Genomic DNA, 56246 nt, shown 5'->3' with positions numbered 1-56246 from the left:
CGGCCTCAAGCGCATTGTCGTCGCCAGAGTCGGTGTCCGCGGACCAGCCGCAGGCTGCAGCTGCGATCGGATCCAGCCCCAGCCACGACCGATTGTGCCCGGGTTCGCAGCGCTGACGGCGCAAGACCTCCAGCAACGCCCCGGCGTGCGCGGGCGAGGCGCCGGCCTGCAGGTGGATCGTGACACCCGCAGCGGCGGCATCGCCGATGCAAGACGCCAGCGCATCCGCGTCGTCTTCGGCGCTCCAGCCGCGGGCCACCGTGACGGCGTCCACTCCCGACGTTGTGTCGACGGCGACTGCGTCGGGCGTGCCAGGCCGACGAACGTCGTGGATCTGGCGAACTTCCCAGCCCTGTCCACCGCTCGCTGCGGTAGCGCCCCGAACGTACGGCGTGTCGCCTGGAATTCCGGCGAGGGTCCCTTCGGTGCCATGTCGTTGAGGCGAATACAGCGGCGCAGTCTCGATGCCGTCGATCAGCATTGTCTGCAGCGATGACAGTGGCTGACCGCGCAGTGCCCCTTGCGCCGCGGCTTCCCAGTCGACTTCGGTGACGTCAGCGAAACCTGGATCTGCAAACAGCGAGCCGGGCTGGGAAGGCACAGTCTCAGGAGCGGGCACGGTCCGCAGGGTAGCCGTCGCTCCTTGAGCAGGAATGTGCTGGTAGCCGAAGGGATTTGCGGGCAACCGTGGCATCCTTGCCCGCATGAATGCCCCCGCATCGGCCGCAAGCTCAGGCGCGGGAACAGCCGCCGAAACTGAGTTCTCGCCCTCCGGTGCGGACGAGTTGCCGCCCTATCGCTACAACGCCCAAATGGCGAACGAGATCGAGCTGCGCTGGCAGGCGCGGTGGCGCGCGGACGGCACCTACCACACGCCGAACCCCAGCGGCCCGCTCGCAGGCCCCCAGAACCCGGATGCCCTCAAGCTCTTCATTATGGACATGTTTCCGTACCCGTCGGGTTCGGGACTGCACGTCGGGCACCCGCTGGGCTACATCGGCACCGACGTGTATGCGCGCTTCAAGCGCATGAGCGGATACGTGGTGCTGCACCCGATGGGCTATGACGCGTTCGGCCTGCCCGCCGAGGAGCACGCCCGCCAGACCGGTGAGCATCCCCGCATCAACACTGAGCAGAACATCGCCACGATGTCGCGCCAGCTCTCCCGGCTGGGCCTCGGTCACGACGACCGGCGATCATTGGCCACAACCGACGTCGAGTACTACCGCTGGACGCAGTGGATCTTCCTGCAGATCTTCAATTCTTGGTACGACACCGAGACGGACTGTGCCCGCCCGATCGCCGAGCTGATCGAGCTGTTCGAAGCCGGTCAGCGGGCCACCGCCGACGGCACTGCGTGGGCACTCATGAGCGAGACCGAGCGACGGCTCGAGTTGGACCGCTACCGCTTGGCATACCTGGGAGAAGCACCCGTCAATTGGTGCCCAGCCCTGGGCACGGTGCTGGCGAACGAAGAGGTCACCGCCGAGGGTCGGTCCGAGCGGGGCAATCACCCTGTGTTCCGACGGCCGTTGAAGCAGTGGATGATGCGCATCACGGCCTACGCCGACCGCCTGCTGGCTGACCTGGACCGGCTGGACTGGCCCGAGAGCGTCAAGATCATGCAGCGCAACTGGATCGGGCGCAGCGAGGGAGCGCTGATCAGCTTCGCCACCGACGCGGGCCCAGACGTTGAGGTGTTCACCACACGCCCCGACACGATCTATGGCACCACGGCCATGCTGGTGGCGCCTGAGCACCCATTGGCCGACAAGCTCGTCGCCGACCGGTGGCCGTCGGGCACCGATCCGCGCCGGACCGGCGGCGCAGCGACGCCTCGTGAGGCGCTGGAGGCCTACCGGGTCCACGCCGCGGCGATGAGCGATCTGCAGCGGCAAGAACACCGCGACAAGACAGGCGTCTGGCTGGGCGTCAACTGCATCGTGCCCACCACCGGTGAGCCCGTTCCGGTCTTCGTGGCCGACTACGTGCTCATCGACTACGGCACAGGAGCGGTGATGTCGGTTCCCGGTGAGGACCAGCGCGACTGGGACTTCTCCGAGCAGTTCGGGCTGGCGATTGTTCGCACGGTGCAGCCGCCACCCGACTACGAACCGAAGGCCTACGTCGGCGAGGGCCCGGCCATCAACAGCAGTTTCCTGAACGGGATGGGCTCAGCCGAGGCGAAGGCCGCCATCTGCGACTGGCTGGAGGCCAACGGCCACGGAAGCCGCACGGTCACCTACAAGCTGCGGGACTGGCTCTTCAGCCGGCAGCGCTACTGGGGCGAGCCCTTCCCGATCGTGTTCGACGAGACGGGCTTGCCACTGGCCGTGCCCGAGAGCGAACTTCCGGTGGTGTTGCCAGAGCTCATCGACTGGGCGCCGAGATCCCTTGACGAGTCCTCGGATCCCGAGCCGCCGCTCGGCCGGGCCACTGAGTGGGTGACCGCCACCTACGACCTCGGCGACGGCGAGCGCACCTACCGTCGCGAACTCAGCACGATGCCCCAGTGGGCTGGGTCGTGCTGGTACTACCTGCGCTACCTCGACCCGACCAATGACGAGGTCCTTGTGGATCCCGACGTGGAGCGGTACTGGATGACCGACGCTGCAGGCGGAGTCGGTGGCGTCGACCTGTATGTCGGTGGCGTGGAGCACGCCGTGTTGCACCTGCTCTATGCCCGCTTCTGGCACAAGGTGCTGTACGACCTGGGGCACGTCGGCGGGCCGGAGCCGTTCGGTCGGCTCTACAACCAGGGCTACATCCAGGCCGCCGCGTACCAGGACCAGCGTGGCGTGTACGTCGAAGCGTCCGAAGTGGACGAGCGCGACGGGAAATTCTTTCACGGTGATGTCGAGGTGAGACGCCACTTCGGAAAGATGGGCAAATCGCTGCGCAACGCTGTGACGCCGGACGACATCTACGGCGCGTACGGCGCAGACACGCTGCGGACCTATGAGATGTTCATGGGGCCGCTGGATCAAGGTCGGCCCTGGGAGACCCATTCGGTGATCGGCTCGCACCGATTGCTGCAGCGTGTGTGGCGGAACCTGGTCGACGAAGAGACCGGCGCGCTGACAGTGTCAGATGTCGAGCCTGATGCGGATCTGGAGCGCTGGGTGCACCGCACCATCGCTGCGGTCACCGATGCCATGTCGGATCTGCGCTTCAACTCGGCCATCGCACGCATTACCGAGCTGAACAACGGGTTGACCCGCCGTGGCGGCCCGACTCCCCGGCCGGTCGCCGACGTGCTGGTGCGGCTGCTGGCGCCGCTGGTGCCGCACCTCGCAGAAGAACTGTGGTCAAAGCTTGGCAATACGACCACGGTCGTCTATGCCCCGTTCCCGGTGGCCGATCCGGCATTGCTGGCCGCCGAAGTCATCGAGGTGCCGGTCCAGGTAAATGGCAAGCTGCGCAGCCGCATCACGGTCGACGCCGCCATCTCGACCGCCGATCTGGAGGCCGCTGCGCTGGCCGACGAACGCATCTTCCAGCTCACCGCCGGCACCGACATCCGGCGAGTCGTGACCGTACCGGGCAAGCTGGTGAACATCGTGTTGGCGTAAGCCAGCAGCAATAGGCACGTCTGGCGTGAGCCAGCAGCATCGAACACCCGCTGGGGGATCAACATGAGCGGCAAGGAAAAGCGCGCGCTGGCCGTCACGGCTGCCGAGACTCACGGCGGCAAGCTCGCAGCGCGGGCGCTGAAGGCAGCCGGCACCGAATGCGTCTTCACTCTGTCCGGCGGTCACGTCATGGGGATCTACGACGGCTGCCTCGACGAGGGAATCGACATCGTGGACGTACGCCACGAACAAGCGGCCGTGCACGCTGCCGATGCGTGGGCGCGCCTGCACCCGGGCAAGGTTGGCGTGGCAATTCTCACCGCAGGCCCGGGCGTGACCGACGGCGTGACCGGTGTTGCGAACGCTTGGCGGGCCAACTCGCCGATCCTGGTCTTCGGAGGTCAGGGGCCGTTTCGTCACGCCGGACGGGGCTCGCTGCAGGAAATGGACCATGTGTCGCTCATGCGGCCCGTGTCGAAGTGGTCGGGCGCGTGCCTCGAAACCCGCCGAATCGCCGAATACATCGAGCTGGCGGTACGCACAGCGCTGAGCGGTGTGCCCGGGCCTTCGTTCTTGGAAATCCCCATGGATGTGCTGCACGGAAAGGTGGATCTCGACGCGGTGGCCATACCGCCGTTTCGCGACTACCGAGTCGCGTCGGCGGCACCCGCCGATGTGCTTGCTCAGGCCGCCGAGATCATCGCCGGGGCCCGAACGCCCGTCGTGATGGCGGGCACGTCGCTGAAGTGGAGCGAGGGCGGTGCCGCGCTGGCTGCGTTCCTGGATGCCACGGCCATCCCGTGCTACGTGAACGGCATGGCCCGCGGCGAGGTCAATTGGGACCATCCGTCGTTCCTGTCGCTGACGCGGGCCCAGGCGCTTGCGGGGGCTGACGTGGTGATCCTTGCCGGAACGCCGCTCGACTTCCGGATGAAGTTCGGCCGCGCCATCCCTGCCGACGCCCGCATTGTGCAGCTCGACTTGGACGAGACGCTCATCGGGCAGAACCGTGCCGCCGAAGTCGGGCTGGTCGGCAACCTGGGTGCCAACTTCGAGGCGCTCATGGAATTGTTCAAGTCGACCGGCGTCTCGGTGGACGCCTCGGCGCACCTGGCTGCACTCGCTGCACGCGAGTCCGAGCTCGACGAGGCTCGCAATGCCGAGCTGAACAGCGACGAAGTGCCGATCGACCCGCTGCGGCTGTGCCGCGAGATTGCCGATGCCGTCACCGATGACATGATCGTGATCGGCGACGGGGGCGACATCGTGGCCCAGGCATCCAAGGTCATCCGCGTGCCGCGCCGCGGCACCTGGATGGACCCCGGCCCGCTCGGGACCTTGGGCGTGGGAATGCCGTTCGCGCTCGCTGCGCAGAAGGCTCACCCTGACAAACGGGTGCTGATCGTGTACGGCGACGGTTCGTTCGGCCTGAACGGCTTCGAGTACGACACGGCAGTGCGCTTCGGCCTGCCCATTGTGGGCGTCGTCGGCAACGACGCGGCGTGGGGCCAGATGCTGCGCCCGCAGGCCAGCTTGTACGGCCAGGATCGGGTCGTCGCCACCGAGCTGAACTACACCCGCTACGACAAGGTGGTCGAGGCCATGGGCGGCCACGGCTCCCATGTCACCGAACCCGCCGAGATCGCACCGGCACTGGCGCGCGCGTTCGACTCGGGTCTCCCGGCGCTGGTGAACGTCGAGATCCGCCAGGATCGAGGAGCCATGAAGGGCTCCACTTACGTGTAACGACGCACAAGGTCGGGACTGATTGCGCGCATTCGAAGTAATGCACATCGTCTGATGTCAGCGGGCGCATTCGATACGCTGCATTCCGCACAACGCGGTCCTATGCATCTAAAAGGCTGCATCGAAGCATTCGCAGTATAATGAATCGGATACAATGCAAGCACTCATCCAGGACGGCCCGCAGCGATGACCGATGACGCAAACACACGTCCGACGAGCACAGGCCCGCCGCAGGTCCGGCCTGCCGGTGCCAAGCATCGACGCTCTATTGACGTCTACACGGTGGAAGGCATGGGTGCCGCGCTTGCCCGGCTGCGTCGTGAGACCGGGCTCACGCAGACCCAGTTCGGTGAGATGGTCGGCGCATCGCGCCCGTGGGTGTCCGATCTGGAGCGTGGCAACCTGCGCGGCGGACAGCTCGATACGGCACTGGCGTGCATCCATGCGTTGGGCTACCGCATCGTGCTGGCAGACATCGATACCAAGCCCTCGGTGCTCGACGATCTGAAGAACAGCATGCGCCGCGGCCCCCTCGCCCGCCCCCCCGCCGGCTGCGTGGCCCCGATCGGGAGCGCCGACGAGGACTCACCTTCGCCCGCCGTCGCCACCCGCAGTGGGCAGCACCAACCGGAGTCCTGCCGAGTCGCTGCAGGCAACGAGTACGACTCGTGACGATGACGAGGCAGCTCGCAATCCTGCTGAACGGCAGGATGGCCGGCATGGTCCACGACGATGCCGATGGCACCTCATTCGTCTACGACGACGATTACCTCGACGGCGGCCCCGATTCTGTCCCCCTGTCGCTCAGCATGCCGCTGACGCGACGGCGGCACCCCGGGGGTGCGATCAAGACATGGCTGCAGGGCCTGCTCCCCGACAACGCCGAACTGCTCCGGTACTGGCAGCAGGGAACCGGTACAGCCTCGGTGGATCCATTCGATCTGCTCGCCACCGCGATGGGCCTCGACTGCGCCGGCGCGGTGCAGGTTTGTCCCGCCGCGGAAGCCGACACTGCACTGTCCCGCGGCGGGAGCTATGAACCGCTGAGCGAGGCGGAGGTGGCGCGGCGCCTCACGTCCATCCGGCACCGAACGCACCTCGCGAGAGATGTCTCTGTGCCCGGCTACTTCAGCCTCGCGGGAGCGCAGGCCAAGATCGCGCTCCATCGTCACCAGGGCGCGTGGCATCAGCCGCACGGCACTGCCGCCACCACGCACATTCTCAAGCCTGCTGTTTTCCTGACACAGCACCAAGCCGTCATCGAGCACCTGAGCATGGCCGCGGCGAGACGCTTGGGGCTGCCCGCAGCGGGCACGGAGGTGGCCGTCTACGACGGCTGCGACACGGTCATCGTGGAGCGCTATGACCGTCGGCACGTCGGCGGCCGCGTGCTGCGGCTGCACCAAGAGGACATGTGCCAGGTCTTGGGCCTGGCCTCGACGCTGCGCTATGAGCAGCAGGGCGGGCCGTCGCAGGCCCGGATCGTGCGACTGCTGCGTAGGCACTCCACATTGCCTGCCGACGACATCGCCGACCTGATTGATGCGTTGGTCTACAACTGGGTCATCGGTGCCCCCGACGGCCATGCCAAGAACTTCAGTCTTCTGCTGGACGGCGCTGAGGTGCGCTTGGCGCCGATGTACGACGTGTGCACTGTGCTGCCCTACCTGGATCCCGAAGAGACGCCCATGCATGCGTTCGCCGTCGGCGGCAGCCACGCGGTCGCTCCAAACGAGGCGGTGCTGTGCTGGACCCGCTTTGCCGCTGATGTCGACTTGCCCGCCGACCCGCTCCTCGTTCGCATCTGCGACATTGCCGCTGCTGTGCTTGACGCCTTCGCCGCTGAAGCAGCGCTGTTGCCGGGCGACCTCGCCTCCTCCCCCCGCGTCACCTTGCTGCTTGATCGCCTCGGCGCCCGTACAGAGGCCTGCCTCGCCCAAGTGTGTTGAGGCGGTGATGTGTCAAGCGAGGTGCCCGGGTCACGATCCTGCCTTGGCCCGCCCGATGGCCCGTAGGGTCGGATTCGGACGGCGGCTCTACGCTCAGCACATGTGCGGGCGCTTCGTCTCAGCGGCGGATCTGGAGGCGGTGGCGGAGTACTTCGACACTCCATTGCCTGGCTTCGATGCGCCTCGCAGCTACAACGTGAGCCCGACCAGCGACATCGTGGCCGTTGTGGGCGGTCCCGATTCCCGCCGGCTCGAAACGTTCCGGTGGGGCCTGGTGCCGCCGTGGTCAAAAGATCCCAGCAGGGGTCCGCCGCTGTTCAACGCGCGATCCGAGACGGCGGTGACAAAGAACTCCTTCCGCGGTCCGTTCAAGCGCCGCCGATGCATCGTTCCCGCCGACGGCTTCTACGAGTGGCCAAAGGCGCCGACCCGCACGAGCAGCGACGACCGCCCGCTGCCGCACTACATCACCCGCGCCGACGGCGGCATGCTCGCCATGGCTGGCCTGTGGGAACGATGGTTGCCACCCGATGGCGCCCCCGGTGATGATGGCAACTCCGGCGGCGACGGAGCTGAGGTGGCTCGATCAGCGCTGCACTCGGCGACGGTGCTGACGACCGCAGCCAACGGCTTCATGGCGCCGATTCATGACCGCATGCCGGTGCTGCTGGAGCGTTCTGCGTGGGATGCCTGGCTCGACCCATCCAACGACGACGTAGACGAATTGTCGGCCATGCTCATGCCCGCAGCTGAGGGGATCCTGCGCTCGCACCAGGTGGGCCGCGCAGTGGGCAACGTCCGCAACCGCGATGCCAGCCTCATCGAGCCGACCGAGTCGGATCAGCTGTTCTAGCGCCGCTTCAGTGCCATCGGATCCACAGCGCTAGCGACGCATGCGCTCAATCGGCCAACGCAGCTCGAATGGCCTCGGCCGGCCCGGCGAGATCGGTGGGATCCGCCATCGGCAGGGCACGGGCGAAGTTCATGTCCGCCATGGAGTTCACCGGGCACACGTGGATGTGACAGTGGGGCACCTCGAAGCCGGCGATGACGAGACCGATCCGCTCGGGCCGAAACGCCCGCATCTGCGCCTCGCCGATGCGGCGGGAGACGTCGAACAGGTGTGCCTGCAGTTCGAGCGGGACATCCAGCCAGTGGTCGATCTCTGCGATCGGCACGACAAGCGTGTGGCCCGGCGAGAGCGGGTTGACGGACAGGAATCCGACGCAGTGCTCGTCCCGCCACACAAACGTCCCGGGAAGCTCGCCTTCGATGATCCGCGTGAACACTGAACTCATCACGCGCAGCCTAAGGAGGCGCCGGTCTGCCCCGCGTGGCGTCGGTACTGTGAGCCCGATGAGCGGGGCTGCGGATGCGTCGTTGACCGAGAGTCCTGGGTGGCGGCCCTTCACTGTGCCGAACCTGATCAGCTTGGCTCGACTGTGCTGCCTGCCGTGGTTCGTGTGGCTCGTGTTCGGCGCGGAGGACCGCTGGGCCGCCGCGCTGCTGCTGGGAGCGCTGGGCGCGAGCGACTGGGTCGACGGCTGGGTGGCTCGCCGCTTCAACCAAGTGTCCGAACTCGGCAAAATTCTCGATCCGACGGCGGATCGGCTGCTGCTGCTGGTGGCGCTCGTGGCGATGATCGTCGACGGCTCGCTGCCGATCTGGATTGCGGTGCTGGCTCTCGTGCGAGAGGGCGGGGTGGCCGTGGCAGCAGTGGTGTTGGCAGCGGCCGGCGCCCGCAAGATCGACGTGACCTGGTGGGGCAAGACGGGGACATTCCTGATGATGTTCGCCGTGCCGTGTTTCCTGGCAGGTGTCAGCGACATCGCCGCAGCGGACGTGTTTCGTGTGCTGGCCTGGGTGTTTGTGGCAGTCGGACTGCCCATTCACTATTGGTCTGCATTCGGCTATGTACCCCAGGCGATCACCGCTGTTCGGGAGGGACGCACCGCCCGGCGAAGCCCCTGAACGCCGTGAGGTTGCTGATGAGGGGCTGGGTGCCACGAGTTATTGGTGTGACAGCGATCCGGTAGGTTCGCGAGCATGGAGATTCCCGCCGAGCTTCGCTACTCGAGCGATCACGAATGGGTGCGCCCCACACAGGGGGGATTGCAGGTCGGCATCACCGATTTCGCACAGGATGCGCTCGGCGATGTCGTGTATGTGGAGTTACCAGAGATCGGTGCGCAGGTCACCGCTGACGAGGCAATGTGCGAGATCGAGTCGACCAAGTCAGTCTCGGACATCTTCGCCCCGGTGTCGGGGGAGGTTGTCGAGGTGAACGTGGCGCTCGAGGACGAGCCGCAGCTCGTCAACGAATCCCCCTATGGCGATGGATGGATGTGCGTGATCGCCCCGTCTGATGACGCTGCGCAGGCGTCTGGGGAGATGGAGGCGCTGCTTGACGCCGACGGCTATGCCGCGTTGATCGCCGAGGACGTCTGATCGTCATGGCTGTCGCCTGCGGTTCGTGCGGCAAGTCAAGCGCTGACGATGCCCGCTTCTGTTCCGGCTGCGGGAAGCGCCTGGACCCAACCGCCGATGCGCCCACGGAGGTGCTGTCGCCGGTGGGTGCCACCGAGATCCCGCCCTACAGCGGCGCGGCGGAGCTCGTGGTTACTTCAGGGCACCGGTCGGGGACACGATTCGAACTTGCCGGCGACCGGGTCACCGTGGGGCGCCATCCCGACAGCGACGTATTCCTCGACGACATCACCGTGTCGCGGCGCCACGTGATTCTCGAACTGGTCCCCGCCGGTCACATCCTGCGCGACGTGGGCTCGCTGAACGGCACGTATGTCAACGGCAATCGCACTGACGGCGAAGTGACCCTGCGAGGCGGCGACGAGTTGCAGGTCGGCAAGTTCAAGCTGCTGTACCTGGTCTCCTCGGTCGGGCTGTGAGCGCCCGGTCCGAGCCTGAATCCAAGAGAGGGCGGCTGTCGATCGGCGAGGTCGTGTCTTTGCTGCGGCCCGAGTTCGGCGATCTGACCGATTCCAAGATCCGATTCCTCGAGGATCGCAAGCTCATTTCGCCGGCTCGCACGTCGGGGGGTTACCGCAGCTTCGGGCCCCACGACATCGAGGTGCTGCGCTGGATCCTGACTCGCCAGCGCGACCAATACCTGCCGCTGGGCATCATCGGGGAACGCATCGATCGAGGCGAGCACCTCGTGGACATCTGGGGCATCGGAGCCCACGGTGCCGGCGAATCGCCAACCTCATCTGCTGCTGGCGAACCCGAGCCAGCGGCGGCCCACGAGCCAATGGAAGAGGCTGCAACGGCGACGCCAGCTGACAGCGATGCAGCTGACGGCGATGCAGCCGAGAGCTCCAGACCGACCGAGGTACAGGCGACTGGCGTCGGAACACAGCCGCCGTGGACTGCTCCGGACGACCTCCGCACGTTCAACGCGGCAGAGCTGAGCGCCGAGAGCGGGCTGACTCTGGCCGAGGTTGCCGAGCTGACCGAATTCAGGCTGCTCGTGCCCCTCGACGAAGCCGATGCTGCGGGGTCCCTGCCGCCCGGGGGAGCGGCTGTGCAGGCATCCCTCGGGCTTGAACCGCCCGAACCCCGCTATGGCAGCGGCGCGTTGCTCGTCGCCCGCATCTCACGTGAGTTCTCCACGTACGGCCTGCAGGCCCGCCACCTGCGTGTCATACGCAATGCCGCGGCGCGCGATGCCGCCATGTTCGAGCAGGGCATACAGCCGGTCCTCCATGCCGGCGGCGCATCTGCTGCCCTCGACGCGCAACGCTCCCTCGGGCGCCTGGTGGCGCTGTGCGAGCGCTTGCGATCCCAGGTGATGGGGGAGGCACTGCGCCGCTATTGGCGCGATACGGGCCCGTAGCCCCGGCTCATGGCTCGTAGGGGCCGAAGTAGTGTTCGTTGCATGGTCGAGATGGAACTTCTTGGCGTGCAGGTGGAGATGCCCTCGCAGAGCCCGCTGCTGCTGCTGCGTGAAACCGGTGGCTCCCAGCGGGTGCTGCCGGTCGTGATTGACACGCCTGAAGCCCAAGCGATCTACCGCGGCATTGAGCAGATTCGCGTGCCGAGACCGCTCACGCACGACCTGATGGCGGCCATCTTGGACGTTCTGGGAGCGACCCTCGTCAAGGTCACTGTCACCGACCTGCGCGACCGCACATTCTTTGCCGAGATGGAGGTCACCATCGGCTCGGCCACCCATACGATCTCCGCCCGGCCAAGTGACGCAGTGGCGCTGGCGGTGCGGGCCGATACTCCCATCTTCGCCAGCGAGTCCGTGCTTGACGAGGCGGGGCAGATCATCGACCTGCCTCCGGATCCTCCCGCCGATGTCGACCCCGACGAGCTCCTCGACGAGTTCAAGCAATTTCTTGATGACGTGCAGCCCGACGACTTCGGGCCCGCGGCGGAGGCAAGCGACCAAGAGTGAGACGCGGTGACCGGACCGGTGCCGCGGCCCGATCAGCCACCGGTCGCATGCACCCCCGAGTTGCTGGGCTTCTCGCTGTGCTGAGCGCAGCGGTGTTTGCCTCACTCGGGGCCTGCAGCGCTCCCAGTGGAGTCCCGGCGCCGAGTGAGTCGGCCTCCAGTGCGTCTTCAGCGTCTCGAGCCGAGAGCGATGCGGCTGGCACCGATATGCCTGCCAAATCGACGGAACCTCTATCTGCGGTGACCCCAACGGTGCCGCCAGCCGCTCCGGTGCAGGTCTCGGTGCCGCCGGATCCCACCCCCCGTCGAGCACGGTTGGTCTTCACCGGTGATGTTCTGTCGCATGGCCCGGTGACCCGCCGAGCACTCGCAAACGGCTCGAGTGACCTTCGATACGACTACCGACCGATGTTCGCCCAGGTGCGCGACAGCATTGCCAGCGCGGACCTGGCGATCTGCCATCTCGAGTCTCCGCTGTCTGCCGACAACAGCGACTTGAGCGGCTACCCGCTGTTCAATGCACCAGGCGACCTCGCAGTCGGGCTCGCCGACGCCGGATACGACGGCTGTTCGGTGGCCTCGAATCACTCTCTGGATCGAGGCATCGACGGCATCACAGCAACGCTGGAGGTGCTGGAGCGTCACGGGCTGGGCCATGCCGGCATGGCTCGAACCCCTGCTGAGGCTGCGATGCCTTCGATCTACGTCGTGAACGGCATCGTCATCGGCCACCTGTCCTACACCTATGGGCTCAACGACATTCCGTTGCCTCCCGACAGAGATTGGGCCGTGGACGTCATTGACCGCGATGCCATCGAGGCCGAGGCTCAGGCTGCAGTGGCTGCAGGAGCTGAGTTCGTCATCCTGAGCATTCAGTGGGGCCCCGAATACACGAGTGTGCCCAACGCCAGCCAACGCAGACTCGCCAGCAATCTGCTGGCAGACAGCGATATCGACCTCATCGTTGGTTCGCACGCCCATGTGCCCCAACCCATCGGCAAAGTGGGAGACAAGTTCGTGATCTTCGGGCTCGGCAATTTCCTCACGAACCAGTCGCCGCTGTCGTGCAGATCGTGTCCGGCAGCCACAGTCGACGGTGTCCTCGTGGAGGTGGTGCTCGCCGAGACGCCCGCGGGTCGCATCGAGGTAGCTGCACTCGGCGCGACTCCTACGTGGGTGGATCGGCCGCACTACACAATCGTCGATGTTGCCGACGAACTCGCAGGCGATCTCGGGCCCAACCGGCGAGGCGTGCTGGAGCGCTCGTGGCAGCGCACCGCCGGTGTGCTGCGTGCCGAGGGCGTCGACATCGTGATCGAGGGCGACCCCGCAGACACCCAGGCCATCTCGGGGGCGCCGGACATTCCATCAGCGTGGCCCCTTGCGCTGCGGTGACGCGCTCCCGTACGCTCTGTTGGAGCACAGATCACAACTCGGTAGTTCGCCGGGTGTGATTTGCAAAGCCTTACCTGGACGGGGAAGGAGACACCGATGGCCAACCAGCAGCGAGATTCCTTGCCCGAGCCCGATACCTCCAAGAGCGATGACCTACCGAGGCCGCAGCCCGAGCCTTCCGCCGGATCAGTAGGCGCGATCGTGCCTCCGACAGCCGTCCCTCCCACAGCCGTCGCTGACGAACCGGGTGAATTCTCTGAGGGATTCTTTGGGCCGCAGACTGCGGAACTTGTCGGGATCAGCTACCGCCAGCTCGACCACTGGGCCCGCAAAGGGCTGGTGAGGCCGTCGGTCGCGGAGGCAGCAGGCAGCGGATCGCGCCGCCGCTATTCCTACAACGACCTCGTGGAACTGAAGATCGCCAAGAAGATGCGCGATCAGGGCATCGACCTGAAGTCAATCGCCCGGGCGTTCGACTACCTGCGCAACCAGCTCGGGGGTGAAGTCGCCTCAGCGACCATCGTCATCAGCGGCAGCGACGTGCTGATGGTCGACGACGACCAGGTGCTCAGCCTCCTGCGCCAGGGTCAGGCGGCGATGCTCAATGTGCTGTCGGTGGCAGGCGTTCGCCGAGAGCTGGATGCGGATGTGGTGAAGCTGTTCCCCGACGAGCCCATTGCCGTGCAGCTCAGCTTCGACATCGGGGACGAAGCCGACGCTGACAGCACCAGCTGACGCCCCGCAAACGTCCCGGGCCGGTGTTCAGTCGGCCCTCTTCAGTCGGGCTCGTCCGTCGATACGAACTGCAACGACGCCGAATTCATGCAGAAGCGGTCGCCTGTCGGTCGCGGTCCGTCGGGAAAGACGTGACCGAGGTGCGCCCCGCAGGCCTTGCACATCACCTCGGTACGGACCATGCCGTACGCGCGATCGGCCTCGGTGTCCACCGCATCGCCCGAGACGGGCTGAGTGAAGCTCGGCCAACCAGAACCACTCTCGAACTTCGTTTCTGAGCTGAACAACTCGGCGCCGCACACCACGCAGTGGTACCCGCCTTCGTCATGGTTGTCCCACGTCTCGCCCGTGAACGGCCGCTCGGTGCCTGCCTCCTGGGTGACGTGGTACTGCATCGGCGTGAGCCGCTCCCGCAGCTCGGATTCGCTGAACGTGACAGGGTCCTCGGTCATGGACACCACGGTAGTGACGTTGCTGACCGTCGGCAGGTCGCCATCGGACTGCTTGGAGGGTCCAGCTACGACGACGTGTCGGCGGGCCCAGTGCCGACGGGCCCTGTGCTGGCGGGTTCAGCACTGACGTTTCGCACGATGTCGATCATCTGGGCGAGCGTGTCCAAGCGATCGATGGCAGTGGGCCCCTCGGGCTGCAGGCGCAAGACGTCCACGCCGGCGTGTCGATACGCGCGCACCTGATCGGTGACCTGTTCGTGGGTCCCCAAGAAATTCGTCTCGGTGATCAGCCGATCCGGAACCGCTGTGGTGGCGGCGGCGCGATCGCCGTCGAGCCACAGGCGCTGCACCTCACGGCACTCCTCCTCGAAGCCCGCCCGGCGGTAGGCGTCGTTGTAGAAGTTGGCCGTGGCCGATCCCATCGCGCCCAGCGTGAAGGCGACGCCGGGACGCCGCGGTTCGATCAGCGCTTCAAGATCATCACCGAATTCGACGGCGCCCCCGGCCTGGCAGGCCACCGAACCTGGCGCACGCCCGGCCGCCGCGGCCCCCTCAAGCACCTGACCCCAGGTGACCTCGGGACAGCTCGGCACGAAGCACACACCCACCCAGCCGTCGGCAGCCTCACCGGTGTAGCGCAATGACTTGGGCCCAAGGGTCGCGAGCCAGATCTCGATGGTGTCATTGGCGGGTTGCGCGAGACGCAGAGACTTGCCCTGACCGCCCGGCAGTGGGAGGACATGGTGGCGGCCTTCGTGGGAGATCCGCTCGCCGGCGAACGCCTGGCGGCAGATGTCGACGGTCTCGCGCAGCCGCCCCAGCGGGTCGGCGAACGGCACCCCGTGGAGGCCCTCGACGACTTGAGGCCCACTGACGCCGAGTCCCAAGATGAAGCGGTCGCCCGTCATCGCAGCCATTGACAGCGCAGTCATGGCGGTCATCGCTGGGGCGCGGGCCGATATCTGCAGGATGCCGGTGCCGAGCTTCACCCGTTCGGTGACTGCGGCGAGGTACGCCAGCGTGCTGACGCCGTCCATGCCCCACGCCTCGGCCGACCACAAGATGTCCACGCCAAGACGCTCGGCCTCGCGCAGGAACTCGACCTGTTCGTCCCAATCACGGCGCTTGCCCGACGCCGGCCCCCCGAATCCAATGGCTGTGCGCATCAGCGCACCCTAGATGGGCTGTTCGATCAATAAGGTCCGACCAAGGGGGGGCTGTCTGTGTTGGTGGCCGAGGCATTTGCGCGACTCCCAGGCCAGGCGCTCGCTGAAGATTTCGGCGAGAGCGACCTATTCGCGTCGGCGGTTGTAGTCCATGACGAAGCTGGTGGGCGAGGTTCGCCGCAGACAGCCACGGCTGTCGTGGAGCTGGTGGTGACAGCGGAAACACAACAGCGTGAGATTGTCGATGTCGGTCCGCCCCCTCGCGGGAGCCTTCCACGGGACGATGTGATGGGCCTCACACCAACCGGGTGCCGCTTGACAGATCACGCAACCTCGATCGCGTGCAACGAGGGCACGCCATTGGGTGTCGGCGACGATCAGCAGCTGATTGCGGCGGCGTCCAGTCGTTCCGCTCGGCTTGGGCGAACCGCTGAGCCATATCGTCGATGATCGCCTTGAACGCGGCGCCGGTGGCGGGATCCATGAGAGTAGTGGCCTTGGTGAGGCCCTTGCGGTGTTCGCGCATCCACTCATTTGCGGCCCTCACCCAGCGGGGCTGCGACATTGGGCATTTCTGCCAGCGCGGAAGCGCGCCCAGCAGCACGCTTCGCCGCCGCCCCTGAGCAGCCAGACAAACGCCGAAGCACCGCCTCGCAGCCGTCGCCGAAGTCGTCCAGCCGGTTGATCCCCGCAGCAAAGCGCGCCCCGCAGGCCCAACAATCCCGCCCGAACTCTCGAGATCGGCCGGTGACTCGACTGGAAACACGCCCGGTCGCCCGGCCGCATCCGCATCGAAGCTCCCACCCATGACCGTCTCCATCGGTCGACGGCCCGAGACTGAACAACGGCAGTCAGCAGAGATGGCTGCTCAGGCGGGGTGCAGGGTCACGAGGCCGCCGAGCTGGGCGAGGTCTTGCAAGGCCTGGTCGTAGAAGAAGCGCGCCGAGCACGCATCACGCGCCCATGCTTCCTCGGCCGGAGTCGGGTTGCACCCAATGGCGCCGATGCTCAGGCCGCCCGTTGTCGCAGAGCTGATCGCCGTGCGGTTGCCGATGAGCAGTGCCTCGAGCGCATCACTGCGATCGCCGGGTTCGTCGAAGACAAACATCCGCTCGCCATCGGTCACGAAGGGCGTGACGTAGTACGTCCGGTCACCAGCGGGCGTCTCGGTATCGAGCCGCAGCATGAGCACACCGTCAAAGGGGGCGAACGGTGCTCGGGAGACGTGCGGCTGGTCTGGCACGGCGCGCAGCGTATCCAGCCGCCGCAGATTCATTAGGTTCGGGGCCACCGACCTGCGAGACCACAGGGGAGTTGCAATGGCACAGCGTCAATCGGGAATAGGCGACACCGAGTACTTCGGATTTGAGACCTCGTTGGCGGACAGCGGTGTCCTGACCGTCACGTTCAATCGACCCGAGACGATGAACGCCTCGAACGCGCCGATGAAACGGGACTTGGTCGAACTGCTGACCCAGGCACAGATGGACGACGACGTACGCGTGCTCGTGTTCACGGGCCAGGGTCGGGCCTTCTGGGCGGGCGACGACCTGCGCGGCTACGAGGAAGCCCATCCGGGCTCCACGGCGCCGATCTTCGGCGGCCACCACAACGCGCCGGGCACCTACAACGGACTGCGGACGATCTCGCAGGCCGTCAACACAGCGGTCCGCCATCTGGACAAGCTGACCGTCGCCGCGATCAATGGCTTCGCCATCCAGACCGGCTTCAGCTTCGCCTTGGCCTGCGACTTCCGCATTGCGGCACGCTCGGCTCGCATGGGTTCTGCAACGCTTCGCTTCGGCCTGCTGCCCGACGAGGGCGGCCAGTGGCTGCTGGTACAGCATCTCGGCGTGGCCCGCGCGACGGACTTCATGATGCGCAAGCGGATCGTCGATGCATCGGTGGCGCGTGAGCTGGGCCTGGTCCATGAGGTGGTCGACGACGACCAGTTGCCCGCAGCCACGGCCGAGCTCGCAGCCGAGCTGGCCGAGGGCCCCCAGGTGGCGATGCGCATGCTCAAGCGGTCGATCCTGCTGGCGGCGGAGATGACGTGGGAGCAATCTCTCGACGAGATCGCTTCGAAGACCGCAATCACCGATCACCTGCCCGATGCAGCAGAGGGCGTCTCGGCATTCCTGGCCAAGCGGCAGCCCGAGTTCAACGACTGGCTCCGCTGAGCCACGAAGAGCCTCGACGAGTCTCCCGCGGCGACCCTCGGTCCCACCCTCCTCAGTGAGAGTCGCGGTCAGGTGGCATACTGCCGCGCATGGCTGCATATTTCATTGCTCAGTACGTCGTGAAGGACGCCGATGCATATCGGCAGTACCAGAAGGCGGCAGCGCCCACGGTGCAAGCCGCAGGGGCCAAGCTGGTTGCGTTCGACGCGGCCTCCGAGGTGATGGAGGGCACCCCGCCAGGGCCCCAGACCATTGTCTTGGAGTTCCCTGATACCGAAGCCGCCAAGGCTTGGTACAACTCGCCTGAGTACCAGGAAATCGTCGGCATGCGTCTTGAGAACACCGAGGGTTTCTCCGTCCTGGCGCAGTCGTTCAACACCCGCTGAGCCGGAATTCCGGCCGTGAAGCGCGCCGAACAAATCGATCAGATCAAGACGCTGCTCGCGCGCCTCGACTCTGGCACCAACGTCGATGCCGGCGGTGTGCGTTACAACCCCACGTCGGCGTATGCCGATCCCGAACTCGCAGCGCTCGAGCAGCGGGAGTTCTTCGATCGATACCCCCAGATCGTCGGGCTGTCGGGTGACCTCCCCGGGCCGGGTTCGTTCATGACCTTCGACGAACTGAGCACGCCGGTTCTGCTCACGCGCTCAGCATCGGGGGACTTCAAGGCGTTCGTGAATGTCTGCCGGCACCGTGGCGTCGTCGTCGAAACAGCAGAGCGCGGCACCAAGCGGCGTTTTGCCTGCCCGTTCCACAACTGGACCTACGACGGCGACGGGACATTGGTGGGATTGCCGAAATCCGACCAATTCGGGGAGCTGGACCGCTCAGAGCTCGGCCTGGTCCCGTTGCCTGCGGTCGAGAAGCACGGCCTGCTGTGGGTGCATCCGGTGCCCGGCGGCGTCATCGATCCCGACGAGCTGTTGGGTGCCGAATTGGCAGCCGACCTCGCCGATTGGGAACTCGGCGAGCTGAGGTGGCTCGGCGGCGACCGGTACGACGTGGCGTGCAACTGGAAGCTCGCCATGGACACCTTCGGCGAGACCTACCACTTTCCGGTGCTGCATGCCGACACGCTGTATGGGGCCTTCTACGGCAACGTGCAGTGCTATGACACCTTCGGCCGGAATCACCGGATGCTGCTGTGCCGACGCGAGATCGACGACGTGCGCAAGCTGTCGCCCGACGACTGGGATCTGTGCACCGCCACACTGCCGGTGTACTGGCTGTTCCCGAATGTTCAGTTCATCCCGTCAGGCAGTGTTGTGTACGTGGTCCGTGCCTATCCCGACGCCCGGTACCCGGGGCGGCACATCAGCCGCATCTCGTTCTACTTGCGACCTCACGTTTCGCTCGACACAGCGTCTGACGCTGCATCAGATGCAGACGCCGCTCACTTCGCCGAGGAGGTCGCTCGTGGTTTCGGGAACATCATCCGCGATGAGGACTACGCGATGAGCGCCAGCCAGCAGCGCTCAGCCAGCAGTGGGGCGCTTGAGCACGTCGTGTTCGGACGCAACGAGCCGGCATTGCATCACTTCCACAACACCTACCGAGCGGCGCTCGGCAAAGAACTGTTGCCGTTGCACCCGACGCCCTGATCGGGCCTCGGACGAGGCACGGACCGCAGCTCAGGCTGCCACCAGCTCTTCGAGCGCGCCGAGCAGCATCCTGACGTTGCGCATCCGGGCTGTGTGGCCCATACAGCCGATGCGCCACACCTTTCCTGCCACGGGACCCAGCCCGCCGCCCACCTCGATGCCGTAGCGCTCGAGCAGGGTACGCCGCCCGGCGACGTCGTCGAGTCTCGCTGGCAGCGTGACGGTGGTCAGCTCGGGCAGCCGGTGACCCTCTTGGGCCCACAGCTCGAAGCCCAGTTCCGGCAGGCGGGCGTGCAGCTCATCGCCGCAGGCCTGATGGCGTGCCCAAGCGTTGTGGAGCCCCTCATCGAGCACCGCTCCGAGGCCGGCGTGCAGCGCGTAGAGCATCGAGATCGGGGCCGTGTGGTGGTAGGCGCGAGCGCCCTCCCCGACGACATAGGCCCGGATCATGTTGAGGTCGAGGTACCAGCTCTGGGGCTTGGCCACGAGTGATTCGAGAGCGCGGTCGCTGACAGTGAGGGGGGCAAGGCCCGGTGGCACCCCGAGACACTTCTGGGTGCCGCTGTAAGCGATGTCGGTGCCCCATCCGTCGATGTCGACCGGGATCCCGCCCAACGACGTGACGCAGTCGACAAGCAACAGTGCATCACCCTTCGCCTCACCGAGCGGAGCGATGTCGTTGCGCACACCCGTGGAGGTCTCCGCATGCACAACCGCGATGATCTTGGGTGAGGGGTGCGCGTCGATGAGCCGCTGGGGGTCGATAGCGCGGCCCCACGGCTCCTCGACGGCGACAACATTTGCACCGCATCGTGAAGCGACGTCACACATACGGGTGCCGAAGACGCCGTTGACACCGATGACGACGGTGTCGGCGGGCTCCACGAAGTTGCAGAAGGCGGCCTCCATGCCCGCCGAACCGGTGGCGCTCACGGGGAACGTCAGCAGGTTCTGGGTCTGCCAGACGGCTCGAAGGCGCGCGTTGATCTCGTCCAGCAGAGCAATGAACTCGGGATCGAGGTGGCCGAGCACCGGTCGGGTGAAGGCTTCGATGACTTCGGGATAGGGGTTGGACGGCCCCGGCCCCATCAGGATGCGGTCGCTATGGGTCACGGGCCCGCACGGTACCGCTCGAGCGGGGGAGCCGTGACGACACCGGGACGGACTACGGGCCCCTAGTCCCTCGGCAGGATTCCGCGGGCAACGTTGACGGATGTGTGAATCCGGGACTGGCCGCTGGTGCGTTGCGTCCTGCCGTGCGACGGCAAGAGAGCCGCGATCTCGTTCTGAACGGTGGTGGAAATCGCGTTGGTCCCGCCAATGATGCGAACCAACCCCGGCTGGACGAGTCTGAGAAGTTCTTCTGTTTCGGCCGGCAGCATGCCGGGCGCCGTGTAGACGACAGCCGAGTAGGGCAGGCGCGCCGCCAACGTTGCGGCAATGCCGATGTCGGGCGGCCTCCATCCATTGGCGACGATCAGCACTGCGTTCCCCGCACGCGTGCCGTCGAGGGCCAAGCGGGCGGCTCGGACTGACGTCTCGACACGCGTCGCTCCCGTGATGCGCTTGATGTCCGCAAACGGCTCGGAGGCGGCCAGCGACTGGCGCACTGCCTCGGACACGGCGGTCTCACCGCCGATGATCGCAATGAGGTGAACGGTTCGGACGTCGAGGAGCGCCCGGACTGCAGCCGGAAGGCGGTCACCTTCGGTGTAGACGACCGCGGCGCCTGTTGTGCGGGCTGCGAAGGCCGCAGCAACTCCGACGTCCGCTGGACTCCAGCCATTGGCAACAAACAGCGTCGTCCATTCCCCGCTGGAGCGCTTGCGTTGCCACTCCCACCTCAGATTGGCGATGTCGCCGTCACCGCAGTTCCCGGCGTCGGCTGCGATTCCGACAGTGACACGCTTCCGAATTCATTGAGGTCAGCGACAGTGACCCGGACACGCTGCGTGGCCGTGAAGCTGCCATCGGAAACGCGGACGTCGACCTCATAGGTGTTATCGAGATTCGCATCGGCCGGCGCATTGGCGTCCGGGAACTGCTGGAACCTCAGCTTGCCGCGCGTGCTGATCTGAAGATCATCTTCGTCGGGCCCGCCGAGGCTCCAGCTGAGCGCGCCGCGGTCAGGATCGTATGCGCCGAACAAAGCGACCTCGGTGTTGCGTTCGTCGATATGCACGACGCGGGGGCCGGTCAGCACGGGTGCTTGCGGCTGGTCTTGAACAGTGATGGTGACGGGTCGTTGAGCCCTCGCATCCGACGGGTCCACAGCGTTGACCGTGAGCTAAAACGCTTGGCCCGGATATCCCTCGAGCGGCGCATGTGTGCCGATCTGACCTGTTGTCGCGTCGATCCTGAAAGAGCCGTTGCCCACGCCGCTCAGGGAGTAGACGAGGGGATCGTCACCGTCGTCATCGGCGCTGACGGGGGGCCCGACGGCGTAGCCGGCTGGATCGGTCTCTGGTACCGATCGTTGCACTGCCGCAGTCGAGTCGAAGTTGGGGGCCGTGTTGCTGGAGGGCTCCGCACGTACCGCGCTGTTCCATGTGAACCGCTCCGTCTTGTTGTCGCCCTCACCGTCGTTGTAGCTGACGTTGACGCGTAGGTATCGGCCCTGGTCGCCCGATGTCGGGTAGTACGAACTTGACGTGGCGTCGCTGATCGTCGACCAGCTGACACGGTTCGACGAGCGTTGCCAACTCCGCTGCGTGCCTGTCACGCTGCCGTCGGGATCGCCGAAGCTCAGATGCACCGAGTTGCCTACTTGCGGGTACAGCCCGAAGGGGCGCAGTTCCGGACTCTCGTCGATATTCGAGACCTTGACGGTTACGGCGAGCGAACCGGTGTGGTCGCCGTCGAACGCTTCGACGGTGATCCCGAAGACGTTGTCCCGATTCGCGTCGGCGGCCGACTCGAAATCCGGCGTCTTGGCAAATTTCAGCTGGCCGAACGCGTCGATCACAAAATCAGCGCCGTCGCTCCCCGCGACACTCCACTCGACATCCCCGGACTCAGGATCGTCGACGGAGTACCGACCGATGATCGAGGTGTCATCGGTGTACAGCTCATCTCGCTCGATCGAGGTGTCGCCGCTCACGGTCGGTGCCTCGTTCACGTCCCGCACTCCGATGCGCACCGCCCGCGAGGTGGTCAGCGCGCCATCGGACGCCTCGATGCTGACCTCGTACACGCCGTCGCGGTCAACGTCGCCGGGCTGTTCGAAGTCCGGGGCGCTGTCGAGGCTCAACACACCGTCGTCACCCAGGCTCAGCGATCCGGAGTCACCGCCGCCGAGTGTCAGGGTCACCGTGGCATCTTCAGGATCGATCGCCCGGTATCGGCCCAGTTCGCCAGAGATGTTCTCCGACAGGCTGAATGCACGGGGACCCAGCAGCACCGGTGCTTCGTCGATGCCTGTGACCGACACGGCGATCGCGAGCGAGACTGTGTTTGATCCGTCGGATGCCTGGACCAGCAGGTCGTAGCTGTTGTCCCTGCCTTGGTCTGTCGGCGACTCGTAGTCGGGTGGCACGGCGAAACGCAGCGCGCCGTGGCTGTGGATTTCGAATGCCTGTCTGTCGGTCCCTGCCACCGACCAGGTGATCTCGTCGCCTTCAGGATCGACGGCGGAGTAGTAACCCAGGACGGTGTCGACGTTCTCGGTTGTTGTTGCGGTGGCCGGACCGGTCACCGTGGGCTCCTCGTCCACGTCGAGGATCGTGACGGTCACGTCGATCGTCGTGTCGGTCGACGTGTCCGGTTCCCCGTCGCGGTCAGTGCCGTCGTGCACCGAGACCGTGAGGGAGTGAGTCTCTTGGGATTCCCGATCGAGGGTTGCATTAACACGCAGCTGTCCCGACGATGCATCGATCTGGAAATTGCCCGCGTCGGTGCCCCCGAGCGAGTACGTCAGCGGATCGCCGTCGCGATCCACCGCAGCCACGGGCCTGCCCACGGAGGTTCCCACGGTCGCGCCTTCTAAGACGTTGCGCAGTCCGGATTCCGAGGTCCGGAAGATCGGCTTGGCTCGGCAGTACGGGAGCCCGAGCTTGGCGATGTCGTGTTTCGCGACATACGACAACGATCCGGGCACGCAACCAGTCAAATTGTTGTCGGCGAGTCTGAGTTCTTCCAGCTACACCAGCTTCTCGAGCTTGATGGGGATGTCGCCCGTGAGGTACAGCACCTTGAGGTTGGAGAGATTTCCCAGCTGTGAAGGAATGTGGTCGAGCAGGTCGGTGCCGGAGAGATCCAGATGGCGGAGATTGGTGAGATTGCCGATCGATGCCGGGATGCTTCCGCTGAGGTCGTTCGAGGCCATGGAGATCGTGGTGAGGCCGCTCAAGCTGCCCAGTTCGGTTGGGATCGTGCCGCTCAAACCGGCGCTACAACTCCTGCAAATGCCAACACGAACGCCGCGAACGCCAGTCTCGAGCGTTGACGGCGCGTTGAAGCCGCGCCGCGCGAGCCCGAAGTCTGCATGGCGGGTCCCACCAGTCGCGTGATCAAGACCCCGACCGCGCGATCAGCAGCCGAGATGACTCGGAGTAGAGAGCCGGATATGAAATGCAGCGGCAATCAGCGGTTGAGGACGGGGTGTCCGCAGTGTGCGCGCACCGAGCTGGATCAGTTCAAACGACGGCTTAGGACCGGTGATCAGGTGGGCGCAGCAGGGCAATGAGGCTGGACGTGTCCCAGCGGCCGCCGCCAAGTTCCCCGATGCGTTTGTAGAACTGGTCAACCAGCGCGGTGACCGGCAACCGAGCGCCGTTGCGCTGTGCCTCAGACAGCACGATGCCGAGGTCCTTGCGCATCCAGTCGACAGCGAAGCCGAAGTCGAACTCGTCAGCCATCATCGTCGTGCCGCGGTTGGACATCTGCCAAGAGCCGGCAGCGCCCTGCGAAATTGTGTCCAGTACGGCGTCGAGATCGAGTCCTGCCCGGCGACCGAACTCCAGGCCTTCGGACAGTGCTTGGACCAGCCCGGCAATGCAGATCTGGTTCACCATCTTGGTGAGCTGCCCCGAGCCCGCGGGCCCGATGAGCGTCACCGCTCGTGCGTAGGCGTCCATGATCGGGCGAGCCCGTTCGAAGTGCTCGGCGGCGCCACCGCACATGACGGTCAGGACGCCGTTGCGAGCGCCCGCTTCGCCGCCTGACACCGGTGCGTCGACGAAGCCCACCCCACGCGCAGCGCCCTCATCAGACAGCTCTCGTGCAAGGGCGGCCGAGGCGGTGGTGTGATCGACGAGGATCGAGCCCTCGCTCATTGCCGCCAAAGCCCCGTCATCGCCGTAGGCGACGGCTCGCACGTCGTTGTCGGCGCCCACGCACATGAACACGATCTCCGCCGCGTCGGTGGCGTTCGAGGGCGTCGTAGCGATTGTTCCGGGGTGTTCGTCGGACCACCGCTGCGCGACGCTCGTGGTGCGATTGAACACCGTGACACGGTGGCCCGCCGCGGCGAGATGGCCGGCCATCGGGTAGCCCATCACGCCGAGCCCGATGAATGCGACGTCGGTGGGCTCTGGCGTGGACTGCGTGGCGTGGTCGGGGGAGTCTTGGCTCATCTTGCGGTCCTCCGGTGGTCGGGTGTTGCCGTGCGGCGCTCCGCCAGCATCGCCTTCACCTCGTGCTTACGTACTTTGCCCAAGGCGGTGCGAGGCAGCTCGTCGAGCCAGATGACGGCCTTGGGCTGCTTGAAGCGCGCGAGCTGCCCGTCGAACAGGCGCAGCAGGGCTGCTGCGGTGGCATCGTCGGACTCAGCATCGTCGGACCCGGCTTTGTGGCCGAGCGTGTCTGCAGACGGTGCTGCACGCACCGCCACGATCACCGGAACCTCGCCCCAACGTTCATCGGGTACTCCCACGACGGTGGTTTCCGCGACGAGGTCGCTGCGGGCGAGCACCTCTTCGAGTTCTGCCGGGTAGATGTTCTCGCCACCGGAGATGATCATGTCCTTGCGCCGGTCGTCGATGAAGATCCATCCGCCGGCGTCAGCATGACCGACGTCGCCAGTCCGGAACCAGCCGTCGGTGATTGCCTCTGCGGTTCCCAGCGGGTCCCGCCAGTACTCTCGCAGAACGCTTTGCCCGCGTACCCAGAGCTCGCCGTGCTCGCCAGGCAGCGCATCGTTGCCTGTGTCGGTGACGATGCGCACCTCGCACATCGTCGAAGGCTTTCCGCACGAACCCGGATGGCCGGCCGCTTCGTCGCAGCGCAGGTGTACGGCAATCGGGGCCGTTTCGGTCGAACCGTAGATCTGCCCGACCGGCAGGCCCCGCTCGAAGTACGGCCCGGTGACGGCACTGGGCACAGGTGACGATCCCGTCATGATCCCGCGAAGCGAGCCGAGATCGGCGCTCGCGAAGCGCGGGTGAGCGGCAACGGCGGCGAGCGCTGCTGGAACCAGCACCGTCCAGGTGGGCTGCCACCGCTCGACGTCGGAAAGAAACAGGCCGGGATCGAAGGCGCGATGGATCAGCACCGCCGCTCCGCCCAGTACTGCAGGGAGTGTCTGGATGTTCAGCCCGCCGACGTGGAACAACGGAATGGCCGTCAGCACCCGATCAGCGCTGGTGAGGTCGTGTGCGTGCGTGGAGTTGACGGCATTGGCTGCCATGGCCGCTTGGTCCAGCAGTGCGCCCTTGGGGTGTCCGGTGGTACCTGAGGTGTATGCCAGCAGCACCGGGTGTGCCGACGTGCCCCGGCGCGCAGGTGCCCCTTTCGGGGCGCTGAAGCCGTGGGGCTCATCAGGCACGACGAGGGTGTCGCATTGCGTGCCGATCAATGCCGCGTGCTCTTCGAATTCAGTGTCGACGGCCAGCAGGCTCGGTCCGGCGTGGTCGAGGATCCACCGGTGCTCGGGCGGTGCCAGGCGCGAGTTCAGGGGGAGGTAGATGGCGCCCAGCCAGGAACAGCTGAGCATCAACCTCAGTGCGGCTGGCCGATTCGGACCGAGCCACGCCACGCGGTCGCCCTCGCCGATGCCCGCAGCCGCCAGCCAGCCGGCAGCAGCGGCGATCTGGTCGGCGAAGGAGCCATAGGTGTGCTCGACCCCTTCGAATACGAGAGCGGTCGCGTCCGGGCAGTGGTCGGCCCAGCGCTCGACGCGGGCTGCAAGGTCAGCTCCGGTAGCCAGCGGGCGGGGGTCGCTCACAGTGCTGGCTGGTAGGGATCGGTTGGCAGGTCGCTGGCGCTTGTGCTCAGGCCAGATCGCCTTGCAGCACACCGGAGATCACGACCGCCTCGCCATCGAGCAGCACGCTGTGATTCCGCATCGGCAAGTCGAAGTGCCCGAGCGTGTGGCGGCCGGCGTGCTCGTTCGCCCCCGTGGAGTACAGGAAGTTGCCGGCGAAGGCCCGTTGTTCGGTGCCGTTGGTCTGGCTTCGGTCGTACATCGACATGGTGTCCCAACGCGCGCCCGGGTTCATGCCCCATCCCACGTGGCTGGTCGCGTATGCCTCCCGGTCGCCCCAGGCGTCGGTGTAGCTGCGGAACAGCGCAGCGTCAGTGCCGGTGCCTTCCACTTCGACGACGTAGTCGTCGCTGATGTGCAGCGTGACCGGTGACTCGATATAGCGCTTGAACGTGAGGTTCATGTCGCCGCGGTCCATCACGATGGTGCCGTTCACGGTTCCGGCCTTGGGGAATGCGAGGCACAGACCGCCGGGCCAATGGCTGATCGTTCCCGGCCGCGAGGTGTAGCCCCAGCCGCCCCCGCACGGGGCCTCGCTCACGTCGACGACCAGGTCGGTGCCTGCGGCCGAGGTCACAGCCATCTCGCGAGCCCCGATCAGTTTCTTGATGCCGACCTTCACCTTCGGCTCGAGGTCAGGCGCCGGCAGGAGTCGCTCCAAGGCCTCTGGGTGCTCGTTGGAGACCATCAGAATCCGGGTGCCCTCGCCGAGGATCTTCGGGAGCTCCGGTGCGTGCAGCAGTCCCTCCACCGTGCAGTCGACGACAAAGTCCACAGCGCCGAGGGCTGCAATGACCGCCGTCGAGCCGGCGATCGCATCCGACGCTCCCGTTGACCTCACGGGTACCGGCGCCGATTGGCGCGGCGTGGGCACGATGACGTGGATAGGTGGTGTGCCGAGGCGATCCAGCGCCAGTTCAGCGAGGTTCACGTTGACGACCCTGCTCTGGCTCTCCGACAGGATTGCGGCAGTTTGCGGCGACTCGACGCCGCACATCTCGAAGACTGACGAGAAGGCGTCAATCCATTTCGCTTCGATTCGTTCGACCAGCATCCGGTCCTCCAGTCTCCCGACAACGCCAAGCTAGAAGGTCGCAGAGCCTGTGTGTTCTGCGAAGCGGGAGCTATCGGTTCAGGCCGCTTCGACAGCGGTGAGATGGGCAGCGTCGTTGAAGCGACGCACTTGCCAGCGTCGCCCTTTGTCGCCGTCGAGCAGCCCGTTGTCGCCGTCAAGCAGCTCGAGCTCGGTGATCGAGGTCACCGCAGTGACCACGCCGACGCCCGGCTGGGCGGGCGGGATGCCGAATGCCATCGCCATTGCTGCGGACACGATTCCGCCATGGCACCCCACGAATACCGTGGCGCCCGGATGCGATGCTGCAATGTCATTCAGCACTTGCGCAACTCTGTGACGGAACCCGGCTCGGCTCTCCCCACCGGGTACAACCGGTGCGTAGGGCTGCCCGTCAGAGCGGACGAAAGCGAATTGCTGACGTGCGGCCTCCCACGTCATGCCGTCGATGGGACCAAGACGCATTTCCTCGAGGTCGTCATGGATGCGAATGTCGAGGTTGCCCCGCTCGCCCCCGCCCAGTGCCGGCAGCACGATGTCAGTCGTCTGCACAGCTCGGGGCAACGGCGACGTGTACACGAAGTGCACCTCAGGTTCGCGCCCGGCCGCGAATCTGTCACGGAGTGCTGCAGCCTGAGCATGACCGCGGTCGGTGAGGCCGCGGCATCCCTTGGGTCCGCCGACGATTCCCTCAGCCATTGCCACTGATTCACCGTGCCGCACAATCAGCAGCCGCGAGAGCAACTGCTCGTCAGCCATTTCGCCTGCTGCCGACATCCACACCGGAGAACTCTAGGACCGGCCTCGCGAGACCAGTCCCCTCCTGCGCTGGCTAGCGCAACGGGAGAGGTGAACCGATGTGCTGGGAGCGACCGATTCTCCGCTGGGGCCGCGCCGGCATTGCAGCAGTCGGATCGGTCGGCGTCGCATCGGCATCAAGGTCCATGGGTTCCATCGTGACGGGGTCGAACACCGCCACGGCACCGCTTCGGACGTTGCGGGCAATCCACACTTCAGCGATGCACTCTGCCTCCGCCGCTGCTGATTCGGCAGCATCGGCGAGGCGTTCTGCGGGCCGGGAGAACACGAGCGCTTGAATGCCAACGCTTGCCGCAGCTGCGGGATGGGTATAGCCAGCTCGTTCCAGTTGTTCGACCGTCGAAGCAACGGTGAGGTCGGCACCTTCCGCATACACACTGAATTCATAGGTTCTCGTCACGACCACTCCGCCTTCCGTTCCCACAATTGATGCCGGGACCTCAGGCCGGATGGCAATGTGCCCGGCGAGCGTGCGCACTTTAGCCGTGCCGACTCGGTTGCTGTCAAGTGCATTATCTTCGATCTATTTCTTCGATGGCTGTGTTGTCTCGATCAATGTCGATATAAAGCGCTCACCCCGACGCTCGAATCACCTGTGCGACGGAGCGAGTGCTCGCTCAACCCCTGGCGACGCGCCCTGCGCGCACCTGCGCCGTAACCTGCGAAACCGCAGCGCAGAACCGTCGGAGGCAGTGATGGGATCGATTGAGGCGGAAGTCGAGCCGACCGAGGTGGGGTTCGACCCTGCCCGGCTGGGACGCATCACAACGCACCTGAATCGCTACGTCGACGATGGCCGCCTGCCCGGCGTCTCGGCACTCGTGACGCGCGGCGGCAAGATCGCGTACACCCATCGCTATGGCGATCGGGATTGCGAGCGGTCCCTGCCGGTCACGTCCGACACGATCTATCGCATCTACTCGATGTCCAAGCCGATCGTGTCGATCGCAGCGATGCAACTGTACGAACAGGGCCTCTTCCAGCTCACGGACCCGGTGTCACGCTGGATTCCGTCGTTCGCGAACGCGCGCGTCTTCGCGGGCGGCAACGTGATGCAGTACCAGACAACCGAACCGGCCAGCGAGGTCACGATCCACAGCCTGTTGACCCACACCTCGGGCCTGACGTACGACTTTCACTTCGCGAACGAGGTCGATGCGCTCTACCGGGCAAACGGTTTCAACTGGGGGGCTCCCGGCAATCTCGAAGAAACCTGCGAAGCCCTCGCATCGCTCCCGCTGCTGTTCGATCCGGGTACCGAGTGGAACTACAGCTACTCCACCGACGTGCTGGGCCGGGTTGTCGAGCTTGTCTCTGGCCAATCCCTCGACGAGTACCTGGTCGAGCATGTGACCGGACCGCTGGGCATGGCCGACACGGGCTTCGAAGTGCCCCGTGCCGACGTTGAGCGCTTCGCGGCCAACTACACGACAGCCGTCCTGGCAGCGCGCAACTTTGCGGGCAACACGGGCCCAGCGATGCCGGCGTACCGCCTCGACGACCCGGGCCTGCGACGCTCCCTCCTGGACGATCCGTGCACGTCTGCCTACTTGGCGCCGCCCAAGATCCTCTCGGGCGGCGGCGGCCTGGTGTCGACCATGGGGGATTACCACCGGTTCACCAAGATGCTGCGAAATGGCGGTGAGCTGGACGGGGCCCGCATCATCGGGCGGCGCACCCTCGAATTCATGGCCAGCAATCACCTTCCGGGCGGGACTGACCTCACCGAGTGCGGCCGGGCCTTGTTCTCCGAGGCGGCGTTCGACGGCGTGGGCTTCGGGCTGGGCTTCTCGGTCGTGCTTGACCCTGCGAAGGCCAAGGTCGTGTCCAGCAAGGGTGAGTTCGCTTGGGGAGGCGCCGCATCGACGGCCTTCTGGGTGGACCCGGTCGAGGACATCACCGTCGTCTTCCTGACGCAGCTGCTGCCCTCGAGCACCCATCCCATCCGGCCTGAGCTGAAGGCGCTCGTCTACCAGGCACTCGTGTGATGCCGAATGCCGCTGATCCGAGCACTTTCGATCTCGTCATCGTGGGCAGCGGTTCGGCGAACTCGATCCCGGGCCCGGAGTTCGACGACTGGTCGATCGCACTCGTCGAGCGCAGCACGTTCGGGGGCACCTGCCTGAATGTCGGGTGCATTCCGTCGAAGATGTTCGTGTACGCGGCCGATGTGGCCGACACGATCCACACAGCCGCCACGTACGGCATCTCCGCCTCGTTCGACGGTGCTGACTGGCCCGCCATCCGCGATCGCGTCTTCGGCCGCATCGACCCGATCGCGGAGGGGGGCAAGGTGTTCCGCTGCGGGACCGCATGCCCGAATATCGACGTGTTCTTGGGCTTGGGACACTTCATCGGCGACCGTGAGCTTGAAGTCCAGCTGAACGATGGGGGCACGACTCGCATCCGCGGTCGCCACGTTGTGCTGGGCGCCGGTGCGCGACCGTTCATACCGCCGTTCCCTGGCCTCGATCGCACGCCGTACCACACGTCGGACACCGTCATGCGGCTCGACGAGCTGCCGAAGCGGATGATCGTGCTGGGCGGCGGCTACATCGCTGCCGAACTGGGCTACGTGTTCTCGGCTCTGGGCACCGAGGTGACCATGATCAACCGCAGCGAGCGGTTGCTGCGGGCTGAGGACGACGATGTGTCGCAGGCATACACCAGCGCAGCGCAGCGGCACTTCGATCTGCGGCTGGGCGCGACGATCACCCAGGTGAGTCCTGAGCCGAGCGGCGGCGTCTCGATGGAGCTGAGCGCCGGTGGGGAGCGCCAGCGGGTGAGTGCCGATGTCCTGCTGGTGGCCACCGGACGGGTTCCCAATGGCGACCTGCTGAATCTCGACGCGGCCGGGGTGGCCCACGACGGCGGCCGCGTGCTGGTCGACGAGCATTTCCGGGCGAGCGCGCCGGGAGTGTGGTCCTTCGGCGACCTTGCCAGCGAGATCCAGCTCAAGCATCTCGCCAACGCCCAGGTGCGCGCGCTCCGGCACAACCTGCTCGTGGCCGAGGGCGCCGCAGACGGCCCCATGCGCTCGGTGCCGGAACGGCTGGTACCCCATGCGGTGTTCTCTCACCCGCAGGTCGCGTCTGTCGGCTTGACCGAGCGGGACGCCCGAGCGGCCGGTCTGCCGATCTCGGTAGCGAACAAGCCATTCGGCCACACCGCCTACGGCTGGGCCATGGAAGACCACGCCAGCTTCGCCAAGCTGATCGCGCATGCCGAGACCCGCGAGCTGCTCGGTGCCCACATCATCGGCCCGCAGGCCTCCACGCTGATCCAGCAGCTCATCTCGGGCATGACATTCGGCCAGACCGTCGACCAGATGGCGCACGACCAGTTCTACATCCACCCTGCCTTGACCGAGGTCATCGAGAACGCGTTGCTCGAGCTGTAGCCGACGGGGCTACTCGACCCGGCGGGCGTCAGGCGAAAGAGCCTCAGACAGCCTCAGGCGCAGCAGTGCCGATGGCAGGACCGGGCTTGTAGTCGTCGGAGCAATCGCGGGGAGCGGACGCTGCAAGCTCCTTCAGCTCCGCCAGAGTGAGCGCCTTGGCAGTCCTGGGAGTCGGGGACTTGCGCATGGCGCGCTTGCGGTCAGTTCGCATCGGGACTCTCTCCTTCCTCCGACGGCCTCGGGACGCTCTGGCGCCCCCGGTTTGTCGGGCTCGGTGCCCCAAGCCCCTCAGGGAGTCCCGGATCGCCGCTCAGCGTGCCTGGCTCGTCGCTGTCATTCCTGACGGGTTCTGCTGGCGCTGGGGCAGGCTCCTTGAGCGTCTTGGGAGCTGGCGGGGGCACGTGCCGAATGTGCTGGACCGTCGTGCGGTAGAAGCCGTCCACGGCCTGAGCCACAGAAACCGCAAAACTGTTCTTTGCTGTAGCGGAGCGCGAGCGGCCCATCTCGGAGAGCTGAGTCACCCGGAACCTCGCAGGCGGGCGCTGAGTGCTCGTGAAGGCCCTCGCAGGGTCCTTCTCAGCTCATCGAGCGTTGCCAGCTCCGGATTGGAGGATCGTTCCGCAAACGCCTCGATGACAAGCTCGCCGGGCGCCTCCCGCAGCTCTCGCAGGAGCCAGCTCACCCGGCCTTTGGCACCCTTGTTGGTCGGTGCGCCGAAGTCGGCTTGCAGCATGATCCGCCCTGACCTCAGGTCCGCAGTCACGGACAGGTCCGAGATGGCTCCAGGGATGCGGAGCTGACCTGTCAACTTCCCCTCATCGCACAACTGCTCGGCCATTTCCTTTTCCCTCAACGCAGGGTCGCTCCTGTGAGCGCGGGGAATGGGCTCGGACACATCGGAACGAAGCGCAGCGGCAAGGTCCAAAGCGCACGAATGCAGCAGTTGATCCCAGCGTTTGCAGATGTCGTGCACTTCCGCCGTAGGCCGCGACAGCAGACCGTCTCGAGTACCTTGCCAAACCGTCGTCCACCCCTTGCCCATGTCACGCGACTGAGCAACCCCAGACCTTCCGTGGTGCAAGTAGCGAATCAGTTCAGCAAGCAGCCAAGCCTGCTCGTCCCGGTCTTCACCTCAATCAGCGCTGTGAACGAACGCCCCCGACTCCTCACAGTCACAATCCCGTCAGGCCGCAACCCCTCCCCGTCGGCAGTCTCAAAAGGCACCTCAGTCCACGCCAGCACCTCGGCCGACTCAGACAGGCTCGCGCCCAACGGACCGAGCAGGCGTTTTGAGAGCGGGCGCACGACTTGCAGAACCGACAGCAGCGCCGAAGTCGCCCGGACCTCCTGCTCCGCCTCCTGTCTCAACCCCGACACGGCAAACAGACGCGCCCGAAACTGCTCCTCAATCATCGGCCTGTCCCTTCAGCCACAAGGCACGCAGTTTCGCGCAATCCCTCGACCCATGAGTGTCAGATTTAGGATGTACAGCAGCGGGCGGGGCTACTCGACCCGGCGGGCGTCGGGAATCAGATTGATCTCCCAGATCACTTCTTCCAGCCGGTCCTCGGCTGAGACGGCCTCATAACGGCACGGCCGCTCAGCGGTGACCGTCGACGGCGCCGGCGTGAGGATGACCGACGGCCGGGGGTGGCAGAACTGCACGACGCTGAGCCGGCCGGAGCGCTGGTCGGGGTCGGCTTTCACCCGGTGCCAGCCGGCTCCGATCAGGCCGTTGGTGGCGTGCTCCAGCATGATGCCCGAGTTCACGATGACGTGGTCGGACGGCGGCGCCGCGTCCACCCACTCGCCGTCGATGCGCACTTGCAGGCCTCGCTCGCTCGCGCGGGGCAGGGCAGTGATGAGATTGATGTCGGTGTGCTCGTCTGCCCAGATGTGACCCTCAGCGCCGCCGCCTGGAGCACTCGACATCGGCGGGTAGTGGATGGCTCGGCTGAGGTGGGTGCCGTAGGTGGTCATCGTGTCGAAATAGGTCTCGTGGGCACCGATGCCCTCGGCGATGACCCGCAGGAATCGCCGTTGCAAGTCCACGAGCCTGCAGTGGAATTCGGTGAGGACTTCGCCTGCGCCGGCAATGTCGGCGTCCGGGAAGACGGACGGTCGGTACCAGCGCGCGTACTTGACCGTGAGCGGATGGCCGGCCGGCGGCAGGTCGCTCCAGTTGAACATCTCCTTCCAGTCGGGCAGATCGGAGACGGCGGCGGTCTCGGTGAGCGGTCCGGTGTAGCCGCGGGCCCCAAATGACTCAGTGTCGACATAGCGCGCCTTGGCGTCAGCTTCGAGCGCGAAGAATCTCCCGAGTACGCCGTAAGCGTCGTCGAGCAAGCCGCCGGACAGGTCGTGGGCCGTGTAGACGAAGCCGGTTCGCAGGCTCGCCATGACGCCGTCGGTGACGGCTCGTCGCTGCGTCGCTGAGCCTCGCTCGAATGCGAGCAAGTCCACATCGAGGATCTCGTCCATTGCGCTCCTCAGTGCCGCTGCTGGTTTGCTCGCCATTGCTCGTAGCGCGCCGGGTCGGTCCAGGCGCCAGTCTCCGCGTCGAAGCGAGCGGCCTCGGGGACCATCATGCCCGGATCGGTCGTGCGGGCCAGCGTGCTTGACGCTTGGCCCACCCAGTCCGGCAGGTCGAGCAACAGGTGGGCGGGACAGTCCTGTGGCGGACGGGCTGCGATCGCCACCTCCGGCAGTGATGCGATCGATGCGTCGCGGCTGGCCGGATCATTGCCGTAGAAGACCGGGTCGTGAATCTGATGCCACTTGTCGGCCCCCATCACGATCACGTCGAAGCCGGCCGCGATGTCGGACAGCAGCTGCACGTCGGTGACGACGATCTCCAGCCAGTCGAGTCGCGACCCAACCTCGTTGAGCACGTCGACACGATCTTCCAGGCTCGGGCGCTGTACGTCCTCCTTGGCGAGCGCCACACGGCTCACCGACCACACGAGCTCATCGAGGCAATGCTGGTCCCGAGCCGCCTCGCTGATGGCGACGTGGGCTCTGGTCGGTGGGTTGAACGAGCCAGGGAACACGCCGCGGCGCAACGCGTCGCCTGCCCCCGACGCCGAGGATGCGGCAGCATGCGGTGCCGCTGCGGGATCGCTGGCCGGATCGTGCGAAGCGACCATGGACAGCCTCAGTCGGCGCTCGGGCCGATGTTTCCAGTGGTAGTGATCGTGCCGGGGTCTTCCTCGGAGAGCTCGCCGATCACTGCAGCTTGGTGACCGCTGCCGCGCAGCTCGCGGACAGCTTCGTCGGCCCGAGCGGAACCGCAGCTGAACAGCAGGCCGCCCGACGTCTGCGGATCGCCCAGCACGGTGCGCGTGAGCGAGTCTCCGCCTTGCAGCCGTCCCTCGAGATGGTCGAGATTCCGTCGTGTGCCGCCCGGCACGAAACCGTCAGTTGCGAGCCGCAACACGTCAGGCAGCAATGGCATTGCGCCAGCGTCCAGGACGGCACTCACCCCGCTGGCGGCCGTCAGCTCGGCAAGGTGCCCCAGCAGACCGAATCCGGTGACGTCGGTGGCGGCTGTGGCGTCCGAGTCGGCAGCGATGCTCGCTGCGATTGCATTGAGACGGCTCATCTCGGCGACGCCGGCGGTGTAGGCAGCGTGGAGATCGCCGCCCGGGGCGACCTCCTCGGGTTCTGAGCGCTTGAGCGCTGTTGCCAGCAGGCCGGTGCCGAGCGGCTTGGTGAGCACGAGCGCTTGACCCGGCTGCCCGCCGGCATTGGTGAGCAGGTCTGCCATGCCGGAGCCAGCCGAGAAGATGCCGGTCACCGACATGCCATAAAGCGGCTCGGGTGCGTCGATCGTATGACCGCCTGCCACGATCCAGTTGCCGTCCGATGCAGCGTCGGCACCGCCTGCGAGCACCTCGCCCAGCAGATCCAGCGGCAGTACATCACGGGGCCAGGCGGCCAAGTTGAGCGCGAATAGCGGCTTGGCGCCCATGGCGTAGATGTCGCTGGCGGCATTGGCGGCAGCGATGCGACCCCACGTGCGGGCGTCATCGATGATCGGCGCAAAGAAGTCGGCTGAGGTCACCAGCAACTGGCCGTCGGCGAGCCGCCACACGGCGGCGTCGTCGCTGGAGTCGGAGCCGACCACGAGGTCGGGGTGAGTCGGGGGAGTCAGATGGCGCAGCACCTGCGCCAGCTCGGAAGGTCCGAGCTTGCACGCTCAGCCCGCACCGTGGCTGTACTGGCTCAGCCGGAACGCTGAGCTGTTCGCTGAGCTGTTCGCCGGCACAGCGGCAACGGTACCGAGGCCCCCGGCCCGAGCGGCCGGTGAGCGCAGCGAACCAGAGCGGTGGATGCGGCCCGAGCGGCCGGTGAGCGCAGCGAACCAGAGCGGTGGATGCGGCCCGAGCGGCCGTCAGTCGTAGCTGCAGACTGCGTCGACGATGAGCTCCATGGCCGCGTCAGCATCGATCCTGTAGGCGATCTCGCAGTTGGGGTCGGCGTCGGTGCCCGGTCGCTCATCCGCAACCGTCATGCCACGAGTCAGTTCACCGGCGGTCTCGACCTCGACGTGACGAGCGCCGAATTCGAACAGGGCGGGCAGTGTGACTGCCAGCACTGCGCAGGGATCGTGCAGCGGCGCCGCGTCGAGATCGGCCCGTTCGCGATAGCCGGCCAGGTAGAAGTCGAACAACCCGGCTACGAACTCCGGCACAGTGCCGCCGCTGGCTCGCAGCGAAGCGATGACGTCGGGGCCGACACAGAGCTGGTGGGTCAGGTTGAGACCTGCCATGCGCATCAGCGGCGCGCCGCTGGCGAAGACGATCTGAGCAGCGTGGGGGTCAGCCCAGATGTTGAACTCAGCCGTGGGCGTGACGTTGCCAGGCCCGATGGCACCGCCCATGAGCGAGATTCCTGCCAGCCGTTCGACGATGTCGGGAGCCTGCCGCATGGCCAGCGCCACGTTTGTGAGCGGACCGACTGGGACAAGCCACACGTCATCGTGAGTTCTGATGGTCTCGATGATGCAGCCGACCGCGTCATTGCCGTTCACGGTGCGATGCACCTCGGGCCGTGGCGGCCCGTCGAGCCCGCTGTGCCCATGGGCGCGCGGCGCGTGCGCGGCGGGCACCAGCAGCGGCCGGTCGGCACCGGCATGCACCGGGACGTCGAGACCGGCGATCTGGCACATGAGCAAAGCGTTCGCCGTGGTCATGTGCAGCGGCGCATTCCCTGACACGGTGGTGATTGCCAGAATCTCGCAGTGGCGAGCCGCCAGCAGGATGGCCACGGCGTCGTCGTGGCCGGGATCGCAGTCGAGAATGATCTTCGGCCCTGTCATATCGATAACTCACCCATATCGACAACTCGGGGCTAGAGCTTGGTGATGCTCGGGGCGGGCGCCTCGGTCTCACCCCAATAGTGAGGGAGGCGCAGGTAGCCGAAGCGCGTCAGCTCGATCGCGGTCGGCAGTCCCTGGATCTCCTTGAGGCGACCGATGGTGCGGATATGGGAGGCCATCTCGTAGAAGAGCATCCAGATTGCGCACTCGAGCGTGTTCACAATGAGACGCTCGTCGTCAGGGTCGTGCCAGGCGCCCCGCGGCAGCACCGTGATGGCATCGTCCCAGAAGAGCGTGCTGTGACGTGATTCGACCATCTCACGGAACGTCTCGATCGGATGGGAGGCGACGACATGGCGCATCCAGCTCAGACCGAGGTCCAGCTTGTCTGCCAGGTCGGGCACATCCCAGAACAGCGCAGGGTCGAGGCGCAGACCGTGCTTGTTGTTACGTCCCTGGTGATGCTCGGACCACACGATGGGTTCTGGGATGTCGCCGTGAGGCCACAGCAGAGATCCGCAGCGGCGTTTCGAGAAGATCAGCGACACCCAGGCGATGTGTGAGATCTGGCGCCGGATCGACCACCACATCCATTCCCGATCCGGAGACTGGTCGTCAAAGTCGAGCTGTTCGTCGCTGAGACCGCCGATCTCGGCTCGCAGCCAGGTGTCGATGTGGGTGAAGTACGGCATCGTGCCGGCGGCAGCATCGGCCGGCATCTCCAGCACTGCAGGGTCAACTCGCGCCATGCGCGAACGCTAGTTGTCTGCCTACCGTCGAGCCGAGCTGCCGGCACGGATGGGGTCTCTGCGGTTTCGAGCTAACCAGCCTCGAAGGCGCGTGGATCGGGGCAGGCGCACATGAGGTTGCGGTCCCCGTAAGCGCCGTCGACACGGCTGACCGGCGGCCAGTACTTGTCTGCGACCAGCGACGCCACGTTGGTGCCCGCCGGATAGACAGCCTCCGTGCGGGAGTACGGATGGTCCCATTCGTCGCCCAGCACATCGATCGCTGTGTGCGGTGCATTCGCGAGCGGGTTGTCGTCGGCTGGCCATTCGCCCGAGGCGATCTTGTCAATCTCGGCCCGGATCGTCGCCATGGCGTCGCAGAACCGGTCGATCTCCGCCAGCGACTCGCTCTCGGTCGGCTCGATCATGAAGGTCCCGGCGACCGGGAACGACATCGTCGGAGCGTGGAAGCCGAAGTCGATGAGCCGCTTGGCCACGTCGTCGACGCTGGCCCACGCGGAGAACGGCCGCAGATCCACGATGCACTCATGGGCGACCAGGCCGTACCGGCCTTGGTACAGGATCGGGAAGTGCTCGCCGAGGCGGGACGCCAAGTAATTGGCAGACAGGATCGCGGTCTGGGTGGCTCGGGTCAGTCCCTCGACTCCCATCATCGCGATGTACATCCACGGGATCGGCAGGATGCCCGCCGATCCCCACGGGGCAGACGAGATCGCACCAGGACCGGTATCAGGGCCGGCATCCGGCTCCAGCGGGTGATTCGGCAGGTACTTCGCCAAGTGCAGTCGGGCCGCGACCGGTCCGATGCCTGGACCCCCGCCACCGTGGGGAATGCAGAACGTCTTGTGCAGGTTCAAGTGGCTGACGTCGGCACCGAACGTGCCGGGAGCCGCCAAGCCGACGAGCGCGTTGAGGTTGGCGCCGTCGACATACACCTGCCCACCCGCTGCGTGCACCTTGAGGCAAACCTGGCGGATGCCGTCCTCGTACACGCCGTGCGTGGACGGGTAGGTGACCATGAAGGCCGCCAGCTGCTCGCCGTGCTCGGCGATCTTGGCGTCGAGGTCTTCAAGATCCACGTCGCCGTCGTCGGAGCAGCCCACCACGACCACGCGCATGCCCGCCATCACGGCGGAGGCAGCGTTCGTGCCGTGCGCCGATGAGGGAATGAGGCACACGGTCCGGTTTGCATGGCCCCGGTCGTCGTGGTAGCGGCGGATCGCCAGCAGACCTGCCAGCTCGCCCTGCGAGCCGGCGTTGGGTTGCAGCGACACCGCGTCATAGCCGGTGATCTCTGCCAGCCACGCTTCAAGATCGGCGATGAGCCGTCGGTAACCGGCGGACTGGTCTGCCGGTGCAAACGGGTGGATCTCCGCGAACTCCGGCCAGGTCACCGGTGTCATTTCGGCCGCGGCGTTGAGCTTCATGGTGCAGCTGCCCAGTGGGATCATCGAACGATCGAGGGCTACGTCATAGGAGGCCAGACGCCGCAGGTAGCGCATCATCTCGGTTTCGGAGCGGTACGCGCCGAATGTGGGATGTGTGAGGAACTCGGTCGTGCGCTTGAGCTCCGATGCGATGCCCGAAGGGGCCGTCGCTGCTGGTGCAGCGACGAACGCACCGCTGCGGGCTTCGGTCGCCCAAGTGACGCCGAACGCTGCGAGCACCTCAGCCACCGTGGTGTCGCCGCAGGTCTCGTCGAGCGACACGCCCACCGTGTCGTCGTCGACGCGCCGAAGGTTGATGCCCGCGTCCGCGGCGGCGGCCAGCACCCGTTCGGCTCCGTGGGGGACTTCCACGGTCAGCGTGTCGAAGAACGATGTGTTGCGCACGTGCAGGCCGCTGCTGCGAAGGCCCGCAGCGAGCCCGGCAGTCAACCCGTGTACCCGCTCTGCGATAGCGACAAGACCTTCGGGGCCATGCCAAACGGCGTACATCGAAGCCATGACGGCAAGCAGCACCTGTGCGGTGCAGATGTTGCTGGTGGCCTTCTCACGCCGGATGTGCTGCTCACGGGTCTGCAGCGCCAGCCGGTACGCGGGCCGGCCGGCGGCATCGCGCGAGACGCCGACGAGCCTCCCGGGCATCGAGCGCCGATGCTTCTCGCTGGTTGCAAGGAATGCCGCGTGCGGTCCGCCGAATCCCAGCGGAATGCCGAATCGCTGCGAGCTGCCCACGACGATGTCGGCCCCCTGCTCGCCGGGTGGCCGCAGCGCGCAGCACGCCAGCAGGTCGGCGCTGACCGTCGCAACGGCGCCCGTGCCGTGCAGTGCTTCAATCACAGGTTCAAGGTTGCGGACGGCACCGCTGCTGCCGGGATAGGACAGCAGTGCTCCGTAGACCTCCGCTGGCTGCAGGTCGGTGCTGGGATCGCCGATGCAGATGTCAATCCCGAGCGGCGCAGCACGCGTGACAACCACATCAATCACCTGCGGGTGGCAATCGGCGTCGACGAAGAAGCGGTCCGGCCCGCTGCGCGCTATCCGCCGCGCCATAGCCATCGCCTCAGCGGCGGCGGTGCCCTCGCACAGCAGCGACGAGTTGGCGATCTCCATGCCCATCAGGTCGCAGATCATCGTCTGGTAGTTCAACAATGCCTCGAGCCGGCCTTGGGAGATCTCGGGCTGGTACGGCGTGTACGCGGTGTACCACGACGGATCCTCGAGCACGCCCCGCCGGATGACCGCCGGGGTGAGCGTGCCGTAGTAACCGAGCCCGATGAGCGAGCGCATCGGCGTGTTGGCTGCGGCCAGCTGCCTGATTGCTGCAAGTGCCTCGGTCTCGCTCATCGGCCGTTGCAGGCCAGCGAGCGCGAGTGGCTCGTCCAGCCGGATCTCGGCAGGGACCGCGGCATCGACGAGTTCCTCAAGCGAGCTGAACCCGAGACGCTTGAGCATGGCGGTGGTGTCGTCGGGCCGCAGACCGATGTGCCGCGTTGCGAACTCCCCAGGTGCTGCGAGGTGCTCTTGGGAATCACTCATACGTGTCACTCATATCTTGGGACCCTGTTTGCGTTCGGCGAGCTGTTCATGACGGTCGCCAGAAGCGATGCTCCACAAAGGGCAGCGGGGCGACCCGGCATGGCTCGGGACCCTTGCGGCCCTCGGCGAATAACTCGGTGCCGTCACAAGCGTGTTCGGCGGCCACATAAGCCATGGCGATCGGCGCGTCGACGGTGGGTCCGAAGCCGCCGCTGGTGACGATGCCGACATGCGCGCCGTCGGCGTCCGCCAGCACAGCGCCATCGCGGATGGGCCGGCGGCCCTGCGCCGCGACGCCGACCCGGTGCCTCGGCGGTCCCTCGCACAGCTGGGCTGTGATGGTCTCGGAACCGGGAAAGCCGCCTTCGGCGCGCCTCCGTTTCGGAATAGACCAACCGAGACCGGCCTCGGCAGGTGTCGTCGCCTCGGTGAGCTCGTGGCCCACCAAGGGAAGGCCCGCTTCGAGCCGCAGCGTGTCGCGGGCGCCGAGTCCTGCCGGAGAAACTTCGTCGCTGCTCAGCAGCAGCTGCGCGAGATGCACCGCTTCGGTGGAAGGCACGGCTATCTCAAAGCCGTCTTCGCCGGTATACCCGCAGCGCGACACCTCGCACTCGACTCCGTCGATCGATATGACGGCCGTCGACATGAACGCGAGCTCGGCTGCAGGCGGCGCCCAGCGTGCGAGCACTTCAACCGCGGCGGGCCCCTGAAGTGCCAGCAGTGCCAAGTCATGGCGCACTGCGATGCGTACGTCGCCGTCGTCGCTGCCACCGTTGACGCCGCGCAGCATCGCGAGATCGGCGTCGGCGCGCACGGCGTTGACCACAGCGCTCAGCCGGTTTCCGTAGTTGGACACGATGAGATCATCGAGCACGCCGCCAGCGGACGTGGTGAACAGCGTGTAGCGCATGCGCCCCGGGGCCAGGTTGACGACAGAGCCGGGAATACAACGTTCCAGCCACGCCGCGACGTCGGCAACCTCGTCGCTGCGGTTGGGGTGCAGTTCGATGATGCCCATGTGGCTCACGTCGAACAATCCCGCTGCAGTGCGGGTTGCACGGTGCTCGGCGATGGTGCCCTCGAATCGCATCGGCAGCGCGTAGCCGCCGAAGTTGGCCATCCGGCCACCAAGCTCGGAGTGCAGATCGAACAGCGGTGTGCGGATGCCGCCGGTATCTGGATCTGCACCAGCCTCGCCAGCGCTAGTGCCGCTCGCGTCTGTCATCAACCGATGGGTCTCAGTCCGCCAGGAGCGCGGCGATGCGATCCTTCGGGCGTCCGACGATGGCCCGGTCGCCTCGCACCACGACGGGGCGCTGCATCAGCGCTTTGCGCTGGCTCAGCAACTCGACGACCGCCATCGGATTGCCGACATAGTCATCGGCATTCAGGCCCAGTTTCTTGAACTGTGAGTCCTTGCGCACCAAGTCTTCGACGGGATCTTCGAGAATCGACACGAGATGCTCAAGCGTTTCGCGGTCAGGCGGCGTCTTCATGTACAGGACGATGTCGGCTTCGACTCCAGCTTCCTCGGCGACCGCCAAGGCATTGCGCGAAGAGTTTCAGTGGGGGTTGTGAAAGATGGTCACGTCAGCCATGTACGCGAAGCTATCTGGACCGAGTTGCCGAGGCATCGGCAGCCTCGACCTCCTCCCGAGTCACGCCGAGCATGAACAGGATCGCGTCCAGATAGGGCACGTTCACGGTGGTGTCGGCTGCATCGGCCAGCACCGGTTTGGCGTTGAATGCAATGCCCAGCCCGGCCGCGGCATCGAGGGCCATCAGGTCGGGCAGGCTATTGGGCCGTCAGATTGGGCAGCCCAGGCGTAGGCTGATCCCATGCCGCGCTACCGATCCGTCACCTCCACCGCTGGCCGGAATCAGGCCGGGGCTCGCGCGTTGTGGCGGGCCACCGGCATGACCGACGAGGACTTCGGCAAGCCGATCATCGCCATCTCGAATTCGTTCACCCAGTTCGTGCCCGGCCACGTGCATCTGAAGGACATGGGCCAGCTTGTTGCCCGTGAAATCGAGGCCGCTGGCGGCGTTGCCAAGGAGTTCAACACCATCGCCGTCGACGACGGCATCGCTATGGGTCACGACGGGATGCTCTACAGCCTGCCGTCACGAGATCTCATCGCTGACTCGGTGGAGTACATGGTGAATGCGCACTGCGCCGACGCTCTGGTGTGCATCAGCAACTGCGACAAGATCACCCCCGGCATGCTCATGGCAGCGATGCGCCTGAACGTTCCGACGGTGTTCGTGTCGGGCGGGCCCATGGAGGCCGGCAAGACCAAGCTGGCCACCCAGAAGGTGGACCTCATCAACGTCATGGTCGTGGCGGCCGACGAGTCGGTGAGCGACGAGGACGTGGCCGAGATGGAACGGTCTGGCTGCCCCACGTGCGGCTCATGCTCGGGCATGTTCACCGCCAACTCGATGAACTGTCTGACCGAGGCGCTGGGACTGTCGTTGCCTGGCAACGGAACGGTGGTGGCGACCCACTCGGATCGGCGCGAACTGTTCCTGAAGGCGGGGCGCTTGGTGGTCGAGCTGTGCAGGCGCTACTACCAGCAAGACGATGAATCGGTACTGCCTCGGGCGATCGGCAGCTTCGAGGCCTTCGAGAATGCGATGACGCTCGACATCGCGATGGGCGGTTCCACCAACACGATCCTGCACTTGCTGGCAGCAGCGCAGGAAGCCGGTCTGGACTTCGCGATGGCCGATATCGACCGGCTGTCGCACAAGGTGCCGAACATCTGCAAGGTGGCGCCGGCATCGGAATTCTTCCACGTCGAGGACGTGCATCGTGCCGGGGGCGTGATGGGCATATTGGCCGAGCTGAACCGGGCCGGTCTCATTGCCAACCAGGTGCCCACAGTGCACTCGCCGACGATGTTCGAGGCCATCTCCCGCTGGGATGTCGCCACCAACGACGATCCATCGCTGGCTGAGTTCTTCCGGGCGGGTCCGGCGGGCATCCCGACGCAGGTCGCGTTCAGCCAATCCGAGCGTTACCGGACGCTCGACGTCGACCGCGAGCGGGGCTGCATCCGCTCGGTCGACTTTGCCTATTCGGCCGACGGCGGGTTGGCCATTCTGTACGGAAACCTCGCGCCCGACGGCTGCGTGGTGAAGACCGCCGGGGTGGACGAGTCGATCTGGGTGTTCTCTGGCCCCGCTCACGTCGTCGAGAGCCAGGACGAGGCGGTCGAGCACATCCTGGACGGCAAGGTCGTTGCCGGCGATGTCGTGGTGGTGCGTTATGAGGGCCCCCGGGGCGGCCCCGGCATGCAGGAAATGCTGTACCCGACCTCGTACCTGAAGTCCAAGGGGCTCGGCAAGGCGTGCGCGCTGGTGACCGACGGGCGTTTCTCCGGTGGAACCTCGGGCTTGTCGATCGGCCATGTCTCGCCCGAGGCGGCCTCCGGTGGGCTCATCGGTCTCGTGAACGACGGCGACACCATCGAGATCGACATCCCGAATCGCACGATCAACCTCGCTGTCGACGATGCCGAGCTGGAGCGGCGGCGTGGAGAGCAGGATGCAGCTGGCTGGCAGCCAGCGAAGCCTCGTCCACGCCAGGTGAGCACAGCACTGCGGGCCTATGCCGCCATGGCCGTGAGCGCCGACAAGGGTGCGGTCCGCGACGTCTCGGGTCTGGGCTGACAACCCCGCAGAGCCCTGCGGTCGCCCGCGGCAGGCTTGAGGCATCCTTCCGCAGAGCCGGCGCTGCCGCCGTAGCCTCGCAACGGTGATGGCCAGCGGCTCGACGCACCTCGACTCGGCACGCGGCTGGGTCACGGCCTGCGGCGCGGCCCTCAGCGTCATGGCGGCGTTCGGGACGATCTACAGCTTCAACGCGTTCGCGAAGAGCATGGCGGACGAGTTCGGGACCGGCCACGGACCGATCAGCCTCGTGTTCGGGATCACAGTGTTTCTGTTCTTCGGCAGTGCTCTGGTCTCGGGCCGCCTGTACGACCGGTTCGGCATCGCTCCGCTGCTCATCGTCGGAGGAGCGATGTTCTGCGGCGGTCTCTTCGCCATGTCGCAAATATCAGTGTTGTGGCACGGATATGTGCTGTTCGGTGTCGGCCTGGGTTTCGGTGGAGGCCTGTTCAACGCACCGTTGTTCGCACTCACGGCCATGTGGTTCGTTCGTCATCGCGCCGTGGCTCAAGGCATCGTGGCGACCGGCTCAGGGCTGGGAACGATGCTGTTCGCGCCGCTGGCCCAATGGCTGCTCGAGGTCTATGGATGGCGTGGCGGCATGAAGGCGCTCGCAGTGGTGGCAGCGGGAATCTTTGCTGTAGCGCTCTTCATGATCAAGCGGCCGCCGAAGATGGACATGGGCGACGCGAAGCGTCACGTCTCTCTGGTCGTGCGTACCGCTCCCTTCTGGCAGATGGCAGCCGCGGGTGTGTTCTTCACGGTGGCCGTCATCGGGTCATTGGGTTCGGTGGTCACGTTTGCCCAGGACGACGGCGTTCCACCACGAGCAGCGGTGGCGTTGTTCACGATCATCGGCTTCACAAGCATCGTGGGGCGCATGGCGCTCACGAGCCTGGCCCGTCCGCTGGGCTCGGTCCGGCTGCTCAAGATCGCGTTCTTCGGGCTGCCCGTCGCGTATGCGGTCTGGTACACGACGACCCGAGTGAGCAGTCTGGAGGCGAAGTTCGTCCTGCTGATTGTCTTCGCGTCGATCCTCGGAGTCTCCTACGGCGGCTTCGTGGCGCTGCTCGGTGAGGTCACCGCTCACTTGTTCGGCTTGGTGGGTATCGGAGCGGTCATGGGCATGCTGTTCTTCACCTCCGGTACTGGCGCGTTGATCGGTCCGCCATTGATGGGCTTCACCGCCGATGCGACTGGCGGCATCGGTTTGTCGATCGCCATCTCAGGCGTGATCGCAGCGGTGGGCGTTGTGGTTCTTCTGCCGATGACACGCCACCCGATTCCTCTGCCGACGTATGTGGGCCCACCCGGCGCGCCGCCTGCGCCATCGCGGCCCGGTCCGCTCGCACCCTCGCATGCAGTCGAGATGCCCGCACAGGTTGTTGGCGCGGCGTCCAACGGGGAGCGCCCCGAACGGCTCGCGGCCGAAATGAGCCGACCACAGTCAGAAGCGTTGCGAGGAGCACCGCCAAAGGTGTTCTGGCCGGTCCTTGCCGACAGCGTCGATGATCGCAACGGCGCGGCCGTGCCAGTCACCGTGGCGGACTTGGCCCGCAGCAACTGAACTCGATCGCTGGTTCACTTGCGCAGTGCGAATTCGACCCGTCGAACCCTGAGGAGGAATCTGGCGTGAGCGACGATTCGCTGAGCCCGCAGCCGACCGATGGCGTCCTGCCGGCGCCCGTCGAGGTGCTGCGGGGAACGGTCCAGCAGGAGTGGATCGACTACAACGGCCACCTCAACGCCGGCTACTACCTGGTGGCCTTCGATGACGCCATTGCACCTTGGATGGACTTCATCGGCCTCGGAACGGCGCACCGGGCAGTGCGGGACATTACGACGTTCTCTGCGCAGAACCACATCGCGTATGTGCGTGAGATTGGTCCCGACGAGCCGTACGTGATCTCCGTCCAGCTGTTGGGTTTCGACCGCAAGCGCGTGCATGCGTTCCAGGTGATGACCCAGACGCGAGATGACTACGTGGCGGCCATCTGCGAGGTGATGTCGCTGAACATCGACGGGCCGACGCGCCGTGTGGCACCGATGGCCGACGAGCCCTATGAGCGGCTCGGTGAGATCTGGGCGGTGCACCGGGAGCTGCCAATACCGCCGCAGGTGGGCCGCTTGATTGCCATCCCGCCCTCGGACGAGGCCTTGCGGCATCCAGACCTCGTCTGACGCTTCGACACGGTCAGCTCGACCGGGTATCGAACCGGTCCCCGGCCGCAGTCGGCATGCCCTGACTATGTTGCGGCCGTGGAGATCTTCGGCGTGGTCAACGCCTCTCCCGACTCGAAGGCCGACTTCTCGGTCGTGCACGACTGTGATGAGGCAGTCGCGCGTGGCACAACGCTGATGGCCGAAGGCGCCGACTACTTCGACCTCGGCGGTGAAGGCTCCACGCTCGGCAGCGACGAGGTGAGCGCAGCGGAGGAATGGCGGCGGGTCTCTGGGCCGCTGCGCGGGCTGCTGTCGCTGGGCGCTGATGTGGCGATCGATACCCGAAAGCCCGAGGTGGCTCGCCAGGCGCTCGATGCTGGCGCCGCTGTGCTGAATGCCGGCGACGCACTGCAGACGCCTGAGATGGTGGAGCTTGCTGTCGAGCGTGAGGTGACGGTGGTGCTGCCGTTCATGCTGGGGCGGGATTTTCGCAGCGTGCGCGATGTGAGCGGTGACCCGGTCGCCGTGATGGTGGAGTGGTTCGGGGAGCACATCGGGCGTCTCAGGCGGGCCGGGATCGCGCAAGATCTGCTGCTCGACTGCGGCGTCGGGTTCGGTCCGCACGACATGGACTGGCCCGAACGAGCCGTCTATCAGCAGGCCATCTACAGCGGCCTGGGGCAGTTGCGACAATTCGGTTTGCCGCTGTACGTGCCGGTGCCCTGGCTGCAGACGCCGGACCGGCTCGAACTGCTCGACTTGGCACTTTCGCAGAAGCCGGAATATGTGCGCGCCCACCGTCCAGCTCAGGTGCGCGAGCACCACGCTGCCCTCACATCAGCCAACTAGGAGCGTCAGCGGATGGGCGCTGACCTGCGGAAGCGCTCCCCTTACCCATTGAGTCCACGGCACCTTGACCAGCGGCTTTGCTGGCACTCGAGGCGTCGGGAATGAAATACACCGAGAGCGCTGCACTCCATCAGCGCGGCCCCTCAGCCCGCGTCGTCACCGGCGAGCCGTCAGCCGGCAACGAGAAACGGCGCAACCCCGGCCGTTTGCCGTAGCAGGGACGGTTCCGGGATCTTCACAGGCAGCGCTACTCCCTCCCAGTTCTCTCGCAGAGGTTGGGATGGGTAGATCACCGAGTGCCGTGCGCCCTGGCGGCTGGGGAGGGTGCCCCCGGGGGTTCAGCGTGGGGGTGCTCGTGACCCGGTTTGGCCATGGATGTCGTTTGGGGGCGTGGTCGGTGGTTGGAGCCGGTACCGGCCGCCGTTGGGGTCCCGTTCGACGGTGAAGCCCTGTTGGTGGATCTTGTCGTTGTGACAGTCCGGGCAGACGGTGACGAGGTTCTGATAGTCGGTGTGACCGCCGTCCTGCCACTCTGCGATGTGGTGGTGCTGGCAGCGCTCGGGAGAGATACCGCACCCGACGCAGCCCCTGTCGCGCAACGCCAGCGCGGCGCGTTGGAGGTCGGTGGCGGTGCGGCGGTTGCGCCCCATGCGCAGGTCGCCGGTGGCGGCCTCGAAGATTGCCGGGAGCAGTTCAGCATCGACGGCGATCTTGGCGATTTCGCCGATCGGGATCGGGGTGCCATCGGCGAGACGCCCGTTGATGAGCTGGTGGTTCACCATGTCGTAGTCGGCCACGACGATCAGTGACGCGCCTGCGGGGCGCTTGGTGTCGGGTTCGAGGATGAGCTGGCAGATCGCGTCGGCGGTCCGCTGAAGGGGCGTGCGCCGCGCAGCGGGATCTTCGTTCTGGAACAGGCGCCGCGCGGTGGCGGCGATCACCGTGCCCAGCCGGGCCCCGGTGACGGGGTCGACGACGAGGTTGAGCACCGTCATGCCGTCGCTGCTACGGGTCAGGATCTTGGCGGTGCGCGCCTGACGCTGCCGCTCCAGCAATGATGCGCCGTCGTCTCGGCTGACATCGGCCACGTGGCGGGCGACGGTGCGACGGAACTCGTCATAGCCCTCGTGTTGCGCCCGTTCGGCCAGGTATCGGTCGTCGATCGGGGCGTCGCCAGCGGCACGGGTGATCAGCTGCGCGTGGCCCACCGGAACCGAGCCCTCCGAGAGCCCCTCCCGCGTCGCGTCCAGACCGCCGAGCCTCACGGCGTCCCTGACTTCGCCGCGCGCCTTGCGGCCCGACACCGCCAGAGCGTCCGTGGCGGCGTGCGCGGCGGCACCGTCGCCATTGCGGCGAGCGAGCTCGCCCAACGTGTCCGCATTCATCGCCGCCAGCCGTGATTCGGCCCGAGCGATCTCACCCAACCGTGCGCGCAGGCCCTCCCCGCACAGCCCAACGACATCCACCGCATCCAAACGCACGCCGCCCGATGTATGCGTGCTTGCTGCACTGCCACCGGAAGCCGAATCGCTGCCGCCCTTCATGAGAACAACCGTATGAGGGGGGTGTGACAACGACGGCTGCGCAGCAGCAGCGTGCGCCGCCGTGGCGTTCGTGGCTTCCGGGCTGTTGCCGCCGTTGTCCATGAGAACAACCGTACGAGAGGGGTGTGACAACCATCTGCGGCGGATCTCACCTGCCAGACGCATACTCGCCCGCGGCCACCAACGCGAGCGAACCCGCCCGACTCGACTTACCCAGACCGGACCTGATCTACGATCCCTCCCGGCACCGGGCGATCTTCGCCGTGATGGGAGGTTGACGTGGAACTGGAGGAACGGCTCGCCAAGGTGCACAAGGAACTGTCATCGGGGAACTTGAGGCTCGAGACGAACGTCCAAGTCAAGGTTGTGCGCCCCATCCTGCGCAGCTTGGGATGGGATGACGCCGATTCATCGCACATGCGAGCTGAATTCAGGATCGGGAAGCGAAAGGTTGACGAGGCACTCCTCGGCGAATTCGGCGGCCCTGTGGTGTTCATCGAGGCCAAGAGAAAGGGTCATCTGCAGGACAGGGCTCGCCATGACAAGGCCGTGCGGCAGTTGTTTCGTTACGCAAGGCATCGAGAAGTGCCGATCCTGCTGCTGACCGACGGCGAGACGTGGGACTTCTACCTCCGCAGAGCCCCAGGATCGTCGGCCGAGCGTCGATTTCTGCGTTTGGTCTTGACCGAGTCCGTCGGTCTCGAGGAGGCGGAATTGGAACTCCGGACGTTCCTCGGCCGGGACGCCGTGCTCGAAGGCGATGCCCTTCGGGCCGACGAACCGACTGGCGCAATGGAACGACCGTACAGCTACGGCGCATTGTTCCCGGAAGACCTGCCCAGAACTGACTACGCCCGAGAAGAGCTGGAGCGGTTGACGGATACAGAGATGGCGGAAGTCATCGAATGGTGGAGCGTCAGCAATTGGTGAAGCTCCTGCGCCTCCAGCCCGGCGGCCGAAGCAGGCAGGACATCGTGGAGGCGTTGATTGACTGCCTCGAGTGGTTCTGATGGGGTTCGGCGCCGGTCCTGCTGGAAGTCTGCTGGGAAGCGATGCCCCTCTCAGGACGATCAGGCTGCTGGGGCGGGGGAGGCACTATCGGAGAAAGGCGTAACCCCGGCCGTTTGCCGTAGCAGGGACGGTTCCGGGGTCTTCAGGGATAACTATGCGCTCCCCGACTCTCATGTCAACGCCAGATGCCACCGTTCTCGCGGATCGCCTCACACGTGATCGGCTCGGCTCGTACCACACGTCGATTTGGGTTCCATGCCTTGCCGCTGTGTTTCCCGGGCATCCGTCCAGCGACGATGCCCGACAAGTTCGCGCCGATGTGGCTCGCCGTATGCGGCGCCTTCACGCGCTGCGGAACCGGATTGCGCACCACGAACCCATCCACCGGTGGGACCTCGCCCGTGAGCATCGGCACCTGCTGGAACTCATCGGATGGATCTGCTCCCGCACTCGAAGTTGAGCCGAAACCGAAGCCGACTCAGCCGCGCGGATCGACCTCAGTTCTGGGCAATCTGCGTGGCTCCCGCATCCACGGTCAAACACATGAGGCGAACAGTGGCCGGGAAGCGATGACACTGCTCGCGTCGGTACATGAGCAGCGCAACCCCGGCTTCCTCGACGCCTAGGCCGCCTCCGGGCCTCAGAACGCAAAGTGGCCTCGGGCAATGCGGAATGGCAATTCTCGCTTGCAGGCCGACGTCGGCAAGCGCGACTACCGCTCAGTCGAAGGATTCCCAGATTGGTTCCTCTGGGTGCATGCATCTACTGCGAACAAGCTCAAGCGCATGCAGCGCATGACGGAGTTGGCCGGTCTTGCATGGGAGAGCGATGTCGAGCCGATCTTCGAGGCTCCGGGCGTGTGACGCTCACTGACCGCCAGACACGGCGAGTGCGCGGCACGCGTTGTCGGATGACCTAGAGCCTGCGGCAGCGGTTCTTCGAAGCGTCGCTGCTCCTGATGCGCAGTATCGAAGCAAACAAGTTGTGACAAGCCAGTTGTCACCAATCGGCGCCCACCGGGACTTAGCCGGTGACGGGTTCGAGGGCCACTCGGACGTGTTTGTGATGCGGGGTGTGCGACAGCCAGTCGCGGTCTTCGATGTCGGTGAGCTCGTTCACCGCCACGCCGTGAATCTTGTGCTCGCCGGTCTCGTCGGGGTACTCGGTGCCGAAGCCGTGAGGGAGCGTGACATGCCCGGACATCACGGTGTCAGTGACCTCGGCAGGGGCCTCGGCCTCGCCCCGCTTGGAGACAATCTTGATGCGGTCGCCATCGACCACGCCAAGTGCCGTGGCGTCGTCGGGGTTGATCCGCAGCGAGCCGGCCTTGTCCTTCTTGCGCCACTCTGGATCCCGGATCACGTCGTTGGCGTTCGACGAACGGCGCTCGCCTGCTGAGAGCACGAACGGGAACCGGTCGCCGCCGCGGGCAGGCTCCTCGTCGCCCAGTGATCGGTACTCGTCGGCGAGCTCCTCGATGAAGAGATGGATCTTGCCGTCAGTATGCGCGATGCGATCCCAAGTCTGTTCGTACTCGCTGACGCTGTAGATCATCCCCGAGGGCGAGTCGACCAGCTTGTCGAACAGATTGTTTGCCAACTCCAAGCCTTCGCCGGAGATGCCCGCAGCCCGGACCTCGTCGGGATAGCGCATCGAGGCTTGCATGGCTGCACCGAACATGATCGCGGCTGGCGCCATGTTGCCCAGTGTCGGCCCCAGAGCGTCGTACAGCACCACTGGCAGCTTCGCACCGACGTCGGGATCGGTTGCCGACGCCTCGCCGAGAGCGGCGATGAACGCCTCACGGCCTTGCTGCGCAGCATCCGCGAGATCGGTGGTGGCGTCCGGCTTGCCGCCCATGGCCGCCACGAGCCGGCTGTGAATCTCGGCCTCGGGCAGCGAGTCGCCCAACGGTTCCAAGATGGGGTGGCGCACCTGGAAATAGTTCGCAGGCATCTCGCCGGCAAAGAATGTGGCCTCTGGCTTCTCGTACTGCGAGGCGGCGGGCAGCACGTAGTCGGCGGCGCGGGCGGTCTCGGTCATGGCCACGTCGATGACCACGAGGCATTCCAGCTTGGCGAAGGCCTCCCGGAATCGCTTCGAGTCCGGCAGCGTGTGGAGCGGGTTGGCCGACTCCACGAATATGGCGCGGAAGCGGTTCGGGTGGTCGGTGTCGATGGCGTCGGGAATGGCGGCGCAGGCCATGAGGCCCGACAGCATGGGGCTGCCGGTGACGGGATCGGTTTCGCCCTCGCCCGAATGGCCGCAGATAGGAGCAAGGCGCAGCGGAAGGTTCATGCCGCCGGGCTTCGCGAAGTTGCCGGTCACCAGGTAGAGCAGGCGTTGCAGCCAGCTGTTCAGCGTCGAATGGGGAGCCATCTCGATACCGAGGTCCTCCTCGGTCGACAGCGATTGGGCGTTGCCCATCGTGCGGGCTGCGGCACGCAGGTCCGCCTCGTCGATGCCGCACTTGCGAGCGCAGTCGGCAATGTCGGTGCCCAAGATCAGATCGCGCAGCTCATCCCAGCCGGTGCAGTGCTCTGCCAGGAACTTCTCGTCGGTGAGGCCCTCTTCGACCATGATCGCCAGCAGTGCCGCCAATGCCCACGCATCGGTGCCGGGACGGACTCGCAGGTGGTGGTCGGCCATCGCCGCCGTCTCAGAAACCCGCGGATCCATCACGATGAGCTTGCGGACGTCGTCGTTGCGGATCTTGTTCAGCTCGTTACGCGACTCGGGGAAACCGTGGCTCTGCCAAGGGTTCTTGCCGATGAACACCGCGCAGTCGGCGTGCTCGAAGTCGCCCATGGCGCCGAGGTTCTGCTTGCCGAACATCTTGCCCTGTGCCCAGAACATGCCGGTTTTTTCTTGAGCGAGCGCATTCGAGCGGTACTTCACGCCCAGGGTCTGCAGCACGCCCCGCGCATAGGCACCGGGGAAGTGGTTGCCCTGCCCACCGCCGCCGTAGTAGAGGATCTTGTCGCCGCCGACCGAGTCGCGGATGCCGGTGAGCCGCTCGGCCACCTCGGCGATGGCGACGTCCCACGAGACTTCCTCGAACGTGCCGTCGTCCCGCCGGCGCAGCGGAGTGGTGAGACGATCGCGGCCATTCTGGTAGTAGTCGATGCGCAGGGCCTTCTCGCAGGTGTAGCCCTTCGAAGCGGGATGTTCCTTGTCTCCGCGAACGCGTGTGATCTTGCGGCCGTCGAGACGAACCTCGATGCCGCAATTGTTCGAGCACAGGATGCAAGCGGTCTTGTGCCAGACCTTGGTGGGGTCCTCTGCGCCGTTGGACTTTGCTTTGGGGGCGGTCGCTGTCGAGGCTGGAGCATCCTTGCCGGCGCGGCTGGCGCGAAGCGCTGCAAGACGGGCCTGGGCATCGGACATGGCATCCCCTCGAGGTGCGGAGGCGTGGACATCGCAAGGCTACGGGACCGGTGTTGCCGCTGCCGGAACCGACTCGCGCGCCCACCGCAACCGGGGCGTGGCCGGCGGCCCGCTAACTTCGGGCCTGCTGGGTTGACCTAACCGGCCTCATTGACAGCCAGCCTCAGAGGCTCGCAGGGAGGATTGCTCGTGCGGATCAGCGTGGATGCCGACAAGTGTCAGGGCCACAACCGCTGCTACTCGCTGGCACCGGAGCTGTTCGACGTGGACGACTACGGCTATGCCACCGCAGCTGGTGATGGCGAAGTACCTGCAGGCCTCGAGGACAAGGCCCGGCTGGCCGCTGCGAATTGCCCTGAGTACGCCGTCATCATTGAGGAATAGCGCCCTCGGATCGCCGCTGGCGGCTCGACGCCGACCGCTGGGCCAGCGCAGCCAGGCCGGCGTCGGTCAGTGGCGCTTCAGCTCGAGATTGTCGCGGACCTCTTCGGGACCGATCACCCGGTAGTTCATCGCTTCGAGGATCTGCTTCGCCCGCGCGGTCAGGTCGGCGTTCGTGGCGAGCCGGCCGCGGTCGAGGTACAGGTTGTCTTCGAGGCCGACACGCGCGTTGCCCCCGGCAACGGCCGCAAGCGCAACGTATGGCAGCTGGTCGCGTCCCAACGCAAACGCCGAGAAGGTCCAGTCATCCGGCACGTTGTTGACCATCGCCATGAACGTGTTCAGGTCCGGCGGGGCGCCCCACCGAATGCCCATGCACAGCTGCACCATGACCGGGGCCTCGATGACCCCAGCCTCAACGAGCGACCTGGCCTCCCAGAGCTGACCTGTGTCAAAGGCCTCGATCTCGGGCCGCACGCCCAGCGCCTGGATCTGGCGGGCCATCTCCATGAGCGTGTCGTGGGTGTTGGTGGCCACGTAGTTGCCCTCGCCGAAGTTCATCGTTCCGCAGTCCAGCGTGCAGATCTCCGGCAGCAGCTCGCGCACGTGAGCCAGCCGCTCGGTGGCGCCAGCCATGTCGGATCGCATCGGATCGGGAGGCAGCGGCTGCTCCACTGAGCCGATTACGAAGTCGCCGCCCATGCCCGCCGTGAGGTTCAGCACGACGTCGGTGCTCGATGCACGCACACGCTCCACGACTTCGCGGTAGCAGTCCACGTCGCGCCCGGCGGCGCCCGTGATGGGATCTCGCACGTGGATGTGGCAGATTGCCGCACCCGCCCGGGCGGCATCGATGACGTTCTGGGCTATATCGGCGGGTTTGTACGGCACCTTGTCGGATTTGTCGACGGTGTCGGCGGCGCCAGTGACGGCGCACGTAATGAAGACGTCAGGCATGAACAGCAGCCTTTCTGCGAGCGCGTCGCAGCTTCGTTATTCCGCAGATTGTCGCACAGGGTTCAGATCCCTTCGGCCGCTGCGAGCCCTTCGGGATCGACCTCTTGGCCGGCGGCCATCGCTGCGAAGATCGCTGGAGGCTCCCGCCACGGATCTGCCGGGTTGCCCGCCCTGGCCGCGGCAATCGCGTCCCACACGCGCTGGGGGCTCATCGGCATGTCGATGTGTCGCACCCCGAAGTGCGCCACTGCGTCGATGACGGCGTTCTGCAGCGCCGGTGTGGAGCCGATGGTGCTGGCCTCGCCGATGCCCTTGGCGCCCAGCGGGTTGAGCGGCGAGGGCGTCACCGTGTTGTGGACTTCGAAGCTCGGATACTCCGCAGCGGACGGGAACAGGTACGTCATGAGGGTGCCTGTCTGGGGGTTCCCATCGGTGTCGTAGATGACTTCCTCGTACAGCGTCTGCGCAGCGCCCTGGGCGATGCCGCCGTGCTGCTGGCCCGCAAACAGCAGCGGATTGATGACGGTGCCCGCGTCGTCGACGGCAATGTGGCGCAGGTAGTGGACCTCGCCGGTATCGGTGTCCACCTCCACGACGGCTATGTGAGCCCCGAAGGGGAAGCTGGCTTCGCCCTGGTCGAAGTCGAGCTGTGCGGCGAGCCCCGGGTCGACGGGCTCGCCCCGTTCGGCCGCCGTGGTCTCGGCCGCGGTGGGTTCGCCCAGCAGGCCGTCGGGTGCGCTGTCCACCGCAACGGCGAGCGCTGACCAGTCCACGGAGCGTGCCGGGACGCCCGCCACGCTGAAGGTGCCCTCCTCGCTGTCGAGCACGACGTCGTCGACGCTGGCCTCGAGCAGATGTGCTGCCAGTCGCTGCGCCCGTTCGACGAGCACATCGGTGGCGTTGGACACCGCCGAACCGCCGACCTGAACCGAACGCGATCCGCCGGTGCCGCCGCCGCGGGGCACCAAGTCGGTGTCGGACTGGACGAACCCGATGCGCTCAAGATCGATGCCGGTACGGGCGGAGACGATCTGGGCGAACGTCGTTTGATGACCCTGGCCGTGGGCGCTGGTGCCGACGCGGATCGTGGCCCCGCCATCGGGCTCGATGCGCACTGCAGCGAATTCGCTGGTCAGCCCACCGGCAGTGATCTCCACGAAGCTGGCGATGCCGACGCCGAGCTGGCGCACGTCGCCGCGCTCACGACGCCGTGCCTGCTCGGCCCGCAACTCGTCGTAGCCGGCTAGCTCGACGGCTCGTCGCAACGGCAAGGCGTAGTTGCCGCTGTCGTAGGTGACGCCGGTGAGCGTGTCGAACGGGAAGGCGTCGGGCGAGATGAAGTTCCGCAGGCGGATCTCGATGGGATCGATGCCGGTCTCGATGGCGGCCTGATCGACGAGCCGCTCGAGCAGGGCGGCCGCTTCGGGCCGTCCGGCGCCCCGGTACGCGCCGGTCGGGGTCGTATTCGTCACTGCCGTCGCGACATCGAAGCGGATGGCCGGAAATGCGTAGGTGCCGT

At 66.1% G+C, this 56246-nt stretch carries 56 protein-coding genes and 2 pseudogenes (2 of these 58 cut by a window edge); 24 read left to right on the top strand and 34 right to left on the bottom strand.

The window, feature by feature from the left end; translation table 11 throughout:
- Positions 1-619 carry the beginning of a methylmalonyl-CoA mutase family protein gene (locus ACOCMM_RS13470; protein ID WP_419553651.1) on the bottom strand. 899 nt of this gene lie to the left of the window's left edge, so only the first 619 of its 1518 coding nucleotides appear in the window; the start codon lies at positions 617-619; its stop codon lies beyond the left edge, outside the window.
- Positions 620-812: 193 nt separating this feature from the next.
- On the opposite strand from ACOCMM_RS13470, the gene leuS reads away from it, so the two are divergent.
- From leuS to ACOCMM_RS13445, 5 genes are all read left to right on the top strand, one after another.
- Entirely contained in the window at positions 813-3572 is a 2760-nt protein-coding gene (gene leuS / locus ACOCMM_RS13465) for a leucine--tRNA ligase (protein ID WP_419554885.1), read from the top strand.
- A 63-nt stretch (positions 3573-3635) separates the two neighbouring features.
- Positions 3636-5318, top strand: a complete 1683-nt coding sequence (locus ACOCMM_RS13460) for a thiamine pyrophosphate-binding protein (RefSeq protein WP_419553650.1) — start codon at positions 3636-3638, stop codon at positions 5316-5318.
- A gap of 186 nt (positions 5319-5504) precedes the next feature.
- A complete protein-coding gene (locus ACOCMM_RS13455) occupies positions 5505-5990 on the top strand; it encodes a helix-turn-helix transcriptional regulator (RefSeq protein WP_419553649.1) in 486 nt (161 codons plus the stop codon).
- A 2-nt stretch (positions 5991-5992) separates the two neighbouring features.
- Positions 5993-7267, top strand: coding sequence for a HipA domain-containing protein (locus tag ACOCMM_RS13450; RefSeq protein WP_419554884.1), 1275 nt, complete (start codon positions 5993-5995; stop codon positions 7265-7267).
- Between the two features lie 100 nt (positions 7268-7367).
- A complete protein-coding gene (locus ACOCMM_RS13445; protein ID WP_419553648.1) occupies positions 7368-8120 on the top strand; it encodes an SOS response-associated peptidase in 753 nt (250 codons plus the stop codon).
- Between the two features lie 46 nt (positions 8121-8166).
- On the opposite strand, the gene ACOCMM_RS13440 is transcribed toward ACOCMM_RS13445, so the two are convergent.
- Positions 8167-8565 (bottom strand): HIT family protein, encoded by a 399-nt coding sequence (locus ACOCMM_RS13440; protein ID WP_419553647.1) that lies wholly within the window; start codon positions 8563-8565, stop codon positions 8167-8169.
- A 58-nt stretch (positions 8566-8623) separates the two neighbouring features.
- On the opposite strand from ACOCMM_RS13440, the gene ACOCMM_RS13435 reads away from it, so the two are divergent.
- From ACOCMM_RS13435 to ACOCMM_RS13405, 7 genes are all read left to right on the top strand, one after another.
- Positions 8624-9238, top strand: a complete 615-nt coding sequence (locus ACOCMM_RS13435) for a CDP-alcohol phosphatidyltransferase family protein (RefSeq protein WP_419553646.1) — start codon at positions 8624-8626, stop codon at positions 9236-9238.
- A gap of 75 nt (positions 9239-9313) precedes the next feature.
- Complete coding sequence (gcvH, locus tag ACOCMM_RS13430) at positions 9314-9715, top strand: glycine cleavage system protein GcvH (RefSeq protein WP_419553645.1); 402 nt, start codon at positions 9314-9316, stop codon at positions 9713-9715.
- A 5-nt stretch (positions 9716-9720) separates the two neighbouring features.
- Positions 9721-10173: an FHA domain-containing protein gene (locus tag ACOCMM_RS13425; RefSeq protein ID WP_419553644.1), complete on the top strand. Its 453-nt coding sequence runs from the start codon at positions 9721-9723 to the stop codon at positions 10171-10173.
- Positions 10170-11120, top strand: a complete 951-nt coding sequence (locus ACOCMM_RS13420) for a MerR family transcriptional regulator (protein ID WP_419553643.1) — start codon at positions 10170-10172, stop codon at positions 11118-11120. Before ACOCMM_RS13425 ends, ACOCMM_RS13420 begins: the two co-directional genes overlap by 4 nt.
- A 42-nt stretch (positions 11121-11162) precedes the next feature.
- Positions 11163-11687, top strand: coding sequence for a bifunctional nuclease family protein (locus ACOCMM_RS13415; protein ID WP_419553642.1), 525 nt, complete (start codon positions 11163-11165; stop codon positions 11685-11687).
- Positions 11688-11734: 47 nt separating this feature from the next.
- A complete protein-coding gene (locus tag ACOCMM_RS13410) occupies positions 11735-13081 on the top strand; it encodes a CapA family protein (protein ID WP_419553641.1) in 1347 nt (448 codons plus the stop codon).
- 96 nt (positions 13082-13177) lie between these two features.
- Complete coding sequence (locus ACOCMM_RS13405) at positions 13178-13816, top strand: MerR family transcriptional regulator (RefSeq protein ID WP_419553640.1); 639 nt, start codon at positions 13178-13180, stop codon at positions 13814-13816.
- Positions 13817-13857: 41 nt separating this feature from the next.
- Here the strand turns inward: ACOCMM_RS13405 and msrB are convergent, their stop codons facing one another.
- The 5 genes from msrB to ACOCMM_RS13380 all read right to left on the bottom strand — a co-directional run bounded on the left by msrB (position 13858) and on the right by ACOCMM_RS13380 (position 16677).
- Positions 13858-14268 (bottom strand): peptide-methionine (R)-S-oxide reductase MsrB, encoded by a 411-nt coding sequence (msrB, locus tag ACOCMM_RS13400; RefSeq protein WP_419553639.1) that lies wholly within the window; start codon positions 14266-14268, stop codon positions 13858-13860.
- Positions 14269-14333: 65 nt separating this feature from the next.
- Positions 14334-15434 carry an LLM class flavin-dependent oxidoreductase gene (locus ACOCMM_RS13395; RefSeq protein WP_419553638.1) on the bottom strand — a complete coding sequence of 367 codons (1101 nt, stop codon included), beginning with the start codon at positions 15432-15434 and terminating at the stop codon, positions 14334-14336.
- A gap of 126 nt (positions 15435-15560) precedes the next feature.
- Positions 15561-15761 (bottom strand): HNH endonuclease signature motif containing protein, encoded by a 201-nt coding sequence (locus ACOCMM_RS13390; RefSeq protein ID WP_419553637.1) that lies wholly within the window; start codon positions 15759-15761, stop codon positions 15561-15563.
- On the bottom strand, positions 15730-15981 hold the full coding sequence (locus ACOCMM_RS13385; protein WP_419554928.1) for a hypothetical protein: 252 nt from the start codon (positions 15979-15981) through the stop codon (positions 15730-15732). The genes ACOCMM_RS13390 and ACOCMM_RS13385 overlap by 32 nt, the downstream gene beginning before the upstream one ends.
- A 321-nt stretch (positions 15982-16302) precedes the next feature.
- Positions 16303-16677: a hypothetical protein gene (locus ACOCMM_RS13380; protein WP_419553636.1), complete on the bottom strand. Its 375-nt coding sequence runs from the start codon at positions 16675-16677 to the stop codon at positions 16303-16305.
- Between the two features lie 76 nt (positions 16678-16753).
- Between ACOCMM_RS13380 and ACOCMM_RS13375 the strand changes: the two genes are divergently transcribed.
- The 3 genes from ACOCMM_RS13375 (at position 16754) to ACOCMM_RS13365 (ending at position 19218) form a co-directional block, all read left to right on the top strand.
- Positions 16754-17614 carry an enoyl-CoA hydratase/isomerase family protein gene (locus ACOCMM_RS13375; RefSeq protein ID WP_419553635.1) on the top strand — a complete coding sequence of 287 codons (861 nt, stop codon included), beginning with the start codon at positions 16754-16756 and terminating at the stop codon, positions 17612-17614.
- A gap of 89 nt (positions 17615-17703) precedes the next feature.
- Positions 17704-18000, top strand: a complete 297-nt coding sequence (locus ACOCMM_RS13370) for a DUF1330 domain-containing protein (RefSeq protein ID WP_419553634.1) — start codon at positions 17704-17706, stop codon at positions 17998-18000.
- Positions 18001-18015: 15 nt separating this feature from the next.
- On the top strand, positions 18016-19218 hold the full coding sequence (locus ACOCMM_RS13365) for an aromatic ring-hydroxylating oxygenase subunit alpha (RefSeq protein ID WP_419553633.1): 1203 nt from the start codon (positions 18016-18018) through the stop codon (positions 19216-19218).
- 30 nt (positions 19219-19248) lie between these two features.
- Here the strand turns inward: ACOCMM_RS13365 and ACOCMM_RS13360 are convergent, their stop codons facing one another.
- The 10 genes from ACOCMM_RS13360 to ACOCMM_RS13315 all read right to left on the bottom strand — a co-directional run bounded on the left by ACOCMM_RS13360 (position 19249) and on the right by ACOCMM_RS13315 (position 28710).
- Positions 19249-20331: a pyridoxal-phosphate-dependent aminotransferase family protein gene (locus tag ACOCMM_RS13360; RefSeq protein WP_419553632.1), complete on the bottom strand. Its 1083-nt coding sequence runs from the start codon at positions 20329-20331 to the stop codon at positions 19249-19251.
- Positions 20332-20393: 62 nt separating this feature from the next.
- The gene (locus ACOCMM_RS13355) at positions 20394-21065 is read right to left on the bottom strand and encodes a cell wall-binding repeat-containing protein (RefSeq protein ID WP_419554883.1); all 672 of its coding nucleotides are present in this window, start codon (positions 21063-21065) and stop codon (positions 20394-20396) included.
- On the bottom strand, positions 21062-21490 hold the full coding sequence (locus ACOCMM_RS13350) for a cadherin repeat domain-containing protein (protein ID WP_419553631.1): 429 nt from the start codon (positions 21488-21490) through the stop codon (positions 21062-21064). Before ACOCMM_RS13350 ends, ACOCMM_RS13355 begins: the two co-directional genes overlap by 4 nt.
- Before the next feature lie 15 nt (positions 21491-21505).
- On the bottom strand, positions 21506-23314 hold the full coding sequence (locus ACOCMM_RS13345; RefSeq protein WP_419553630.1) for a cadherin domain-containing protein: 1809 nt from the start codon (positions 23312-23314) through the stop codon (positions 21506-21508).
- Positions 23315-23356: 42 nt separating this feature from the next.
- Positions 23357-23599 (bottom strand): hypothetical protein, encoded by a 243-nt coding sequence (locus ACOCMM_RS13340; protein WP_419553629.1) that lies wholly within the window; start codon positions 23597-23599, stop codon positions 23357-23359.
- Positions 23600-23864: 265 nt separating this feature from the next.
- Positions 23865-24791, bottom strand: coding sequence for an NAD(P)-dependent oxidoreductase (locus tag ACOCMM_RS13335; protein WP_419553628.1), 927 nt, complete (start codon positions 24789-24791; stop codon positions 23865-23867).
- A complete protein-coding gene (locus tag ACOCMM_RS13330; RefSeq protein ID WP_419553627.1) occupies positions 24788-26380 on the bottom strand; it encodes a class I adenylate-forming enzyme family protein in 1593 nt (530 codons plus the stop codon). Before ACOCMM_RS13330 ends, ACOCMM_RS13335 begins: the two co-directional genes overlap by 4 nt.
- A gap of 46 nt (positions 26381-26426) precedes the next feature.
- Entirely contained in the window at positions 26427-27473 is a 1047-nt protein-coding gene (locus ACOCMM_RS13325) for a peptidase M29 (protein ID WP_419553626.1), read from the bottom strand.
- 78 nt (positions 27474-27551) lie between these two features.
- Positions 27552-28268: a histidine phosphatase family protein gene (locus ACOCMM_RS13320; RefSeq protein WP_419554882.1), complete on the bottom strand. Its 717-nt coding sequence runs from the start codon at positions 28266-28268 to the stop codon at positions 27552-27554.
- A gap of 55 nt (positions 28269-28323) precedes the next feature.
- Complete coding sequence (locus ACOCMM_RS13315) at positions 28324-28710, bottom strand: hypothetical protein (RefSeq protein ID WP_419553625.1); 387 nt, start codon at positions 28708-28710, stop codon at positions 28324-28326.
- A gap of 295 nt (positions 28711-29005) precedes the next feature.
- On the opposite strand from ACOCMM_RS13315, the gene ACOCMM_RS13310 reads away from it, so the two are divergent.
- Complete coding sequence (locus ACOCMM_RS13310; RefSeq protein WP_419553624.1) at positions 29006-30298, top strand: serine hydrolase domain-containing protein; 1293 nt, start codon at positions 29006-29008, stop codon at positions 30296-30298.
- Positions 30298-31710 carry a mycothione reductase gene (locus ACOCMM_RS13305; RefSeq protein ID WP_419553623.1) on the top strand — a complete coding sequence of 471 codons (1413 nt, stop codon included), beginning with the start codon at positions 30298-30300 and terminating at the stop codon, positions 31708-31710. Before ACOCMM_RS13310 ends, ACOCMM_RS13305 begins: the two co-directional genes overlap by 1 nt.
- Positions 31711-31753: 43 nt before the next feature.
- Here the strand turns inward: ACOCMM_RS13305 and ACOCMM_RS13300 are convergent, their stop codons facing one another.
- The 12 genes and pseudogenes from ACOCMM_RS13300 to ACOCMM_RS13245 form a co-directional block, all read right to left on the bottom strand.
- The gene (locus tag ACOCMM_RS13300) at positions 31754-31921 is read right to left on the bottom strand and encodes a hypothetical protein (protein WP_419553622.1); all 168 of its coding nucleotides are present in this window, start codon (positions 31919-31921) and stop codon (positions 31754-31756) included.
- Between the two features lie 306 nt (positions 31922-32227).
- Positions 32228-32548: a hypothetical protein gene (locus ACOCMM_RS13295; RefSeq protein ID WP_419553621.1), complete on the bottom strand. Its 321-nt coding sequence runs from the start codon at positions 32546-32548 to the stop codon at positions 32228-32230.
- Positions 32549-32799: 251 nt separating this feature from the next.
- Positions 32800-33123, bottom strand: coding sequence for a hypothetical protein (locus tag ACOCMM_RS13290; RefSeq protein ID WP_419553620.1), 324 nt, complete (start codon positions 33121-33123; stop codon positions 32800-32802).
- A gap of 90 nt (positions 33124-33213) precedes the next feature.
- Entirely contained in the window at positions 33214-34191 is a 978-nt protein-coding gene (locus ACOCMM_RS13285) for an isopenicillin N synthase family dioxygenase (RefSeq protein ID WP_419553619.1), read from the bottom strand.
- Between the two features lie 8 nt (positions 34192-34199).
- Positions 34200-34856: a hypothetical protein gene (locus tag ACOCMM_RS13280; protein ID WP_419553618.1), complete on the bottom strand. Its 657-nt coding sequence runs from the start codon at positions 34854-34856 to the stop codon at positions 34200-34202.
- Between the two features lie 8 nt (positions 34857-34864).
- Positions 34865-35977 (bottom strand): selenide, water dikinase SelD, encoded by a 1113-nt coding sequence (selD, locus tag ACOCMM_RS13275; RefSeq protein ID WP_419553617.1) that lies wholly within the window; start codon positions 35975-35977, stop codon positions 34865-34867.
- Between the two features lie 126 nt (positions 35978-36103).
- Complete coding sequence (locus ACOCMM_RS13270) at positions 36104-37030, bottom strand: nucleoside hydrolase (RefSeq protein ID WP_419553616.1); 927 nt, start codon at positions 37028-37030, stop codon at positions 36104-36106.
- Between the two features lie 32 nt (positions 37031-37062).
- Positions 37063-37779, bottom strand: coding sequence for a hypothetical protein (locus ACOCMM_RS13265; protein ID WP_419553615.1), 717 nt, complete (start codon positions 37777-37779; stop codon positions 37063-37065).
- Positions 37780-37850: 71 nt separating this feature from the next.
- Positions 37851-40760 (bottom strand): aminomethyl-transferring glycine dehydrogenase, encoded by a 2910-nt coding sequence (gcvP, locus tag ACOCMM_RS13260; protein ID WP_419553614.1) that lies wholly within the window; start codon positions 40758-40760, stop codon positions 37851-37853.
- Positions 40761-40806: 46 nt separating this feature from the next.
- Complete coding sequence (gcvT, locus tag ACOCMM_RS13255) at positions 40807-41985, bottom strand: glycine cleavage system aminomethyltransferase GcvT (protein ID WP_419553613.1); 1179 nt, start codon at positions 41983-41985, stop codon at positions 40807-40809.
- 13 nt (positions 41986-41998) lie between these two features.
- Positions 41999-42307, bottom strand: a pseudogene (locus ACOCMM_RS13250) (arsenate reductase family protein); the annotation flags it as partial.
- A gap of 61 nt (positions 42308-42368) precedes the next feature.
- Positions 42369-42527, bottom strand: a pseudogene (locus ACOCMM_RS13245) (phosphoserine phosphatase); the annotation flags it as partial.
- 72 nt (positions 42528-42599) lie between these two features.
- Here ACOCMM_RS13245 and ilvD point away from each other — a divergent pair.
- The 4 genes from ilvD (at position 42600) to ACOCMM_RS13225 (ending at position 47447) form a co-directional block, all read left to right on the top strand.
- Entirely contained in the window at positions 42600-44435 is a 1836-nt protein-coding gene (gene ilvD, locus ACOCMM_RS13240) for a dihydroxy-acid dehydratase (protein WP_419553612.1), read from the top strand.
- Between the two features lie 88 nt (positions 44436-44523).
- Entirely contained in the window at positions 44524-46002 is a 1479-nt protein-coding gene (locus tag ACOCMM_RS13235; protein ID WP_419553611.1) for an MFS transporter, read from the top strand.
- Between the two features lie 65 nt (positions 46003-46067).
- The gene (locus tag ACOCMM_RS13230; RefSeq protein WP_419553610.1) at positions 46068-46616 is read left to right on the top strand and encodes a thioesterase family protein; all 549 of its coding nucleotides are present in this window, start codon (positions 46068-46070) and stop codon (positions 46614-46616) included.
- A gap of 78 nt (positions 46617-46694) precedes the next feature.
- Complete coding sequence (locus ACOCMM_RS13225) at positions 46695-47447, top strand: dihydropteroate synthase (protein ID WP_419553609.1); 753 nt, start codon at positions 46695-46697, stop codon at positions 47445-47447.
- Positions 47448-47785: 338 nt separating this feature from the next.
- On the opposite strand, the gene ACOCMM_RS13220 is transcribed toward ACOCMM_RS13225, so the two are convergent.
- The gene (locus tag ACOCMM_RS13220) at positions 47786-48991 is read right to left on the bottom strand and encodes a DUF222 domain-containing protein (protein ID WP_419553608.1); all 1206 of its coding nucleotides are present in this window, start codon (positions 48989-48991) and stop codon (positions 47786-47788) included.
- A 279-nt stretch (positions 48992-49270) separates the two neighbouring features.
- On the opposite strand from ACOCMM_RS13220, the gene ACOCMM_RS13215 reads away from it, so the two are divergent.
- Complete coding sequence (locus tag ACOCMM_RS13215) at positions 49271-49921, top strand: type I restriction endonuclease (RefSeq protein ID WP_419553607.1); 651 nt, start codon at positions 49271-49273, stop codon at positions 49919-49921.
- A 256-nt stretch (positions 49922-50177) separates the two neighbouring features.
- Here the strand turns inward: ACOCMM_RS13215 and ACOCMM_RS13210 are convergent, their stop codons facing one another.
- On the bottom strand, positions 50178-50417 hold the full coding sequence (locus tag ACOCMM_RS13210; protein ID WP_419553606.1) for a hypothetical protein: 240 nt from the start codon (positions 50415-50417) through the stop codon (positions 50178-50180).
- Positions 50418-50667: 250 nt separating this feature from the next.
- Here ACOCMM_RS13210 and ACOCMM_RS13205 point away from each other — a divergent pair, with 250 nt between their 5' ends.
- Positions 50668-50865: a hypothetical protein gene (locus ACOCMM_RS13205; RefSeq protein WP_419553605.1), complete on the top strand. Its 198-nt coding sequence runs from the start codon at positions 50668-50670 to the stop codon at positions 50863-50865.
- Between the two features lie 160 nt (positions 50866-51025).
- On the opposite strand, the gene ACOCMM_RS13200 is transcribed toward ACOCMM_RS13205, so the two are convergent.
- Positions 51026-53389, bottom strand: coding sequence for a molybdopterin-dependent oxidoreductase (locus tag ACOCMM_RS13200; protein ID WP_419553604.1), 2364 nt, complete (start codon positions 53387-53389; stop codon positions 51026-51028).
- A gap of 189 nt (positions 53390-53578) precedes the next feature.
- Here ACOCMM_RS13200 and ACOCMM_RS13195 point away from each other — a divergent pair, with 189 nt between their 5' ends.
- Positions 53579-53773, top strand: coding sequence for a ferredoxin (locus tag ACOCMM_RS13195; RefSeq protein WP_419553603.1), 195 nt, complete (start codon positions 53579-53581; stop codon positions 53771-53773).
- Between the two features lie 66 nt (positions 53774-53839).
- Here the strand turns inward: ACOCMM_RS13195 and ACOCMM_RS13190 are convergent, their stop codons facing one another.
- Both ACOCMM_RS13190 and ACOCMM_RS13185 read right to left on the bottom strand, forming a co-directional pair.
- The gene (locus ACOCMM_RS13190) at positions 53840-54727 is read right to left on the bottom strand and encodes a 3-keto-5-aminohexanoate cleavage protein (protein WP_419553602.1); all 888 of its coding nucleotides are present in this window, start codon (positions 54725-54727) and stop codon (positions 53840-53842) included.
- A gap of 62 nt (positions 54728-54789) precedes the next feature.
- Positions 54790-56246: the 3' portion of a xanthine dehydrogenase family protein molybdopterin-binding subunit gene (locus tag ACOCMM_RS13185; RefSeq protein ID WP_419553601.1), read on the bottom strand. 982 nt of this gene lie beyond the right edge of the window; only the last 1457 of its 2439 coding nucleotides appear in the window; its start codon lies beyond the right edge, outside the window; it ends in the stop codon at positions 54790-54792.

This window comes from Candidatus Poriferisodalis sp. (assembly GCF_965198245.1).
GTDB lineage: Bacteria > Actinomycetota > Acidimicrobiia > Acidimicrobiales > Poriferisodalaceae > Poriferisodalis.
Note: the sequence above shows the minus strand (reverse complement) of the source record. Positions and strands in the feature narration are given on the sequence as shown.

What these genes read in the sequence shown, in the direction of transcription:
- ACOCMM_RS13190 (WP_419553602.1), bottom strand. Translation starts at nt 54,727, where the DNA reads ATGCCTGACGTCTTCATTACGTGCGCCGTCACTGGCGCCGCCGACACC.
- ACOCMM_RS13435 (WP_419553646.1), top strand. Translation starts at nt 8,624, where the DNA reads ATGAGCGGGGCTGCGGATGCGTCGTTGACCGAGAGTCCTGGGTGGCGG.
- ACOCMM_RS13320 (WP_419554882.1), bottom strand. Translation starts at nt 28,268, where the DNA reads ATGTCGGCAGCAGGCGAAATGGCTGACGAGCAGTTGCTCTCGCGGCTG.
- ACOCMM_RS13410 (WP_419553641.1), top strand. Translation starts at nt 11,735, where the DNA reads ATGCACCCCCGAGTTGCTGGGCTTCTCGCTGTGCTGAGCGCAGCGGTG.
- ACOCMM_RS13265 (WP_419553615.1), bottom strand. Translation starts at nt 37,779, where the DNA reads ATGGCGCGAGTTGACCCTGCAGTGCTGGAGATGCCGGCCGATGCTGCC.
- ACOCMM_RS13370 (WP_419553634.1), top strand. Translation starts at nt 17,704, where the DNA reads ATGGCTGCATATTTCATTGCTCAGTACGTCGTGAAGGACGCCGATGCA.
- gcvH (WP_419553645.1), top strand. Translation starts at nt 9,314, where the DNA reads ATGGAGATTCCCGCCGAGCTTCGCTACTCGAGCGATCACGAATGGGTG.
- ACOCMM_RS13415 (WP_419553642.1), top strand. Translation starts at nt 11,163, where the DNA reads ATGGTCGAGATGGAACTTCTTGGCGTGCAGGTGGAGATGCCCTCGCAG.
- ACOCMM_RS13335 (WP_419553628.1), bottom strand. Translation starts at nt 24,791, where the DNA reads ATGAGCCAAGACTCCCCCGACCACGCCACGCAGTCCACGCCAGAGCCC.
- ACOCMM_RS13425 (WP_419553644.1), top strand. Translation starts at nt 9,721, where the DNA reads ATGGCTGTCGCCTGCGGTTCGTGCGGCAAGTCAAGCGCTGACGATGCC.
- ACOCMM_RS13290 (WP_419553620.1), bottom strand. Translation starts at nt 33,123, where the DNA reads ATGATTGAGGAGCAGTTTCGGGCGCGTCTGTTTGCCGTGTCGGGGTTG.
- ACOCMM_RS13300 (WP_419553622.1), bottom strand. Translation starts at nt 31,921, where the DNA reads ATGCGAACTGACCGCAAGCGCGCCATGCGCAAGTCCCCGACTCCCAGG.
- ACOCMM_RS13285 (WP_419553619.1), bottom strand. Translation starts at nt 34,191, where the DNA reads ATGGACGAGATCCTCGATGTGGACTTGCTCGCATTCGAGCGAGGCTCA.
- ACOCMM_RS13235 (WP_419553611.1), top strand. Translation starts at nt 44,524, where the DNA reads ATGGCCAGCGGCTCGACGCACCTCGACTCGGCACGCGGCTGGGTCACG.
- ACOCMM_RS13200 (WP_419553604.1), bottom strand. Translation starts at nt 53,389, where the DNA reads ATGTCCGATGCCCAGGCCCGTCTTGCAGCGCTTCGCGCCAGCCGCGCC.
- gcvP (WP_419553614.1), bottom strand. Translation starts at nt 40,760, where the DNA reads ATGAGTGATTCCCAAGAGCACCTCGCAGCACCTGGGGAGTTCGCAACG.
- ACOCMM_RS13395 (WP_419553638.1), bottom strand. Translation starts at nt 15,434, where the DNA reads ATGCGCACAGCCATTGGATTCGGGGGGCCGGCGTCGGGCAAGCGCCGT.
- leuS (WP_419554885.1), top strand. Translation starts at nt 813, where the DNA reads ATGGCGAACGAGATCGAGCTGCGCTGGCAGGCGCGGTGGCGCGCGGAC.
- ACOCMM_RS13405 (WP_419553640.1), top strand. Translation starts at nt 13,178, where the DNA reads ATGGCCAACCAGCAGCGAGATTCCTTGCCCGAGCCCGATACCTCCAAG.
- ACOCMM_RS13270 (WP_419553616.1), bottom strand. Translation starts at nt 37,030, where the DNA reads ATGACAGGGCCGAAGATCATTCTCGACTGCGATCCCGGCCACGACGAC.
- ACOCMM_RS13375 (WP_419553635.1), top strand. Translation starts at nt 16,754, where the DNA reads ATGGCACAGCGTCAATCGGGAATAGGCGACACCGAGTACTTCGGATTT.
- ACOCMM_RS13220 (WP_419553608.1), bottom strand. Translation starts at nt 48,991, where the DNA reads ATGAAGGGCGGCAGCGATTCGGCTTCCGGTGGCAGTGCAGCAAGCACG.
- ilvD (WP_419553612.1), top strand. Translation starts at nt 42,600, where the DNA reads ATGCCGCGCTACCGATCCGTCACCTCCACCGCTGGCCGGAATCAGGCC.
- ACOCMM_RS13440 (WP_419553647.1), bottom strand. Translation starts at nt 8,565, where the DNA reads ATGAGTTCAGTGTTCACGCGGATCATCGAAGGCGAGCTTCCCGGGACG.
- ACOCMM_RS13305 (WP_419553623.1), top strand. Translation starts at nt 30,298, where the DNA reads ATGCCGAATGCCGCTGATCCGAGCACTTTCGATCTCGTCATCGTGGGC.
- ACOCMM_RS13325 (WP_419553626.1), bottom strand. Translation starts at nt 27,473, where the DNA reads ATGCTGGTCGAACGAATCGAAGCGAAATGGATTGACGCCTTCTCGTCA.
- ACOCMM_RS13460 (WP_419553650.1), top strand. Translation starts at nt 3,636, where the DNA reads ATGAGCGGCAAGGAAAAGCGCGCGCTGGCCGTCACGGCTGCCGAGACT.
- ACOCMM_RS13280 (WP_419553618.1), bottom strand. Translation starts at nt 34,856, where the DNA reads ATGGTCGCTTCGCACGATCCGGCCAGCGATCCCGCAGCGGCACCGCAT.
- ACOCMM_RS13295 (WP_419553621.1), bottom strand. Translation starts at nt 32,548, where the DNA reads ATGGCCGAGCAGTTGTGCGATGAGGGGAAGTTGACAGGTCAGCTCCGC.
- ACOCMM_RS13310 (WP_419553624.1), top strand. Translation starts at nt 29,006, where the DNA reads ATGGGATCGATTGAGGCGGAAGTCGAGCCGACCGAGGTGGGGTTCGAC.
- gcvT (WP_419553613.1), bottom strand. Translation starts at nt 41,985, where the DNA reads ATGACAGACGCGAGCGGCACTAGCGCTGGCGAGGCTGGTGCAGATCCA.
- msrB (WP_419553639.1), bottom strand. Translation starts at nt 14,268, where the DNA reads ATGACCGAGGACCCTGTCACGTTCAGCGAATCCGAGCTGCGGGAGCGG.
- ACOCMM_RS13455 (WP_419553649.1), top strand. Translation starts at nt 5,505, where the DNA reads ATGACCGATGACGCAAACACACGTCCGACGAGCACAGGCCCGCCGCAG.
- ACOCMM_RS13205 (WP_419553605.1), top strand. Translation starts at nt 50,668, where the DNA reads ATGCGGAATGGCAATTCTCGCTTGCAGGCCGACGTCGGCAAGCGCGAC.
- ACOCMM_RS13450 (WP_419554884.1), top strand. Translation starts at nt 5,993, where the DNA reads ATGACGAGGCAGCTCGCAATCCTGCTGAACGGCAGGATGGCCGGCATG.
- ACOCMM_RS13445 (WP_419553648.1), top strand. Translation starts at nt 7,368, where the DNA reads ATGTGCGGGCGCTTCGTCTCAGCGGCGGATCTGGAGGCGGTGGCGGAG.